Here is a 56,193-nt window from a genome sequence, read left to right as displayed (position 1 = left end):
CGCCTTGCCTCCTCGCGTTCTTGTCTTGGCGTGATATGAAAGGTTGTGTCGTGCTCACCTCCGTCGCGACCATCGGGAAAATGCGGCCATCCCGACAAGAAGCGCTGCCAGGAAAACGAGCCCTTTCGCATTACCTGTCAGAAGTGCTGCGACAGCAGGGCCGGGGCAGAAGCCGACCAGACCCCAGCCCAGTCCGAACAGCATGCTGCCGATGATGAGGTTGCGATCGATCGTTTTTGTCGTCGGAAACTGGAACGTCGCATCCAGCAAAGGGCGCCTCATGTAACGGCTTATCTGAACGCCGCCTAATGCCGCAGCAAACGCGCCCGCGAGAACAAAAACGAGTGCGGGTTTCCACTCGCCTCGGAGATCCAGAAATGCGAGCACAGAAGCTGGATCGATCATTCTCCCTTCAATAAGGCCCAGGCTGAAAATCGTGCCACAGGCGAAGCTGGCCAGATGGATGAGCTTCATGGTCGTGTGCTGCCTGTCAGAAGATGGGAGAGCGTAGCCGTGAGCATTCCCGTAGCGAGAAAGCAGGCTACAGCGATCAGGGAACGTGCAGAAAACCGTGCCATACCCATGACGCCGTGCCCGCTCGTGCAGCCATTGCCCAGACGAGTGCCGAAGCCCACTAGAAGGCCTGAGACTGCCACCGTCAGGAAAGAGGCATGGATGGTCATTGGCGGCCAGACGCCCCATATGAGGCGCCATAGAACCGGTCCGGAAACGAGACCGAGCAGAAATGTGTTGCCGGGTGACGGGCGCTTTTCCGTCATGAGGGTGGCGACCATGCCGCTGATCCCGGCAATCCGGCCCGTGATCAGAAGATAGGTTGCGCAAGAGAGGCCGATCAGCAAACCGCCGACGAGACCCTGAAGATTGGGGTCAGGCAGCATCATGGCGGTCACCGCAATAGGTCTCGTACAGAAAACGGATGAGTGCGGCGACTTTCCGATCTGACAAATGATAGAAAACGGAAACACCCTGCTTGCGGCAGGCAATGACCTGTTCGGTTTTCAGTATTTTGAGATGGCGGGAAAGGGCGGGCTGCTGAATGCCAAGCTCCTGCTCAATCTGCCCTACGGAGAGTTCCCGCTCCACAAGGGTGCACGCAATCAGCAGGCGCCCCGGATGAGCCAGCGTTTTCAGGATCTCGGCCACCTCGGCCGACCTGCTTTCCATTTCCGTAGCCATGAAATCCTCTTATTATCTAAATATCGATAATAAGATATTATCTGCACATGACAAGACTGCTCACCGAAGGAGGGGGATAAGAGACTGCGCCTGGGGATGCATGACAAACGGCATTCTCCTTGCTGAAGTACCTGGTAGCATTGCCACTGAGGTTCTGAAGAAACGCTGTTGCGGCGAGCGGTCTCTGGATCGATTGTAAGAGAGGCTCAGGGGCGTATCTTGCAATGCGGGCGGCCAGAGTTCCGGATTACAGGCTCGCCGAAACCGCTTCTCCCCGAATGAAGAAAAGGCGTATTCGCACTAGGTACGCCATAGCGTTCTTGTTTTTCAGGAAGTTAACGGCAAAGAGAGTGTCCTCTATAAATATAACATAACATGTTGAGAACAAATATCTTTATTTAATTTGTAGAATTTTATCCCACATAAAATACCTACCGAATGGTTCTGGAGGGGCGCTATAAGACAAGACTGTTAATGCCCGAAAGCCGACATTGTTAGGCGAACCACAATAGACGGCATTTGAGACAGACCTGCCGTTCCGAGGCTGTGTCTCGAATGGCCGCTATATCGCCAACATCCAACATAGAGAAAGTGTCGTCCACTTCAACGGAAATGAGTCTGTTGATCTGAACCTTCGGTATCGCCTGTGCCACCATCAGGATCGGGCTCGCCAATATTGTCTACAACTTACGCCGCTTCCTCCTGCTGGAGCGGGTCAGCACCACAGCGTTGCTATCAAGCGGGTAACAGTCCCAAATCAGAACCAAAGTACCTCAATCAACGGTTCTTCGATCCCTCCAATCGGTTGTTAAGTCATTACGAACTTTCTATCATACAAACGTTTTCTTTTTTATCATCTTAACAATCAACAGACAGCCATCCAGCCGACCCAGTCAATCTGCCTGTCTTCTCAGTAATATGGAGATCAACAAAAAGTATTCGTCTTCACACCTGATATATTCTTGCTAAATAGACTGCCCGCATGGTATGATTAAGAACATTGTAAAAAAGAAGTGCTTTGAGGGTGCAATATTTTTTGTAAATTAATAATTGAAAAGGTGTTATTGAGTAAAATGAAGTCTTTGAAAGAATTTGTGGGCTCAGGTGTGTTCGCAAATATAGTTAGTTCTTTTGGCTTGATAGCAGCTTGTATCGCTGCATGGCTTGCGCTTGACTCCGCAAATTCAGGACAAGAGCAAGCTGCTATAGCTAGTAAAACTTACACGGCAACTATACGTCCTTGGTTGAAAGTCACCATGGACAAAACAATTCTCCCTCATTTGAGAGTGTCACGTGAGGGAGAATTGTCTACTGGCTTGATGGTCAATATGCATAATTTCGGCACAGCACCAGCAACAGGTGTTGTCGTAGGGTCTCTATTTTCTTTTGAAACGACAGCAGACATTTCTTCAAACGAGATACTCTTCCAGAAAGCCGCCTGCGATAAATTAGAGAAATCAATAAGTTTTAATAATAACGAAGAATATTCTTCTGCTGGAGCGATAGTATTTCCTAGCGACGAATTGAAGTATGGTGCTGGTGACAATGGGGTCGTTCCAAAAGGAGGCTTGCGTACACTGAATTTTTCACAAGCTATTTGTGTTCATTACAAAATGGGAAAAAATGTCTTTCAAACTTCTACAAGTTTTTATTTTTCTAGAGATAGTGATCAGATATCACAGATATTATCTTCAAGGCCTATACTCTTGCAAGGAAGTCAGAAAGATTATGATGAGGAGGCCAAGGAAGATGGAAGTTTTAACCTGGTTCCTGGCACTATAATTCCTGATAATAGCTATAATTATGCTCAACAGATGGTCTTTACGAGTGCAAAATGAGCGCATTTATTATTGATATGATAACGTTGAAATTAAGAAACTTTCATTTATAAAATTTATTAGTAAGCTATTTATTGTGGCGCCGTAAAGTTAATCTAATCACTTGTCTCGGTCGCGTTGATAAAAGGGGGATCCAGAGGGGCTGCATTCTGATTCAAGGCTGCTTTTTATGGGCCAGCCATGGATCGCGGAGACCGATCGGGCGCAGAGTGGGGCGTGATTGGGTCGCTGTTGCCGCCTGAGCGAGGCCGGTGGGCGCGGCCTACGGGCGACAACCGCCGTTTCCTGACCGGTGGTGAGGCGTCGGACTACACCAGCGCCGAGCCGCTCATGGCGATCCCAGCCGCTACGCCGAGGGCATTACTGGCAGACAAAGGATACGATGGTGATCGTTTCCGCCAGAGCCTGCTGATGCGAGGCGTCCTACCAATCATCCCGCCACGCTCGAACCGTAAAGCGCTAGAGCATCCCGACTATCGCCGCTATCGGGACCAAAACCGCATCGAACGTATGTTTGGCATGCTCAAGCAGCAACGCCGGATCGCCACCCGCTACGACAAGAGCGTTCTGTCTTTCGAGAGCTTCCTCAATCTCGCCGCCGCCCGGCTATTGCTGCGGTCTTTTGTCAACGCAGCCTGGGATCTTGAGCGGCTAACGACACACCGATGTCCTTTCATCAATACAAAATGAAGCCCAAGCATTCATCATAACCCGCCGTTTCTCCAACAAGTTTCCCCGGCGATAAGCGGCCTCAACTTTGTTTCCGATAGCATGAGCTAGGGCCATTTCAGCGATATCACCATCAAAGGTCGTTTCTTCCGCAACTCAGTCGCGGAAAGGCGATCGGAAACCATGTGGGGTGGCTTCGATTCTGGCGTCGCGACAGATTTTAGTCAGCGTCATGTCCGATAGGGGTTTCGCCTCTCGCTGTCCTGGAAAGACCAGCGGGCTCCGTGCCTCCCGATAAGTCGCAGCTTTACGCAACAGCGCGGGTGCTGGCGGCGAGAGAGGAATGACATGCTCCCGGCCTGCCTTCGTACGCTCAGCTGGGATCGTCCAGAGGGCTTTATCGAAGTCGATCTCGTCCCACGTTGCGCCCCGAACCTCACCAGAGCGCGTTGCCGTTAGGATTAACACCGAAAGAGCCAAGCGACCGATCGAATTACCGTCTCGGAGGTAAGCGAGAAATTGCGGCACGTTTGCATAGGGTAACGCAGCATGATAAATGGGCTTGCCTTTGATCCGGGGCAGAGACTTGTCCATGGCGGCCAAAGGAAGCGGGAGAGTTCTGTAGCCTTTGCCGACAGCCCAATCAACGACGCTGCCAATACGCTGACGGACCCGGCGCGCCGTTTCCGGCTTCTCCGACCGAATGGGGGCGACAACATCGTGCGCGTGGGACCCTCGAGCTCTACGATCGAAAGGTCCCCAATGATGGGGAACGCATAGCGCTCCAGCGTGGACAACCACTGAGCGCGGTGTTTCTGATTTTTCCAGTTCGTCTTGTTCTCGGCAAAAACCAAAGAGACGGCCTCACGAAACGTGGGGATGCCCGCTTCTTTATGGCGCCCTGAGACGGGGTCAATTCCGACTTCGACCTGCATGCGTGTTTTAACAGCACGCTCTCGCGCGACGGCCAGGGGTACTTTCTTGACGCTGCCTAAGCCGATATCTCGTCGCTTGCCGTTATTCTGAACCCTGCAAACTCAGAATTTGCTCCCCGAGGGGGTCACAGCCAGATAGAGCCCATCACCATCCCCGTAGAGTCCAGGCTCTTTGGTGGCTTTCACAGAGGTCGCAGATAACCGACCCATCTATGCCCACACTCCATACCACGCGTGAAGTGGGATACAGTGCAATCCGAAGATTCGTGATGCAACACCAAATGAGAGGATATCCGCAGAAATCCTTCACTTTCGGCACAATTCAATACTAGATTGTACGAGTGGTTGGCGGAGAGAGTGGGATTCGAACCCACGGTACGCTATTAACGTACACACGCTTTCCAAGCGTGCGCCTTAAGCCGCTCGGCCATCTCTCCAGCGCGGGCGGACCATATCAGTTTCTGTCTGGCGCGCAAGTGCCTCTGGCGTTTTTGATGAAGTTTCGGATCATGTCGGGAGATTTGCATCCCGGCGCCGTTTCCACGCCTGACGAAACATCCACAGCAGGGGCGTGGCTGGCGGCGATTGCCTGGGCGATATTGTCCGGGTTCAGGCCGCCCGCAAGCATCCAGGGGAAGGGGGCATGCCAGTTCCGGAGCAGTGCCCAGTCGAGGCTGATCCCGTTGCCGCCGGGGCGCGATGCATTGCCGGGCGCGCGCGGCTCTATCACGTAACCGTCGAGATCCGTGTCTTTCGGAAGATCGTCCTGACTTTCGACGGCGCAGGACAACCATACCGGCAGGCCGAAACGGGCTTTGATGGCGCGCGCGCGCTCCGGCGTGTCGTAGAGCTGCAGGATATCGAGTTTGACCGTCGCAAGCGTTTCGGCAATCTGCGCGTCACTGGCCTTGACGAAAAGACCGACAATTTTGGGGAGCGCGCCTTCATGCGAAGCAATTAGTTCTGCAGCTTCTGTCGGAGTCACAAACCGTGGTGACCGCTCGAAGAACACGAAACCAATCCAGTCGGCTGCGGCATCGCTGGCTGCCTTTAGCCCCGCACCATCAGTCAGCCCACAGATCTTGACCCCAGTCTTCATGCTGAGGCGAGTTCTGCCTGAATGGCCGCTGCCGCTGCCGCAGGATCTGTCGCCTGGGTGATCGGACGCCCGACCACAATCCAGTCTGCGCCGGCCTGCGCGGCCTGGCGTGGGGTCATGATGCGCTTCTGATCATTCGCGTCAGACCCTGCGGGGCGTATGCCCGGCACGACCAGAACAGGCGCTTCACCGAGCGCGTCGCGAAGAGGGGCAATTTCCTCGGCTGAACAGACCAGCCCGTCTGCGCCTGCGGTCATGGCCAGACGCCCAAGACGCACAACCTGTTCGCGCGGCGTCGTGGGAACACCGATTTCGCGCAGCCCCGCTTCGTCGATGCTCGTGAGTACCGTCACGGCGAGAAGGACCGGGCGATGCAGGGGCGGATAGGCAGCGTCAATCGCCTGACGCGCCGCACGGATCATCGCAGAGCCGCCGCTGGCGTGGATGGTCAGCAGGGAGGCACCTATCGGCGCCAGGCTGGTCAGGCCCTTGGCAACCGTATTGGGAATGTCATGAAGTTTGAGATCAAGAAACAGCGTGCGCTCGCCCGCTACATTGCGCACGGCAGAGAGACCCTGTGCGTAAGTGAATTCCATACCCAGCTTGATGGCATCGACCGTGCCGTCGAGTTTTTCTGCCCAGTCACGTGCCTGGTCGAGATCCTGTGTGTCGAGGGCGGCGATCAGGCGGGTGCGCTTCATGGTCTCTCTTACTTGAACGGATGTGGTGATGGAAAAGTGAAATCAGGGAGCAACGGGCGTCGTGGCTGGGGCTTCATAGGGGGCACGGCTGGGGTCGGTTGCCACGGTCAGGCGGTCGATGCGCTGATGCAGGTCAAGCACCTGGCTTTCGAGCGCACGCACCTGCTGCTCTGCCTTTCTGGCGCGTGAGCGCTGCTTGATCTCGCCGATGAGCATCACGAAGCCGCCCAGAAGGAAGCTGGCAGCGCCGACGCCAAGAACCAGCATGCCGACCGAAAACTGCCAGCCATAGGAAACCACCCAAAGCGATTGCGGGTCGGGGTTGCTCAAAGCAAAGGTAATGAGAACGACAAGAAAAACGACGATAACGAGTAAGCGCACCATCGGAAAGACCTCACTTCAACGGGTTATCGGCGCAAGAATTTCGAGCCGTAGACTGATCGTATCGCCTTACCCCGGGTTCCGATAAGCGGCAAGGTTTGTTGCTTTTTCTTGACGCTGGGTTCCGAGACGTGATCCGTTCATGGTCATTTCCGGCCCGTGATCAGGGAGGTCGTGCCCCTTATGTCGCAGCTTCTGATGTTCCGACCGCCTCTGCCCAATGCTGACCGGCTCTGGGCCGTCATTGCCTGGCAGGGGCGTCGCAGCCGTATTGCCAATGTGCATGCAAGCCACGAGGCTGCCGAGGCCGATTGTGCCTGGCGCAGTCGGCAGGTTCATGAATACAGACAGTTTCTTGTATCCGAACAGAAGGCGCCCCTGCGCTATGAGTTGAGGCAGATCGCGCGGGCAGAAATACCCAAAAGCTGGTCGCCGCTGCCTGCGCTGGGTTTTCTGCGTGGGGCCGGTTTCTGACGGTTGATGACCGCTCTGTATTAAATGATGAGCGTGATCGGCGTTTTGCCTGCTTTGGCTGGTCTTGTCCGGCAAGTCATGACACAAGCATTGGCGCTGTATGCTTTCGATCAGGAAGCATCGCTATGAAAAGATATCGAGGGAACGAGATTTCATGTCGGAACAGGAAGACACGGGCAAGACCGGCCGCTCGGATCGGGTTGCATTGGAAACATTGCTCGTCTCCGGCACGCAATACCTGAAATCCTCCAGCATTGCTTCTGTCGGGGCTCCAGAGGTGTTCTATAATCTGCCGCCTCGCCCTCATATAGGGCTGCGCATCGACGTCAACGCCCGGCAACTGAGCGAGGATCAGCCGAATTTCGAGGTCAGCCTTGTTATGCAGGGCATCGGCTATCGCACGCCGCCCATGCCGGAAATGCCCGAGCCTGAAATCCTCTACAAAATCGATCTGACCTATTCGGGTCTCTTCGCTCTGCAGAATGCCCGTCAAGACATGATCGAGACGTTGCTGCTCGTCGAGGCACCACGCCAGCTTTTCCCGTCTGCGCGTCATCTTCTTCTGAACCTGATCCGCGAATCCGGTTTTCCGGTTGCCAATATCCAGCCCGTCGATTTCAACGCCCTTATGCAAAGCCGACGGGCAAAGTCCTGACGCATCGAGGCCGGTAAGATGACCGTGATATCAGAGACCTTGAGTGCGCTCGGACCGGGTGAAGAGCGCGAGACCCATACACCGCTCTGGGCCGTTTTCGACCCTGTCTGGTATCGGGCACGCTACGGCCAGGCCGTGCGCGACATGACGGGCGCCCTGCCTGACGATCGTGGTCTTTTTGAATTCTGGCAGCGTGATGGTGCGCGCTATGCGCAGTCGCCCAACCGGTATTTCGACGAAATCTGGTACCGACGAGTCAATCATGATGTCGAGACTGGCATCAGGATGGGTGTGTTCGAGTCCGGCTTCCAGCATTACTGCGAGACGGGTCACAGGGGGCGCTCCTGCCACTGGCTTTTTTCGGAAAGCGACTATTTCCATCTCAATCCCGACCTGACACCTGCCCTGGTGCGGGAAATGGGATACAGCAACGGCTACGATCATTATCTGGAAAAAGGGCAGCTTGAGCGACGCGTCAGCATGCCCTTCTTCGTGCCGGACATGTTGCGTGCAGAGCTGTTCCAGCAGCGCCTGCCATTCGACCCCCAGAAGGGAGAATTCACGCGCCTGATCCTTTCGCAGGATCTCAACACGTCGCGTTGCTCCTGGTATTTCGATCCGGTCTGGTATCTGGCTCAATATGAAGATGTGGCGGCGAAGATCGAGAGCGGTGAATATGTGTCGCCGCTTCATCATTATCTGTCCAATGAAACGCCAACGCATTTCAGCCCCAATGCCGTTTTCAATGAACGCGAATATCTTGAGCGCTATCCCGATGTGAACGACCAGGTGCGCGCCCGCTCACTCCGTAACGGGTATGACCATTTTGTCCGTTACGGTCTGTTTGAGGGGCGGAGCCCGGCCGATGGCATTTCTCTGCCATGCACAGTGCTCAACGGGTATGTGCCAACCTGGCGCAGTATCTGCGACAACGCCTTTATCGACCTCGTGAAAAACGGGATGGTGCCTGTCGAGGTACCACCAGAGAGCGAGCCCGCGCTTCGACAGCTCGCCCATCTTCAGGCATTGCGCGCCGACACGCTCATCCCGCTTCTGTCACGCTCGCCGCTCGACTTCCGTTATATCGGCACACCGGAACTGAGTGTCCTCATCTCGCCTGCAACCAGCTTCCTCGCGGTGCTGCAGACTCTGGCGTCGCTGCATGAGGGTAATCGCGGAACCATGCAGGTTGTCCTGCTCGATCGGGGTGCGAGGGACGAAACCGCCGAGATCGAACGTTATGCCTATGGGGTCGAGCGCGTAACCTTTGCGTCTCATACCCTGCAGGACGGATGGCAGCGTGCTGTGCCTCAGCTGGCTGCTGCGCGTGTGCTGCTGATCGAGGCCGGATGCCATCTTTTTTATGGCTCGCTGGATGCAGCATTGGCGCGCCTTGAACAGGATGATGCAATTGCTGTTGCGCCGCAGGGCCTCGGTCTTGATCTGCGGGTTGCCGAGGCAGGTCTTTCTGTCGCGCGTGATGGCGGTTGTTCGGCCTATGGTGCCGGCAAGGATGCGTTTGCGCCTGAAGTCGATTTCGTTCGGCCCTGCGATACGGTCGGAGGCGGGGCGCTGCTCTGCTATACTGACGCGCTGCGCAACCTGCCGTCTCATCGCCCGGAATTGCAGACTCTGCGCCAGCGAGAATCCATCTGGGCGGCGCTCGGGTTGAGCCTGCGTCAGGCGGCGCCGACGGGGCGTCTCTATTACGACCCGTCTTTTGTCGTGCGTCTGCCTGATCGTGAAGGAGACCTGTCTTCGGTCACGGCAAGAGAGGCTCTGGTTCTGCGCAGGTATTTTGCCGAGATTCTGCGCGGCAATCTGCCTCAGGCGCCGCAGAACGCCGAGATTCTGCATCGCTCGTCGCGTTGGGGCGATCGCATTCTGCTGCTGACCCGCGATGGTGCGCCCGAGAAGATGTCGCAAAGATTGCGGCTGAGGGCATTGAGCGAAAGCTTCGTGGACCTTGGTCTTCAGGTCACACTCTTCGTTCTGACGAAAGAAGGGGAGGCCCGGTCGTACCTGAGACAGGATATGCCGGAATCCGTCGAATTTCGCACAGGCTCGGTCGACGCTCTTGGAGGTCTGATCGAGCAGCGTGTCCGCGGGTTCGACCGGATCTGGATCTGTGGCGGCCACACCTTGAATACGGTCTTTCCGCTTTTGAGCGACAAGGCGGGATTGCTGCCGGAAGAGCGGGTGACGCTTGATCTGCGCGAGGTAGAGGCTTTCGAGCGCGAGAACGATCTGCGCATTCCCGGCAGGAAGCTTGTCGTCGATGACCCTGCCCTGCAGGAGCAGCTTCTTGCCGAAGAGCTCACCCATGCCTGGTTCTGCCAGGATATCGTGGTCCAGAATGACGGGCAGGCGGCTTTGCTGCGTGAGGCCGGGCTCGTCGGTCTGACGATTCTCGGCGATGAGGTTGCCGTACAGCCTGAAGGCAGCCCGATTGGGCGTGACTTTGGCGACAGGCACGATCTTTTATTCGCGGCCCAGCCTGCTACGGTGCCGGGATATACGCAGAGCTTTCTCAAATGGTTCGTGCGTGAGGTTCTTCTGCGCCTTGAAGGGCGGTTATCAGAGCCCGTCAGGCTCATTGTCGCCAATGAGTCGCTGCAATCGTTCGATCTGTCGATGATGACACATTATCGGCAGATAGCGCCGCTCGTGGCAGGACAGCTGCCTTTTGCCGAACTGGCTTCGACCTGTCGTGTCCTGATCGCTCCTGATGAAGGCAGCGGTCAGATTGCGCTGCAACGCATCGAGGCGGCTTCCTGCGGATTGCCCTGTGTCGCAGAAGGAGGAAATCTGCAGGAGCCTCTGAACGTTGAACGCGATGCCGGACGGTTTGCAGATGCGATCGTCAGTCTCTATCAGAATGAGGAGACGTGGCGTCAGGCGTCAGAGGCAGCAATGAGCCAGTCAGCCCGGATGAGGGCTGTCTATCGCCAGACCCTGGCCCGTCTCGTTGGACAGAGTGTGGTAAAGGAGAGTGCGGGTGACTGAAAGCACGGAAACGGTACTGGCGCGGGTCGATCAGGATCTCGACAAGAGCCTCGAGCGGCTGTTTGCCCTGCTGCGCATTCCCAGCATTTCGGCTCAGCCCAGACATGCCGGTGATTGCCGCAAGGCAGCCGAATGGGTGCGTGACGAGCTGACGGCGCTCGGTTTTGCTGCAAGTCTGCGCGAAACGCCTGGCCATCCAATGGTCGTCGGGCATGATGAAAGCCCGGCAGACGGGCTTCATGTCCTGTTTTATGGCCATTACGATGTGCAGCCGACCGATCCGCTTTCGCTCTGGAAGAGCGATCCGTTCGAGCCGTCGATTACGACCGAGGCCGATGGTCGCCGGATTGTCGTGGCGCGCGGCGCCTCTGATGACAAGGGCCAGCTGCTGACCTTCATTGAGGCCTGCCGGGCCTGGAAAGCCGTGCACGGCACGTTGCCCGTCAGGGTTTCGATCCTGATCGAGGGGGAAGAAGAGAGCGGCGGCGCCAACCTCATGCCTTTCCTCAAGGCCAATGCAACGGAACTCAAGGCCGATGTGGCCCTGATCTGTGATACGGGCATGCCCGATCGCAAGACGCCCGCCATTACCACGAGCCTGCGCGGCCTTGTTGGGGAAGAGGTCGAGATCGTCTGTGCAACGCATGATCTGCATTCGGGCATGTTCGGCAATGCGGCACGCAACCCCATCGAACTGCTTTGCAAGGCGCTGGGTAGCGTACGCGACGAGTCTGGCCATGTGACCCTGCCTGGGTTCTACGACAATGTCGTTGTGCCATCCGACACGGTGCGGGCGCAGTGGCGCGCGATCTTTCCGGATGACTCCGCAACGCTGGCTCCTGTCGGGTTGTCGCAGCCTGCAGGCGAGGCCGGGTTTACAGCCATCGAGCAGATCTGGGCGCGCCCGAGCTACGAGATCAACGGTATATCAGGCGGCTATGAGGGCGACGGGTTCAAGACTGTTCTCCCCGCCAAAGCCATGGCCAAGGTGTCGTTCCGGCTTGTGCCGGGGCAGGATCCCGAGGCCATTCGCGCCGCTTTTCGTGCCCATATCCGCGCTGTTCTGCCCGCTGATGCCAAGGTGAGCTTCACCGAGCATGGCGCATCGACCGGCTTTGCTGTGCCTGAAGATGGCCCCCTTCTGCGCACAGCGCTCGACGCGCTGGGTGAGGAATGGGGTGTGCCAGCGGTTTCCATTGGCTGCGGTGGCTCGATTCCTGTCGTGGCCGAGGTGAAGGAGGCGCTCGATATGGACTCGCTTCTGGTGGGTTTTGCGCAGGATGACGACCGTATTCACTCGCCCAACGAGCAATATGGTGTGGAATCCTTCCATAAGGGCATTCGTTCTTGGGTGAGAATTCTGGACGCGTTTTCCCGCCGGTAAGTCCCGGTTTCGACGTGTATGAGGGGCGTCATGCTGCCTGCACTCACCATGGGCGATCCCGCCGGGATCGGCCCTGAACTGACGGCCCTGGCCTGGAAAGCCTTGCGAGAGCAGGGTGAGGCTTTTCTCTGGGTCGGCGATCCTGCCCTGCTTGCGCCGCATGTGCCGGTACAGATCGTGCAGAATGCCCATGAGGCTTCGGCTGTGTTTGCAGAAGCGCTTCCCGTTCTGCCGATCACCCTTCCGGTTCCTGTCTTGCCGGGCCAGCCGGACGGGGCACTGGCGGGCGCGATTATTGCCTCGATCGAGACAGCCACGAAGCTCGCCCTTTCAGGGGCGGTATCGGCTGTCGTTACCAACCCCATCAGCAAGATCGTGCTCAAGGAAGCGGGCTTTGGCTTTCCCGGGCATACGGAGTTTCTGGCATCGCTATGCGGTGTGCCGGGCGAGGAAATCATGATGCTTGCCTCACCGCGTCTGCGTGTGGTGCCGGTTACGGTGCATGTGAGTCTGCGTGAGGCGCTGAACGGCCTTTCGGGCGAGCGGATCGTGCAGGTAGGACGTGCGCTGGCTGTCGCGCTGAAACGCGATTTCGGCATTGAGGCGCCGCGTATCGCCGTGGCCGGTCTCAACCCTCATGCGGGTGAGGGCGGCGTTATGGGGTTTGAAGAGCGCGACATGATTCAGCCTGCAATCGATGCTCTGCGTGATGAGGGGATCGACGCGACCGGCCCTTATCCACCAGATACGCTTTTCACCGATCTGGCGCGGCCTCTCTATGATGCCGCCCTGTGCATGTATCATGATCAGGCTCTCATTCCATTGAAGACACTGGATATGGCGACCGGGGTGAATGTGACGCTCGGCCTGCCGATCATTCGCACATCGCCCGATCACGGCACGGCTTTTTCGATCGCGGGCAAGGGTGTTGCCGATCCCGCCAGCCTGCTTGCTGCGCTGCGTATGGCGCGCGAATTGGGCGCCCGGCGCGCTATGAATAAGGGAAAGACATCATGATCCGACTGGGTGTGAATATCGATCATGTCGCGACCGTGCGTAACGCGCGTGGTGGCACCCATCCCGACCCGGTGGCAGCCGCCCTTCTGGCGGCACGTCATGGCGCCGATGGCATTACGGCGCATCTGCGTGAAGACAGGCGGCATATTCGCGATGAGGATATGGCGCGGCTGCGCGAAGAGCTTTCAGTGCCCCTGAACTTCGAAATGGCGGCGACGGAGGAGATGGTGACGAAAGCCTGCGCGCTTCGCCCACATGCCTGCTGTCTGGTGCCTGAGCGACGCGAGGAAGTGACGACGGAAGGCGGGCTGGACGTGGTCGGTCAGCAGGCTGATCTGCAGGTAAAAATTGCCCGTCTGAGAGAGGTGGGCATCCGCGTCTCCCTGTTCATCGACCCTGATCCTGCTCAGATCGAAGCTGCTGCGCGTATCGGGGGGCAGGTTGTCGAGCTGCATACAGGGGCCTACGCGCATAACCCGGACGAGACGGAACTCGCGCGTCTCTATGATGGCGCTCAGGCTGCGCAGGCACATGGGCTTGAGCTCCATGCCGGCCACGGGCTGACCTACGCCAATGTGGGGCGTGTCGCCGGACTGCCCGGGCTGCGCGAGCTCAACATCGGACATTTCCTGATCGGGGAGGCGCTGTTTGTGGGCCTGCCCGTGGCAATCTCGCGCATGAAGCAGGAGATTGCCACGGGCGCGCTTTTCAAGGCCTGGGGACGATAACCGGCTTGGTGTCGTCGGTATAATTCGGCACCGTCTCGGCGGATTGCTTGTTATAGGTGGCAGCGGTGCTCTGATTGGGGGCACGTGGTGAGTGGAAAGCGGAAACAGGGCCAAACGGCCCGCCGCTGACCTTGCGCATGCTGGCCTCGGGCTGGCGGGCGCAGCCACGGGTAATGATCGAGCAGATGCCGTCAGACCCGATTATCTCATCGTCATCGCCTGCATAATGCACTTCTGAGACGCGCTCATGATCGAGGCGAATAATGGCTGTGCAGGTCGTGCCAGCACCGCCCAGCGTAACCTGGGTCATGTTCAGGATCTGTTGAACCGGGATGATGGTTGAGTCACTCGCGGTCGGCAGATTCATCTTCGACGTGTATTGATAGATCTGCGTCGTATCGTTGAGCACCTTGGTGGAACTCGGAATGCCGGCACAGGCCTGCAGATCGTTCGATGTCATGCCGATCATCGCGATCTGGGCCCGATGGGCCTCACGGGAGTCGAAATAGCCGCAGCCGGAAAGGCTCAGAAGCGCCACGGCGCCTGAAGCGATACGCAGGGTGGAAGGCAAAGAAATTCCTCAACGCGAAGGGTGTCACAGATTCGTGATTTCGAATTTATGACAAAAACAGCCCGAAACTGAAGAAGTTCTCTCTGCCTTTTCTAAAAGATCGTTTCAATCTCAGGAATGTAACCGTAACGCCTTGAGACAATCCTCGCGTTGCAAGGCATAGACGATGTCATGCGTCGCCAGCAGGGCGGGCTGAAGCTGGTGCTTCCAGCGGGCTTCACCTGCGCCGCAGATAGCCCGGCCCGAATAGGGGCTGTGGGAAACGGGGGAGAGGGCTGCAAGCCCCGCAAGCGTGTCTTTCTGCAGACGCTCTCTAAGCGCCTGTTGCATGGAAGCTTTTTCATATCTGGGCGTGTAATCGAGCAGCGCACGCAGCGTCGCCGAACTCAGTGCCGGGTCATTGGTCGCAACATCGCTGACGACACGCGACCAGTTATGATTCAGCGTCAGTCGCCAGGCGACAGCACGCGGACCATCGCTCGAGATCTGACGCGACAGGGCGGCACTGAAATGTGACGGGGCCGCCCCTGCGAAGGCGATTTCCATCGGTGCCACTACGAGAGCAGCAAGGGCCAGCAGAAAGCGAAGCATGATTCTCCCACAGGCAATTTTTCTGAAGCGCGAAGGCTGCGAAGGAAACATGGCAGCAGAATGGCCGATTTTTTGCGAAAAGTGCAGGCATCCTAAAGGAGGTTTCGCAGGGCGGCAGGATGCTCTACAGATCGCTCCAGCTTTCAAAATCCAGGAGTGATCATGGCCACTATCCCTGCTTCAGAGCTGACCCGTCTGCAAACGACGCTGCGTCGCCTGCTCGGCTCACCCAAGCTGACCGTCAACCCGCCGGCACGAGCCGGTCACACGGTTGAACTGGCTGTCAATGACGAAGTCATTGGTACGGTTCATCGCGATGATGACGAGGGCGAGGTCTCCTATGCCATCCATATTACGGTGCTTGAAGAAGATCTTCCCCCGGCCTGATGACCGTGGCTGAGGAGGCGTTTTCTGTACCAGCCGTTACAGGCCGGTGCAGCAGATGCCCGTTTCGGCCTGTCTGAACTGCGAGCTTTGCCCGCCACCCCACGCCTTGATGGGGTTGGCTGAGTAAAGCGTGAGGCGCCGTCATGGCAATCGTGACTTCCGGCGCTGTAAAAAGCGCCGGATTGCGGTCGGCGTGAACAGGGAGAACGCCTCAATGAGCAAGGCCCCAGACGCGAAAACCGGCACAAAGGCTGTTTCTGCCAGAAAACCGTCAGGCAGAGCGGCCTCGGCGAAGGCCCAGACCCGATCGGCAAAAGCAGAAGATCGCAGAACCGTTGCTGTAATCATCCCGTTCTATAACGGCGCCCGCTACATAGAACGCGCCATACGCAGCGTTCTCGCCCAGACAGTGAAGGCCGACGAGTTCCTCATCGTCGATGACGGGTCTTCTGAAGAAGAATCCTCCCGCTTGCAGGCCATTGCTGCGCGCTATGATGTGAGCGTGCATCACAAGGAAAACGGCGGACAAGGGAGTGCCCGCAATCTTGGTGTGTCTCTGACGCAAGCAGCCTTTATCTGTTTTCTCGATCAGGATGACTTCTTCCTCAAGAACCATATCGAGCTGCTTCTGGGGCATATTCCCAAGAACGACCCGCATTTCGGCTGGGCTTATGGCGACTTGATGGAGGCGGACGAAGACGGCCATATCATCGCCACCTCGATCGTCACCCGACACAGCAAACACCCGAAATATTCGATCGAGGATCTGATCGAGCGCGATATGCATATCCTGCCTTCAGCGTCGATCATTGGCCGCGAGGCGTTTGAGGCGGTCGGAGGGTTCGATCAGCAATTCATGGGTTATGAGGATGACGATCTTTTCCTCAGGCTGTTTCGTGCCGGCTTCACGAGTTACTTTTTTCCGCAGGCCGTTACGGTCTGGTGCATCAACAAGAACAGCACGTCCTACAGCATTCGCATGAGTCGCAGCCGGATGTTGTACATCCACAAATTGTGCAGGCTTTTTGCCTCAGATCCCGAGCGGCGTGCGATCTATGTGCGCGACCTCCTCTTTCCCCGGTTCAGCAATCTGATTGCGGGAGAGGCCTTCAAGTCGATCTATTTTGCCCGTTACGAGCATGAGATCAGAATGGCGCAGCATCGCGATGAGCTGATCGGTATGTTTGATGAGTTCGTGGGCATCATGTTCAGCCATACGCGTCTGCGCATCGAGGATCGTGTCCGTCTGCGCCTGCTTCAGCTTTGCCTGCACTCGAAGTCACGCAATGTGCTGGTACTGCCCTACACCATTGCCAGAGTGATGCACCGGTTTGGGCTGGGGGCTACGCGCCGCAAGTTCTGAGAGGGCAGCGCGTTTGACCGCACGGAAATCAGATGGCCTTCGGAATATCGAAGCCGGTGATTTTCCATCGCCATTGTTCGAACTTCATGTGCACGATTGTCGGTCTCTGGCCGGGCGCGGTCACCAGACCGGCTTCAAAGCGCAAGGGCGAGACAAAATGGGCCGATAGGCGGGCGTAAAGCTGTCTCAGACTCGAATCGGGAGCCGTTCGAGGGGTGTCAACCATCTGCGACGCCATGGTCATGAGCAATTCCGGCGTCAGGCGCGTATCGATGGCGTGAGAGACGGCATTGCTGGCAAAGGACGAGCCGAAGTCCGGAAGGTCATCTGCTGCTGGCGGCGGTCCGATCAGAGCGTCAATGGCTTCGGCCTTGAGATTAGTGCTCAGCGCGCTCCAGTCGATATGCTGAGAAAGAGTGATTGTGTCGTGGCTGCGCAGCGCCGAGGAGAGAGACCAGAGCGCGAGATAGGGAGAAAGAGCGTAGATGCAGGCCAGCGCGACAAAAAGAGCCCCCATGATATGGGGCATGCGCTTGAATGAGGGCCATGTCAGGCGCTCCGAGAACGCTGCAGCTTCGTAGGGGACTCCGGCGGGGTCTCTCATGGCGTTTCTCTTAATACTGGCAAAAGGGACATGAACGCACGACCACCGTGCGTCTTTATCGATCAAGCCGGCAACAAGCGTCGTTCCGGATGGCAGAAGCCTCTGTTTTCTTCGGTGAACGCTACTATGTTATGGGAGTGGACACGCTTTTGTCATCTAAATCCTGAGAGCCAACGAAGTTTTCTTTGAGAGCCGGATTTCCTTTGCATCATGTCGCCCGATTTGCCTGATCTGACCTTCACCGATGATGCCCTGAGCCGTTATTCGCGGCATATCCTGCTGCCGGAAATCGGAGCGTTGGGGCAGGCGCGTCTTCGCGAATCGTCTGTTCTGGTCATTGGGGCTGGTGGGCTCGGCAGCCCGGTCGGGCTTTATCTTGCAGCTGCGGGTGTCGGGCGGATCGGTATCGTTGATGACGATCATGTCGAGCTGAGCAATCTGCAGCGTCAGATCCTGTTTGAGACCGGCGATGTCGGTCAGGGCAAGGCCGATAGCGCTGTGTTGCGTCTCAAGGCGCTCAACCCGGAAATAGAGATTGTACCCCACCCTGTGCGGGTGACTGAAGAGAACCTGCCGGATCTCATCGGTGCCTATGATCTTGTCTGTGATGGCAGTGATAATTTCCCGACACGCTACGCTGTTGCCGATTGCTGCTGGGCATTGGGAAAGACACTCGTCTCCGGGGCGGTGCAGCGCTTCGACGGAACACTTTCGACCTTTGTGCCCGGCCGGGGTCGCCCCTGCTATCGCTGTCTGATGCCGGATGCCGAACAGAGCGAGGCTTTGAGCTGCGGTCAGGCAGGAATCTTTGGTGCCGTCACCGGGGTTATCGGCTCGCTGATGGCGATAGAGGCGCTGAAGGAGCTGCTTTCTCTCGGGCAGGGGCTGAGTGGCCGTGTTCTAGTCTGGAGTGCACTCAATGCGTCGTTTCGGAGATTCGATCTGCCGCCGGACCCTGAATGTGCCTGTTGCGGAGGGGAACGCTGACGATGCGCGTGATGGGAATCATTCTGGCCGATCGCTCTTTCGAACGGGCTCATCACGCGTTTGTGCTCGCTGCGGGAGCGCTGGCTCTCGGGCGCGATGTTGTCCTGTTTGCCGGGGGCTTGAGCGTCGAGGCGCTGCGCCAGGACTGGTCTGCACTGGAGGGTGTGGCGCTCGATACACAGTTCCAGGAGAGGGGGGTCGCAGGGTTCGAAACCCTGCGTTCCGCCGTTTTCGAGCTTGGCGGCGAGGTTCTGGCCTGCGAGGCCGGGATGAAGGCCGCCGGTCTCACTGTTGAGGATCTCTGTGGCGGGACGCGTGTCTGTGGTGTGACGAGCTTTCTGGAGCGCACAGCTGACGCTCAGATTTTGAGCCTGTAGCGCGGTCGCCCTCTTGCCCGAAGCGCCACAACTTGGCACCCATGCACCCATGAAGACATTCCGCATCGTCTACGGCATCGGGCTGACGATTCTGCTGCCGTTCGGCGCGCTGGCAGAAGCGGCGCCACAGACGACAAAACACCCTGCACATCACCATAAACATGCAGCCTCTTCCTCAGCCTCGGCCAAGGCCGCGGCGGCTGAGACAGGCGCCCATCACAAGAAGGCGGTAGGCAGGAAGCATAAATCTGCCCATGCCAGCGAAGGGACACGCGTCGCGAAGTCTCACACCACTGGCAAGCATCATGCGCGTGCCGCTGTCGCGGCGGCGGGTGTTGCGGCAGGTGCGGCTGCGGTTGCAGCGCAGCCTGTGCCGCCTTCTGCCGATGATGCCGCCGCAGCGGCTGCCGCACCCGACGCGCCCCCGCAGGACAAGGGGACCAATACAGGCCTGCCGTTGCCTCGCTTTGCTGCGATGCGTGCAGACAAGGTCTTCATGCGCAAGGGGCCGGGACAGCGCTATCCGATCGAGTGGGTCTATCACCGACGCGGGCTGCCTGTTGAAGTGGAGCGCGAATTCGACGTCTGGCGTCTGATTGAAGACTCGGATGGCATGAAAGGCTGGGTGCATCAGGCAACGCTGGTCGGCCAGCGTACCTTCGTCATTCCCGGTCAGCCCCCTGAAGGTCATGCTGCGGCTGTGGGCGAGGCCTCGGCCAAATCGGGCGATGTGATCGGCAAGGCCGATGCGCGTGTGCTGGGCTATGTGCCTGGCGAAAGCGAGGCGCGCCAGCGCCAGGGCGATACGCTGCTTTACAGCCAGTCTGATGAAAACAGCGCCATCGTCGCCGTCCTGCAGTCGGGAACCGTGGGGACGCTCAAGCTGTGCCCTCAGGGTTCGACATGGTGCAAGGTGGTGGTCAAGGGGTATACGGGATGGCTTCCCAGACGTGTGTTCTGGGGGCTGTTGCCAGGAGAGACGCTTCAGCCTAGCTGAGGCTATGATATGCAACGTGCAGCAATTGGATCGGAGATCAGTATGACATCCTCACCTCAGGCAGCTTCGGCTCAGGGCACGGGAGTGAAGAAAGAGGCCGAGCAGCGCCGCACGAAGATCGTTGCGACCCTCGGCCCGGCCTCCTCCACGCATGAGATGATCCGCACACTGGCTCTGGCCGGCGCTGACGTGTTCCGTCTGAACTTCTCGCATGGGTCGCATGAAGACCATGCCAAGCGTCATGCCACCATTCGCGACGTCGAGGCCGAGCTTGGCCGCCCGCTCGCTATTCTGGCTGACATGCAGGGTCCAAAGCTGCGCGTTGGCACGTTCGCCGATGGCAAGGTGGAGCTGATCGAAGGCGCCCGTTTCCGCCTTGATCTGGATCGCACGCCCGGTGACGCCCGCCGCGCCTGTCTGCCGCACCCCGAAATCATGCGTGCTGCCGAGCCCGGCAGCCGTCTGTTGCTCGATGATGGCAAGATGCGTCTGCGCGTCGTCTCCTGCGACGAGACGCATATGGAAACCGAAGTCGAAGTCGGTGGCTGGCTGTCCGAGCGCAAGGGCGTGAACGTGCCTGACGTCGTGCTGCCCATCCCGGCCCTGACCGAGAAGGACCACAAGGATTTTGCCTTCGCTCTCGATCTCGGTGTCGAGTACGTGGCGCTTTCCTTCGTGCAGCGTCCTGAAGACGTGCAGGAAGCCAAGGACATCGCCAAGGGCCGCGCCTGGATCATGACCAAGCTCGAGAAGCCGCAGGCCATGGAGCGTCTGAGCGACATCATCGCGCTGTCTGACGCCGTGATGGTGGCTCGTGGCGATCTGGGCGTCGAGCTCCCGGCTGAGGAAGTGCCGATCGAGCAGAAGCGTGCGATCCGCGAAGCCCGCTTCCAGGGCAAGCCAGTGATCGTTGCCACGCAGATGCTGGAAAGCATGATCACCTCGCCGACACCGACGCGTGCAGAAGTGTCTGACGTCTCCAATGCCGTGTTCGATGGTACGGACGCTGTGATGCTCTCTGCCGAAAGCGCAGCAGGCAAATACCCGCGCGAAGCCGTGGAAGTCATGGCCCGTGTGACGCGTCGCGTCGAGAACGATCTTGAATGGCGCATGCAGGAAGAGGCTCTTCGCCCCGACAGCGATGGCACGACCGGTGGCGCCATTGCAGAAGCTGCATGGCATGTTGCGCAGTCGGTCTCGGCAGCGGTCATTGTGGTCTACACGCAGAGCGGCCGTGGTGCGCTGCAGATTGCCCGTGAGCGTGCCGATTGCCCGGTTCTGGCCCTGACGCCGGATGATGAGACGGCGCGTCGCCTGAACATGGTCTGGGGCGTCCGCGCCATGTCGGTCGGTCAGGAAACGCCGGTCTATGGCGTCGAGGGCGTGGTCGATCAGGCTGTCGGTCTGGCCGTATCGGAAGGCTATGCCGAAAAGGGCGACAAGCTGGTTCTGCTCGTCGGTCTGCCTTTCGGCCAGCAGGGTTCGACCAACACCCTGCGCGTCGTCACCATCTGAACGCGTTACTGGCGGGGTACAGCCCCGCCAGTAAGCCTTCGGTAGAGGGTCTTCGGAGGGCAACGCCCCATGGCTGAGGCGGAGTAACTTCCCGCCTCCCGCAAGGGAGCGAACCCCTCCCTCTTCAGCCTTGCTGAAAAATCAGGCCTGCCGGTTTTCGATCAGGCTGCGACGGATACGCCGGCCACGCGAGATCGTCTCGACAATGGTTTTCTCGTCGCCCTTGCGTATGGCCTCTGCCATGGCGGCGGCATCCTGACTGAAACGATCGAGCACGCTCAGCAGGGCATCGCTGTTGTTCAGGAAAATGTCGCGCCACATGGTCGGGTCAGAAGCCGCAATGCGGGTGAAATCCCGAAAGCCCGAGGCGGCGAAATCGAGCACTTCGGCACGCATGTCTTCAGCCAGCGTATCGGCAGTGCCGCAGATGGTGAAGGCAATTAGATGCGGCAGATGGCTGACCATGGCGCAGATCGTGTCGTGATGATCTGGATCCATGATGCGAATGCGCGCCCCCATGGCGCGCCAGAAATTTGCGATGCGGTCTATGGACGCTTGTGGGGCATCCCCTGACGGGGTGAGCAGGCACCAGCGATCTTCGAAAAGCGTCGCAAAGCCGGCATCTGGGCCTGAATGCTCCGTGCCCGCCATGGGGTGGGCCGGTACATAGGCGATATCATCGCGCAGATGAGGGGTGAGAGCCTCGACAACGCTGCGGCGCGTCGAGCCCACATCGGTCAGAATGGCGCCCGGCTTCATATGAGGCAGGATGGCGGCAGCCACAGGGGCAATAGCCCCGACCGGAACGCAGAGCATGACGCAGTCGGCATCTTCGACCGCTTTCTGCATATCCTCGGTAACGATATCGCCCAGATCGAGATCGCGTATCCGTTCGAGAACAGCGGGGTCGCGATCAGCTACGACGAGCCTGTCGACCAGACCGGGATGGGCGCGCAGACGTCGCAGGACGGAAGAGCCGATCAGCCCCGGCCCTATGACGCAGAACGTACCAAAAAGAGGCATCGTCATGATGCTTCGCTCCCAGTGGCGTTGTCGCTGTAATCGAGGGTTTCGCTGGCCTTGGCTTCATGCTTGCTGGCACGCAGGCGGCGCATTTCGGAAATCTGCCAAAGCGCCATGACAGGAATACCGATCGCAATATCCCGCCCGCGACGCAGAAGGGAGAGACCAAGAGAGATTTCGGCCTCGATACCGAAGAAATAGCCGAGAGCAACATAAGCCGCCTCCTGCACGCCGAGCGCGGCAGGCACGAGGAACGAGGCTGACATGATGCCGCACACGACACCCTCGATGGCGACTGCACCGATATAGCCGATATGGGCGCCGAGCAGTTCCAGCGACAGCCAGGTAACGCCAGCGCCACCGAGCCAGCAGAGCAGATGCATCATGGCGCCGCTTGCGATGCGAGCCGGGCGGGCCCAGAGCAGGTCGAGCTGCCCCTGAAAACTGTCCATGTTGTCGATCAGCGTCGTGCGCCAGCCTTCGGCAATATGACGCCCAAGGAAGCGTGCGGCATGATGAATGGCCACGCCGCCGCGCTGCTGGGTCCAGATGAAGCCTGCGATGCCAAGGGCCAGCAGGGCCATCCCTCCCAGAACGGGCCAGGTGAATTTATTGGCGCCGGTATGGGAGAAAAGGCATGCCAGAGCGATGATGACAAAGACGATCTGGCCCAGCACCTCGGTCGTGATGTCGACAATATTGGTCGCAACGGCAGCAGGCCATTGCAATGGGCCGAGCCTGCGGCTGAGGGTGGGCATGCTGCAGGTGGCGCGAATGCCGATCACCATGCCGCCGAGCTGGGAAAAGGGCAGGCAGTTTCCTGCGGCGTCACGCACAGCGCGTGAGGCGATGGTTCTGAAAAGTCCGACTTCTGGACAGGCGAGATACCAGGAGGTTCCGAGCCCGACATCGACCAGCGCCTGACCGGCAACCATGGCCAAAAATCCGCCGACTCCGATACGCTGCATGGCGGTGAAAACATGACCGATGCCGAGCCAGGCCATGATCCCTGTCAGCAGAGCGAGGCCGAGCAGGGAGAGGATGAAGGTCAGGGTTTTCAAGGCCAGTCTTGTCCGAACGACGCAGGGTTGCGAGGGCCCTCATATGGCCAGGGAAAAGGGCAGATGAGGTTTCTGCGGCATTTTCTAGAATATGTCGCGCTGTCGAGTGTTCGCGGCTGTCTACACCAGACAGTCTGCTTTCGCTACTCCAAGGCGTAACATGACGAAAAAGCCATCACCCGCAGGTTGCTTGTCCTTCCGTGAACGGTATGGTGCGATATCAATTTGCAATAAACGTGAGCATCAAGGCCTATCATGAGCGAATACACGCTGATTACCGGGGCAACCGGTTTTGTTGGCTCGGCAGTCGCGCGTATTCTCAAGCAACGGGGTCACAGGATCAGGCTGCTGGTGCGCGCAGGGGCTGATCTGTCAAATCTCGAAGGACTGGACGCCGATCTGGTGATCGGTGATCTCACCGCGCCTGAGAGTTTCGGTCCGGCTCTCGCCGGGTGTCGCTATCTTTTTCATGTGGCCGCCGATTATCGCCTCTGGGTGCCGGACCCCGCTGTCATGATGAGGGCCAATGTCGAGGGCACGCGTCGGTTGATGATGGCTGCGCTCGATGCTGGTGTGGAGCGTATTGTCTATTGCTCGTCTGTTGCCGCCCTCGGCCTGACCAAGGATGCGACACCTGCCAATGAACTTACCTCTGTCACCGAACACGACGTGATCGGGGTCTATAAACTTTCGAAATACCGGGCCGAGCAGGAAGTGCTCAAGCTGGTGCGCGAGCGTGGCCTGCCTGCAGTGATCGTCAATCCGTCCACACCGGTAGGCCCGCGTGATATCAAGCCGACCCCGACAGGTCAGATGATTGTCGATGTCGCCTCTGGCAATATGCCTGCTTATGTCGATAGCGGGCTCAACATCGTGCATGTCGATGATGTGGCCGAGGGGCATGCCCTGGCGCTGGAAAAAGGCGTGATCGGCGAGAAATACATTCTCGGTGGTGAAAACTACATGCTTGGCGATTTCTTCTCCCTGATCAGCGAGGTTGCCTGCGTCAAGCCGCCGCGTATCCGTCTCAGACAGTCTTGGCTGCAGCCTGTTGCCATCGTTTCGGAATGGCTGGCGCGCGGTTTTGGGATCGAGCCGCGTGTGACGCGCGAGACGCTCGCCATGTCGAAGAAAAAGATGTTTTTCACCTCTCTCAAGGCCCAGGAGCAACTTGGTTATGCGCCGCGTCCGGCGCGCGAGGCTGTGGCAGACGCGATAACCTGGTTTCGCGAACATGGGCGGATCTCTACGAAATGATCAGAAATCTGATGGCCGTCTCTGCGCTGGCGGCCTGGGGTAAATTGCTTTTTGCCCATGGCCGTTTCTGGCGTACCGGCACCCGATTGACCCCGGTCAATACGGTGTCGGCCAGTGTGTGGCCGGATGTCGCTGTCGTCGTGCCCGCCAGAGATGAAGCCGAGTCGATTCAGCCATGTCTCGCGACGCTGCTGCAGCAGGATTACAAGGGCAGGCTGAGTGTCATTGTGGTCGACGATGGCAGTACGGATGGTACGGGCGATCTGGCCCGTCAGGTGCCCGACCCGCATGGTCGCCTTACTGTTGTGACCGGGCGCGAGCGACCGGAAGGCTGGAGCGGCAAGCTCTGGGCGGTGCATCAGGGTGAGATGGTCGCGCGCGAAAAGGTGGATGCAGACGGATTCATTCTGCTGACCGATGCCGATATTCTGCACTCGGCCCTGCATCTCGAAACGCTGGTCGAAAAGGCGCAGCGCGACGGGCTTGATATGGTCTCGGAAATGGTGGTGCTGAACTGCGAAAGCGCCGCCGAACGCCTTCTGGTGCCTGCTTTCGTCTATTTCTTCGCGATGCTCTATCCGTTCGAGAAGGTCAATGATCCGGCTTCCGAAGTGGCTGGTGCAGCGGGCGGTACGATCCTGGTGCGTCGTGCGATGCTCGAACGTATCGGCGGTGTCGAGACAGTACGCGGGGCGTTGATCGATGACTGCTCTCTGGCGTCTGACATCAAGCGGGCCGGGGGCAAGCTCTATCTTGGCCATAGCACGCTTGCCTGGTCGATCCGCCCCTATCGCGGGGCGGGCGATATCTGGCGCATGATCGCCCGCACAGCCTATGTGCAGCTGCGTTATTCGCCGGTCATCCTGCTCTGCACGATAATCGGCATGGGGCTGGTCTGGCTGGCACCTGTCTATTTTGCGCTGTTCGGTCGCGGGCGGGTGCGCGTCATGGGGGGCGCCTCGCTGTTTCTGGCTGCCGTCTCCTTTCTGCCAACACTTTCACGGTTTAAGCTTTCGCCCTTGCGTGCGCTTGCCCTGCCGGTTGTAGCGGCGTTCTATATGGCGGCAACCATCGGGTCTGCGGTCGATCATCATCGCGGGCGCGGCGTTCAATGGAAAAGCCGCTTTTATACCGAGGAGACCCACGCCTGATGAACGCCATCAGCAAGACCATCGACCCGGTCTGGGGCGAGTCTGACGTCACCTCGCCCAAGGGCGCAGGCGACGAGAATTTCCCGGTCGGGTCTCTTCTGTTCGCGAAAGCGAACCGGGCGCATGTCACGGCCTATTACAATTTTGCCCGTGTCATCGACGATATGGTCGATAACGCCACGCTTTCTGCCGACGCCAAGATTGCAAGGCTGAAAGGCATGGAGGAGGTCATTCGCGGCGAGCGCGAGGCGCTCTATCGTGCCGATGCGCAGACAGCCGCGATCCTGCGCCGCCATCTGCTCCAGACCGGCGTGCCGCTCGAGACCGCGACCGATCTGATCACGGCGTTCGTCCAGGATGCGGTGAAGAACCGTTATGGCAACTGGGACGAGTTGCTGGGCTATTGCCGCTTTTCGGCCAATCCGGTCGGCCGTTTCCTGCTGTTGCTGCATGGCGAAAAGGTCGAGACGCTCCCGCTCTCGGATGCACTTTGCAGCGCGTTGCAGGTGCTCAACCACCTGCAGGATGTGACGGGCGATCTGAAAACCCTCAACCGCTCCTATCTGCCGCAGGATATGCTCGATGCCGAGGGCGCCAAGGTAGAAGATGTGCTTCTGGCGCGCAGCAAGCCCGGGCTACGCCGTGTGTTCGACCATCTGCTCGACGAGGTCGATCATCTGAATCGTGAGGCTTCGGCCCTGCCGGGTCTGGTACGCGATCGGCGCATGCGCGCCTATTGTGCGGTCGTGGTGGCGCTCTCGCAGCGTCTTGCCACAAGGCTGCGTCGTGAAGATCCTGTGGCGGGCCGGGTCAAGCTCGGTCGTGGCGACGGGGTGCTTGCTTTTGCCAAAGGCGCACGGACACTCATCGGTTAAAAAAAGGACCGATCCAGCCTCGCGAAAGGCGGTCGGTCCGTTTCTTTTTCCTCAAGGCCATGCTGGGCGTTGAGGGGAAAAACCGCGAAGGGAGCTGCCTCCCTTCGCGAATGCGGGGCCAGGGCCCCGCATGATGATCAGGCCAGAATCTGGTCGAGGGCGGCGCAGAAGCCTTCCATTTCCTTCATCGAGCCAACGCTCACGCGCGACATGGTCGGCCAGATATCCCAGTTGCGGCCGATTTCGACCTTTTTGGCGGCAAAGGCCGTCTTCATCTGGGCCGCAGGCTTTTTCCAGTCCACGAGGAACATATTGGCCTGACTGCCGGGCACGATGCGGATATTGCGCTTGGCAAGGTGATCGAAGGTCATGCTGCGTGCGGCGATCATCTCGTCGCGTCGTGCCTTGATGGCATCGGCCTGGGTCAGGCTGACCGCACCCGCAGCGAGCGCCACGATGTTGAGCATGGAGATCATGTTCGGGCCGTCATAGCGCATCATGCGCTTGTGCAGGTCCGGCCGGGCGAAGGAGAGGCCGAGACGCAGGCCAGCCATGGCGAACATCTTTGAGAACGTGCGCAGAACGATGACGTCCTTACCCTGCTTGACCAGCGAGATGGCGCTGGGGGCGCCCGAGAAGTGGATATAGGCTTCGTCAACGATGATGACCGAACCGGCAGGCTTGTTGTCGGCCAGCCAGGCAATGTCTTCCAGCGGGGTGACGGTGCCGGTCGGGTTGTTCGGGCTGCAGATGTAATAGGCGCCTGCATTCGGGTCGGCCTTGAGCATGGCGCGCACGTCGGTGGCGTAGCCGTTATGGGCCGAGAGCGGCACGCGCGTCAGCTTGATCTTCATCCAGTCAGCCGTGCGCCAGGCGGCTTCATAGGTCGGGTTGGCCGTTACCAGACCGCGTTCGGGCGAACAGAAGGTCACAACCGAACGGCAGAGCGGGTCGCTGGAGCCGGGCCAGGGCAGGATGTGCTCTTCGGAAATGCCCTCAACTGACGAGGCGGTACGCAGCAGGGTTGAGCGCAGGTGGTCGGGCTCGTAGCGGTTGCCATAGGGCACCTGAGCCTGGCCTGCCGTGACGGCAGACGGGAAAGGGCCGGTCCAGCATTCGTTGCTGCCGATACGGATCATGTCGGGATGGCCCACAAACGGGTCATCGCCGGGTGCCTTGATGGCGGCAAAAGCCGAGGAGCTGAACTGGGTCAGGGCGGCGCTCATGCCGAGCAGGCTCGTCAGGCGGCCAAAATGGCGGCGTGAATATCCACGTTCCAGAAGATCTTCTTTGGCTTCCTGGGTGAGTGGCGCGGTCATGAGCTTATCTCCGATGGGTCAGATGACAGCAAGGAGACGGTCATTCGTTTCGAATGTCAAATCATTTTCCACACGAAATTTCGGGATTTTTATCAGTATTCTTTCTTTTCACCCTTGAGGGGGATCGAAGTTGGAAGATTATTGCCGCCAGCATAGGTCAGAAGCAAGACTGTTGCCGTATCGCCTGAAACGCCACGATGGGCGTCATCCATGCTCTCGGCAAAGGCCTCGCCCTGATGGAAGGTGTGACTCGCCCCGCTGGCCTTGTCTTCAATCGTCAGCTGGCCTTCCAGCACATAGCCGACATTGGGAATGGGATGCGTGTGCCAGGGCAGGGCCGTATGGGGCGGGATGGTCAGTTTGATCATCATGAGCGTGGGCTGGCCCGAGGGATAATGCGTATAGGCCTTGCCGTTCCATGAATGGTCGGCCTTGAGCAGGTGATCGGCATGGGCGGTGGCCGTCTGCTGCGCATGAGCCTGGCCCGTGAGGCCGGCACCCAGCCCCAGGGCGAGCGTGCCAAGAGCGAGAGAGTGTGAGAATCGCATGGTGTGTTTTCCTTGTTGCAGAGGGGCCCCCTCAGGGGAGCGAACAGGGTCAAAACGCCCGTGGCGCGGGCCGGATTTTGCTGTTTGATTTTTTGCAGGTAAAAGGCGCAGCTCTTGGATGATACAGGGATGAAGCGGTGAGCGGGTTTCGACAGGAAGCGGTGCTGGGCTGTGCCTCGGCCGATCTTGAGCATGTTCATGCCATTGTAACCCGCGCTGGCACGTCGTTCGCCAAGGGAATGAAGATTCTCCCGCCGGAAAAACGTTACGGCATGTTTGCCGTCTATGCGTTCTGCCGCGAGGTGGATGACATTGCCGACGGGGATGTTCAGGTTCCGGATCGTCTCGAGGCGCTCAAGGACTGGCACAAGCGGATCGACCGCCTTTACGAGGGTGAGACCCAGGACGGGCTCGATCGGGTGCTGGTCGCCACCATTGTCCGTTTTGGTCTGCGCAAGGAAGATTTTGCCGCCGTGATCGACGGCATGGCGATGGATGCGGCAGGCCCGATTGTGGCCCCCGACGAAGCAACGCTCGACCTCTATTGCGATCGCGTGGCCTCGGCGGTGGGGCGGCTTTCGGTGCGCGTCTTCGGTGATTCCTCTCCTGAGGCCGATCGGGTGGCGCATCATCTCGGGCGTGCGCTGCAGCTCACCAATATTTTGCGTGATGTGCAGGAAGATGCTGACAGGGGGCGTCTCTACCTGCCACGCGAATTGCTGGTGCGGTACGATGTGCCGCTCGACCCGCAGGAGGCGCTTTATGCGCTGGGGCTCGACCCGATGGCCCGTATCCTGGCAAAGCGCGCAGCCGATCATTTTCGTGAAGCACGTCGTGCCATGAAACGCTGCGACTCCGTGGCGATGCGTCCGGCGCGTATCATGGCAGCGTCGTATCATCCGATCCTGAAGGCGCTGCTGCGTCGGGGCTGGCGTCACCCGGACGTGCCGGTGAAGATCAGCAAGGCCGCCCGCATCCTGCGTTCCCTTCTCGCCTATTATCGCTGATCCATGACCCATGTTCATATCATAGGCGGTGGTCTGGCCGGTCTTTCCGCTGCGGTTGATGTCATAGGGCGGGCGCGTGTCTCGGTTTATGAAGCAGGCCCTGCCTGTGGCGGGCGGGCGCGTTCCTATTACGACAAGGCGCTCGACGCGCGTATCGATAACGGCAACCATCTGCTGCTCTCGGCCAACAAGGCGAGCTTTCGCTACCTCGGTCTGATCGGTGCCGAAAAGACCCTGACGGGTCCGGGGGCGCCGCTATTCCCCTGGTTCGATCTTTCAACCAACACGGGCTGGACGCTTCAGCTGTCGAGAGGGCGCGTACCGTTCTGGGCGTTTTCCAGACGCCGCCGTGTGCCGGGTATGAAACTCAGGGAGCTGGCGATGCTGGGGCGCCTGTTGAAGGCGGGGCCGGATCAGACGGTCAGCGCGTTTCTGGGCGAGGGCATGCTGACCCGCAGATTGCTGGAGCCTTTTGCGATTTCGGCGCTCAATACGCCACTCGAGACGGCAAGTGCTGCGCTTCTGGCAGCCATCATGCGAGAGACCCTGGCTCTTGGCGGCACGGCCTGCTGCCCCTGGTATCCGGCTGAAGGTCTGTCGGAGAGCTTTGTCGATCCGGCCATTGCCCATCTCAGGCGGCTTCAGGGCGAAGTGCATTGCGGCACGCGCATTGCCGGGCTCGATGTGCAGGATGGACGTGTTGTCGGACTGAAAAGCGGCAGCGAGACCATTGCGATCGGGCCGGAAGACAAGGTGGTGTTTGCAGCCCCTTCGCCCGTGGCGCGCACGTTGCTCGAACCGCATTTGCCCGGTTTCACGGCGCCGGATGCCTATGAGAGCATCATCAATGTCCATTACCGCCTGCCGGGGCCTGTCACGGCGCGTGGCATGCTGGCTAAGGTCGGGTTCGTCGGGCTTGTCGGGGGTGTTGCGGAGTGGATCTATCTTAAGGGAGAGATTCTTTCCGTGACTGTGAGTGCGGCAAATCGTTATGCTGCGCGGGATAATGACGAGCTGATTGCGACAATCTGGTCGGAAATCCGTCAGGCTGTCGGGCCGGTTCTTGTCGAGACCTTGCCTGAAGCCGTGCCGCCTGTGCGTCTGGTGTGTGAAAAGCGGGCGACTTTTGCCGCCACGCCAGCGCAGGATCGGCTGCGGCCTCAGGCAAAAACGGGTTTGGCCAATCTGGCGCTCGCCGGAGACTGGACCCAGACGGGTCTTCCCTCGACCATTGAGGGAGCAATACGCTCGGGCTCGGAGGCCATCAGGGCTCTGGGTCTGTCACATTGATATCGAGACTGTATTTTAGAAAGGACAAGGGCGGGCAATGTTGATCTATTCCGACGTTCTGGAGCGCCATGAGACCGGAATTCCGGCCGAGGCGGATATTGGCCAGGTGCGTCAGGCTATCGATTCCGCCCATGCCGCGCTTGCCAACAGGCAGAATGACGATGGCCACTGGGTGTTCGAGCTGGAAGCCGACGCCACCATTCCGGCCGAATATGTCCTGCTTGAGCACTACCTCGACCGGATCGATGAGGAAAAGCAGGCGCGTATTGGCGTCTATCTGCGCCGTATCCAGGGCGCGCATGGCGGCTGGCCGCTTTACCATGATGGCGGTTTCGACCTTTCCGCTTCGGTGAAGGCGTATTTCGCGCTCAAGGCGATCGGGGACGATATCGACGCGCCGCATATGAAGCGCGCACGTGAAGCCATTCTTGATCGTGGCGGTGCCGCACGAACGAATGTCTTTACGCGCATCCAGATGGCCCTGTTCGGCGAGGTGCCTTGGCGTGCCACGCCGGTCATGCCGGTCGAACTGATGCTCGTGCCCAAGGCAGCCGTGTTCTCCATGTGGAACATGTCCTACTGGTCGCGCTGTGTGGTGGCACCGATGCTGGTGCTGCGTACCCTCGAGCCGCGTGCCATCAATCCGCGCAATATCCATATCCAGGAATTGTTCGTCACCCCGCCGGAAGAGGTGAAGGACTGGATTCGCGGGCCTTATCGCTCTGTGTGGGGGCGGGTGTTCAAGCAGGTCGATACGATGCTTCGGCCGATCGAGCATCGTTTCCCGCCAGCCTTGCGCAAGAAGGCCATCAAGGCGGCGATCGACTTCATCGAGCCGCGTCTCGGTGAGGGCGGGCTTGGCGCCATTTATCCGGCCATGGCCAATGTCGTGATGATGTATCGCGAACTCGGCGTGCCCGATAACGACCCCCGCGTCGAACTGGCCTGGAAGGGCATTCAGGAACTGCTCGTCGAAAAGGAAGACGAGACCTATTGCCAGCCATGCGTCTCGCCTGTCTGGGATACGGGGCTTTCGGGTATCGCCATGGCAGAGGCCGCCTCCGGCCCCGATGCCACGCGTCCGAAAGAGACGCGCGAGCGCCTTCAACGCAGCATGGAATGGCTGCGCCAGCGCCAGATACTGAACGTCAAGGGCGACTGGGCCATCAACTGCCCCGATGTGCGGCCTGGTGGCTGGGCTTTCCAGTACGAAAACGACTATTACCCCGACGTGGATGACACGGCGGTGGTCGGCATGCTGCTCAATCGTGAAGATCCGGAGGGCAATCGCGAGGCAATCGCCCGCGCCCGCGAGTGGATCGTCGGGATGCAGAGCACCAATGGTGGCTGGGGCGCCTTCGATATCGACAATGATCTCGATGCGCTGAATCATATTCCTTTCGCCGATCATGGGGCGCTGCTCGATCCGCCGACGGCGGACGTCTCGGCGCGCTGCGTCTCTTTCCTGTGCGAACTGGGCTTCCCTGAAGACCGTCCCGTCATCGAACGGGGTCTGGACTATCTTCGTCGCGAACAGGAGGCAGAGGGCTGCTGGTTCGGGCGCTGGGGCACGAACTACATCTATGGCACCTGGTCGGCGCTTTGCGCCTTCAATATCGCAGGTGTACCGCATGACGATCCGGCTGTGCTGCGCGCAGTGGCCTGGCTGGAAAGCACGCAGCGTGAAGATGGCGGCTGGGGCGAGGATTGTGCCTCTTATGAAGGGGCAACGCCTGGCGAATACGATATGAGCCTGCCGACCCAGACGGCCTGGGCGGTTCTGGGTCTGATGGCTGTCGGGCATCGCGAGAGCAAAGCGGTGAAGCGTGGCATTTCCTATCTCGTCTCGCAGCAGGACGAGAAGGGCGAATGGCAGGAGAAGCCCTATAACGCAGTCGGTTTCCCGAAGGTCTTCTATCTGCGCTATCACGGTTACAAGCAGTTCTTCCCGCTCATGGCGTTGTCGCGCTTCCGCAATCTGGGACTGAGCAATTCCGGCCGGGTCGAGCACGGTTTCTGATATGCTTGGTGTTCTCGTTGGGCTGAAAGCCGAAGCGCGCCTGATACGGGCGCGTTGCCCCGATGCGATGGTGGCTATCAGTGGCGCCAGCGCTGCCGGGGCGCGGGCAGCGCTGGCGCGTCTGCTGGAAGCCGGGGCAAGCCGTCTTCTATCTTTCGGCTGCGCCGCCGGGCTGGCGCCCGATCTGATGCCCGGTGCCCTTGTGATTCCGCAATGGGTGCTGGTGAACGGTTCGCGCATCAAGACCGATGCGGCGCTCTCGCGTGAATTCGGTGTGGGGGAGCCCGGCGTGCTGCATGGCGGCATTCTGCATAGCGACGGGCTTGTCGCGACGGCTGCCGACAAGGCCGCCCTTCATGCCCAGACCGGCTGTCTGGCCGTCGATATGGAAAGCGGGTTTGTGGCCAGTACCGGCCTGCCCTTTGCAGTCCTGCGTGTTGTCTGTGACGATTCAAAACGCGATCTACCCCCCGCAGCGCGCGATGTCCTGGCAGAGGGGCGGATCTCGCCCTTCAAGCTGATGCGCAGCCTCGTGCGTCAGCCGGGTCAGATAGGCGATCTGATGGCGCTTGGCCGTGATGCCAAGACAGCACGCGACGAGATGGCCCGGTTTCTGGGTCGTTCAGCCTGAACCATATTTATCGGTGAGTACGTGCTGAGGAAGCGGTCGGATTTGCCCGATGGCGTCTGCATCGGCTGTTTCAACGCATGGCATTCATTACCATTTGCCCAGGACAAGGGGTGCCATGTTACGCAAAGTGAAATTTTCGGAAAACTTCGTAATGAAGGTGTGATACCGGGGAAGTTTTGCATCACGCTCCCGGTATCACAGTTGTTATGGACGATAATACTGTGTTTAAAAATAGGCAGAGACTGCCTGTTAAAAAATATAATATGTTTTTCTTTCTTTGATTTACTCGCAATTCTGACCGGTCAGGGTGCCTGATCATGGCAACGCAGGGGCGAAGCCCGACCGTGGGTATGTGTCTGAAGCGCTGAGCGTCTTCGCGTCTTTCTGACGGCTGCACCAATACGGGGCTATAGCCGTCAGAAACCTTGTGGGTGTCAGGCCTGTTTCAGCGTGAAGGGGCCAGATATTTCTCTACCAGCCCGACGAAAAGCGACGCACCGGGGATGATGTTGGCGTCATTGAAGTCGAAGCCGCCATTATGCAGTGGCGTGCCATTGCACCCTTCCGTACCATTGCCGACAAACCAGTAGCAGCCATTGGGATGAGCCTGCAGCATGAAGGCGAAATCCTCGCTGCCCATGAAGGCAGGGCTGTCATGGCAATGATCGGCGCCGACGATTTCGGCGGCGGTATTGCGGGCGAAATCAATCGCCTTGTTGCCATTGACCAGAACCGGGCTGCCATTCTCATGCTCGATCGTGGCCTGGCATTCGAAGGTGAGCGCCGTATTCGTGGCGATGTCGCTGATCCGGCTCAGTACGAGTTTGCGCACCTCATCGGTCATGGTGCGGACGGTCAGAAGCAGTTCGCCCTCAGCCGGAATGACATTGGCCGCGCGCCCGACATTGAGGGCGCCGATTGTCACGACAGCCGGGGCGAAAGGGTCGACATTACGCGAGACGATGCTCTGCAGTGCCATGACGAGCTGGGCACAGGCCAGAACCGGGTCCTTGGCTTTCTGGGGCATGGCACCATGGCCGCCCTTGCCTTTGATTGTGATCTTGACCGTGTCAGAAGACGCCATGGCGGCGTCCTTGTGGAAATAGAAATTGCCGCTCGGGAAGCCGGGCATGTTGTGCTGCGCAAAAATGAGATCGCAGGGATATTTGTCGAACAGGCCGTCATCGATCATGCGGCTGCCGCCACAGAGCAGCTCTTCTGCAGGCTGGAAAATGAGGTGGAGTGTCCCGTCGAAAGGGCGTTTTTCGGCAAGATATTTGGCCGCGCAGAGCAGCATCGTGGTGTGTCCGTCATGGCCACACATATGCGAAACGCCTTCCTGGGCGCTTTTCCAGGGGAGGCCGGTCGTCTCCACAATTGGCAGCGCGTCCATTTCGGCGCGCAGGCCGATGATTTTCTTGCTGCTGCCGTTGCTCAGCGTGGCGACAAGCCCCGTGCCGCCGATGCCGCGCTCGATGGTGTAGCCCCATTCTGTCAGCTTCGACGCAACGATATCGCTGGTGCGTTTTTCAGTGAAGCCGAGTTCGGGATGCGTATGCAGGTCGTGGCGAAGCGCGATGAACTCGTCCTTGAGCGGGGCGAGTTCGTTCAGAAGGGATGACACGGGTGCAAGCCTCATTGCTGTTGATGAAGGGCTCCAGGCCAGGAACCCTTACTTGCCTGTGTCAACGACCCTGCGTCGCTGTCGTTACCGCGCCTGCTCTTCACAACATGACGAGCAGGCTTTCGTAGAGGAGGGTCAGCCCTGCCCGAGCCCGGTCTGGCTGATCAGGAAAAGATAGAACAGGAACACGGCGTCCAGTCCCAGCACCATCGGCGTGAGCCGGACGAACTGGCGCGTGACCAGCAGCATCAGCGAATAGAAGAGCAGACCGAGCGCGAGGCTGATCATGAAATTGCCGGTCAGCACGGCGATCAGCAGCATGAATGCCGGGGTGAGAAGCGCCTCCTGCGAGCCATTGGCGGCCTGACCCAGAGCCGAGAGCATGGAAAGTCCGACGAGAATGAGCACGGGCGCCGTGGCTTCCGGAGGAATCATCACGATAAGCGGCCACAGCACGGAAGAGGCGGCAAAGAGCAGGGCGACAATGAGTGCCGTGAGCCCCGTCCTACCCCCGGCTTCCACGCCGACAAGGCTTTCGACATAGGCCGAGACGGTGCTGGTGCCCAGCGCCGAGCCGATGATGCTGGCCGAGCCATCGGCAGCGAAGGCAGCGCGACCGAGAAGGGTGGTGCCGTCAGGCTTTGTAAGACGTGCCCGGTTGGCGACACTGTACATCGTGCCGGTGGCGTCAAAGAAATCGCTGATCAGGAAATAGAGCGTGATCGGCAGCAGCAATTCGAGATGTGAGAAGAAATCGCCGAAATTGAACGGAAACAGCAGATGGGTCGGGTAATGCGGCCATTCCACGACATGATGCGGCAGGCTGGCCACGGCATGGCCGTCCTTGTGGACGAAGAGGCTGACCAGTGTGACGGCCAGAATGGCAATCAGCATCCCTGCCGGAACGCGCAGGACAATGAAAACTCCGGCAAGAAACAGACCGAACAGGGTGAGCAGGGCGGAAGGATCGCTCAGGCTGCCGAAATGGAAACCATCAGGCGCAGCCACGGCCAGATTGCCTGTCACCATGCCGAGGCGGGCGATGAAAATGCCGATGGCAACCTGAATGCCCAGCACAATGGGCTCGGGAAAGGCCTGGATGATCTTGTGCCGCAATTTCGTGACGGAAAGGGCGGTAAACGCGATGCCGCCGATCAGAACGATGGTGAAGGCCGTACGCACATCGACATGCATCTGATTGACGACGATCTGGGCAAAGATCGCATTGCTGCTCATGGCCGGAGCCAGGGCAATAGGCATGTTGGCAAACAGCGCCATGAGCAGCGTGCCACAGACAGCCGCTGCAATGGTCGTCATGATCATGTCATGCGACGCAAGCCCCGCCTTGCTCATGATGGCCGGGTTGACCGCCATGATGTAAGCCATCGCGCCGAAAGTCGTGAGACCTGCCAGAATTTCACGCTGAACGGTCGAGCCTCTCTGTCCGATCTTGAAACGGCGATCCAGCCAGGAGGAAAGAGGAGAAGAGGTCACGTTTGGCGGGCTCCGGGCAGGAAAGAGACGTGGCGTCGTTCTAGGTGGGGAGGGCCCGTGGCGACAAGGGCCTTGAGCCCCTGATCGCCGACTGACTCACTGTATGGCGCGATACGTGTCGCGCAGGCCACCCTGAAGCGGGGTGAGTGAGCCGTCATTGTTTTCGGGCAGCAGACCGAGCAGCATCATGAGCAGCGGGTAGACATCGACGTTATCGATGGCTGGCAGGGTCTTGTGCGGCGAAAAGGCGGGGCCGGACGCGATGAATGTGGCCATCATGTCAGGGGTGGCCATGTCGTAGCCGTGCCCTCCGGCGGAAACATGCTCGTGCGGCTCGCGTGTGAGGGTCCAGCCGGTTTCGGCGAGGCAGAGCCAGGCAGGAACGCGTGGGTTACTGCCGTAATGCAGCCTCTCGGGAATATGTGCTTTTGGCCAGCAGGTGACGTGGTCATGAGGGATGGAGAGCGCATGGGCGAGTTCGCGCTCATGACCTGGCACGGGGTTGATTCCGGCATAGGGACCTGACGTCACGATCTCCATGGCATGGGCCGGGGCCAGGCTGGTCAGGGGAATGACTCGTTGAGGGCTGAGGGCTGCCATGCCGTGATCGGAAACGATTAGGATATTGGCAGCCACATGGCGCTGCGCGAGGCCGCTGATCAGACCGGCCAGCGCCGTATCGACCTGCTTTGCCGCTACGCGGGTTTCAGGCGCGAAGGGGCCATATTTATGGCCTGCATGGTCCACCCCGTCGAAATAGAGGAGCGAGAGCGCAGGGCGCTTGTCGACTGGACGGTCGAACCAGGACAGCACGGTATCAACCCGCTGGGTCGGGGTGCGTGAGGCATCGAAATGATACCAGATATCAGGGCGTGTGTTCAGGATGGGCACGTCCGAGCCGGGCCAGAACATCACGGCAGTCATGAGCCCATGGACCTGGGCTGTGACCCAGGCCGGTGTGCCATTATCCCACCAGCGCGGGTCGTCGAGCCCCGTCTTCTTGCCGACACTGAAGATTTCGCCCGGAATATCAGGATCGATCATGGTGTTGCCGATGACACCATGATGGTCGGGGCGCAATCCGGTGACCAGCGTGTAGTGATTGGGAAAGGTGATGGACGGAAAGGATGGGCGCATCGGGGCGAAAACCCCCTGATCGGCCAGCGCGTCGAGTGTAGGGGTGTCGCCCTGATGCAATGTGTCGGGCCTGAAGCCATCTATCGACACCATGATGACGGAGGGCAGGCCTAAAGCTGTTTCAGCTTTCGGGGCCACAGGGCCGGTTTCACAACCGGCCAGACACAGGGACAGGATCAGGATAAAAGGGAAGCGCGCCATCCTTTCAGACTGGCAGGATGGCGCTTGCGGATCAATCGTCTTGATGGGGCCTGATTGCCGGTCAGTTCTGCTTTTTCAGACGCTCCTGCCAGACCGAATGGACCTGCTTGCGGCTGAGGGGTTTCTGCGACACGGCCTTGCCGTGCGGCGTGGGCTGGACACTGGCTGCGCCACTACCCGTTGTGGCACCCGGCTTGACACCAGCAGCAGGCGCCGTGTTGGCCTGAGCCAGGGCATCTTCGCAGGCGCTGCCCTGACCGACACCGAACTGGATGGTCGGCAGCAGCACAGCTGGCGGGAAGGCAACAGCGAGCCCGGCTGTTGCGGCGGCACGGCCAATGATTTCCGCACCCGGCATGATGGTAGGGCTCTTGAGGGGGCCGGTGATGTTCACACGGCCGGGCAGCGAGAGCACGTTGAACGACGTCGAGCGTGTGGTGACGTGATAGTCGAGCGTCTCGTTTTTAAGATTGACCGTACCACCGCCGAGAGTGCGGGTATTGTTGGTCATGAGCAGAAGCGAATTGGTGCTCAGAATGCCCTGACGCAGCGGCATGTCAGCAATGAAGCATTTCAGGTCGGAGCGGGTGGGAATGCCCAGCGCCGAGAGGATGGCACTGCCGATCTTGAGGCCCATGAGGTCGGGCAGCAGCGCCGAGACATCGCCGCCATGATCGACGACCAGCGTCACGCCACCATTGCCGTTGCCCAGCAGGGTCGCGATGGAGTTGCCCGTCGCCGCCAGAGTGATATGGCCACCCAGTGTGCCCTGCCCCTTGAAGGTGGCGGTGGCTTTCATCAGGCGCTGGATCGACAGGCGTGAGACATCGACCTTGAAATGCGTGTCGAATTGACCGTTCTTCGCAGGGTCGAGTGCGCCGGACAGGCCAAGCGTGCCGTCGCCGACCGCAAAATTCAGCTTGTTGATGGTAATGGCGCCATCCTGGACCGCAATATCCGCGAGGATGTTGTCGAGCGGCATGTCCTTGTTCTCGATGCGGTCGCCCTTATAGACGAGATGCGCATTGACGGCGTTCAGCTTGGGGACGTTGATCGGCTTGTCAGGCAGGATACGATTGCTTGTCGCAGCCTGCTTGCTCTCTTCGTGACCTGGCTTTGCACCGATGAAGCCACCGAGATCCTTCAGATCGACATGATGCGAATACAGATTGGCGTCGACCGTGATCGGTTTGGTCTGCGGATCGACGGCGATTGTCCCGCCGATATCCGACGATCCCATCTTGCCCGAGAAATTGCTGAAGCGGATATGGGCGCTGGTGTAATCGAGATTACCCGACACGCTGTAGGACGGCGTCTGCGGAATGGGGATGCCGGTCAGACCGTAAAGCAGGGACATGTCCGGCCCGGCAAAATGCAGGACAAGCTTCGTGCCCTTGAAATGCAGCGGGTCATCGACCGAGCCGCGCAGCGTGACATAGGTGGGACCGTTTTCAAGGCGAGCATCGATCGGATACGGGCGTGTCGAATTGGTGAGCGTCAACAGGGAGCCGCCGACGATATGCCCGGTGATCGGGGCCTGTGCGTAACGCCCTTTGAGGTCGATAACGATGCTGCCATCCTGATCACCCTTTGGCGGGGTCGTATGAAGCAGCACATGCATGTCGGTCTTGAGCTTGGCCATCGCGATGCGGATGTCACCATTGGTGATGACCACATCGCCGATTTTCGGCAGGGTGCTGGGCTGGGTGTTGCCCTGCGGTGCCGGCGCGGGCTTCGCATTGGGATCGGTGAAGCTGTAATTATTTTTGCCGTTGGCGAGGGCTACGATATCGCCTTTGGGCGTATCGAGCGCAATCAGCGGAATTTCCAGCCCTTTATGGGTGATATAGCGCCAGACATTGACCGAGACAGTCGCTTTTTTCGCACTCGCGAAAAGCTCTTTCTCTGAGTCGAAGCCTTCAGGCTGATGAATCTGGAGATCATCGACCGATACGGTCGTCGTCAGGCCCAGACGAACATGAAGATGGGCGATCGTCACAGGGCGATGCAGCGCGGCGCTGGCCCGTCGATTGACCAGAGGCACAAACCAGTCCCAGTTCCAGAGCAGGATCAGAAGCACCAGCAAAATAGCCATGCCACCTGCCGTGGCGGTCAGCACACGGCGTACGGGGCGTTTGGGCGGCGCTTTCGGTGAGGTTCCGTTTTCTGCCACGAGCGCTGCCTTTCTGCTGGGATCTGTCTTGTCGGGAGGCTAGCCGGACGCGCCCTGTCCTGCCTTTGGCAGAAGCAAGGGTGCTGGTGCCTCCTCGGCTGTCATTCTTCCTTGAATACGAGAATGTAAGGGAGGAGTTCCGTCAGGCCGCGGCGAGCCAGAGGGGCACGAGCCCGGCATAGCGGATTTCAAGCATGCTTCTTGCGTCTGGCGTGAGGTGGGCGATGGCGCAGGCAAGAGCATCGGCGTGCGGCGTGCGCATCAGGTCCAGACCAGTCACAAAGTCCCGCAAGCTGTCGCCTCGGCCACGCAGGGCGAAATAGGGGCGCAACATTTCGGTCAGGGCGCGATCGGGCTGCACGGACTGGAGCACCAGGGGCATTGGCGCTACAGCATTGAGGCCGAGAACGCCATCGAGATCCGGGCCAAACCCGGAACTGCCCTGAAGGGCAAGAAGGCGGCAGGGCGTTCGTTCAGAATTAGCAGAGACATTGCCGTCTACCTGCACGGGCAGCCAGCGTGTCAGCAGCGCGCCCGTCGCGATGGGTGGCGCGTCGCCCTGGGGCAGCATGAGGAACCCCTTCGAGGGGGTCTCGGGATCGGCTTTCTCGTCGATAACCAGCCAGACAGGAAGCGTGGTTTCCGGCGAAGCGTCGGAGGAGACGAAGACGAGGTTGTTCTTGTCTGTGTCGTAAGCGAGACGCTCGCCAGCACTGTTTTCGATCTGTGCGTAGTTGAAGCGTGGCGCCGTCGCGATGCTCTCATGCTTTCGGATGGTGAAAACAGTTTCAGGCAGGAAGCTCGGGCTGAAGGCCTCGATATCCTGTCTTACACGCCAGAAAAATGCGTCCAGTCCGGCGCGGGCGATGCGCGCCGCATGATCGCGCGTCGCAGGCAGAAAACGGCTGGGCGCGAGATCTTCCTCATCGTTGCGGTTGAAGTGCGACCAGAGATCGGGCGGTGCCACATCGGCAGGAAGTCGGGAAATGCGACGCGTGTAATGCGTCATGTTGCGCGCGACATAGTGCAGAATGCGGGCACCATCCCAGGCCGGTGCTGCGGCCGGGTCATAAGGCGCGCCGGAGGCGGTGACATGACGGCTCTCATCGAGGGCATAGTGGCAGCCATCGAGTGCGTGGTTCTGAACCGCCTCCGGCCGCACGAAGCGCTTGCCCAGCGCATGATCGGCAAAATCCAGAGGCGCGCGACGCGTATAGGCGGCAACAGGTGCCTGGGCTGTGCGGGCTATATGATTGTTGGAGCCGAAGATCGACCAGTGCAGCATGATGGCGTCGGCATCGGCGAAGCGATCGAGATAGGCGCCGATCGCGTCTTCCCTTTCAGGATAGACATATTCATCGCTCTCGAGGCAGATCACCCAGTCAAAGCGCGAACGGCAGGAGGCAATGGCCTGACTGAACGCAGCAGAGCGGCGTTCAGCGTAATCGATACCGCTCCCCGCCGGCGCACGCTGGGCCTCGATCGGATAGAGGCCAGCCGCGCTCTGGATGATCTCCCATGTGCCGTCAGTCGACTGATCGTCGATGACGATCAGCGCATCGAAACCCAGAGCAAGGTGATAGGCCATCCACCAGCCGATATCGTCAGCATCATTCTGGACGAAAAGGACGGCTGCGGTAGAGGCCATATCGGGAGGGTCCTTCTTGTTTTTGCTTTTAGCCCTGTCGGGTGGAGACGAGGCGTCAGGTCAGTCCATCTTCAGCGCGGCGAGGAAGGCACTCTGCGGAATTTCGACCTTGCCGAACTGGCGCATACGCTTTTTGCCTTCCTTCTGTTTTTCCAGAAGCTTGCGCTTGCGCGAGATGTCACCGCCATAGCATTTGGCCGTCACGTCTTTCGAGAGGGCACCCAGCGTCTCACGCGCAATGATGCGTGAGCCGATGGAGGCCTGGATCGCGATCTTGAAGAGCTGGCGGGGGATCAGATCCTTGAGCTTGCCGCAAATGGCGCGCCCACGTGTTTCGGCAACCGTGCGATGCGCGACAAAGGCCAGTGCATCGACCGGTTCCTGGTTGACGAGGATAGAGATGCGCACGAGGTCGCTCTCTTCATAGCCATCGATCTGATAGTCGAAGCTTGCATAGCCGCGTGTCAGCGACTTGAGGCGGTCGTAGAAATCGAACACCACTTCGTTGAGTGGCAGGCGATAGACGGCCATGGCGCGGTTGCCGACATAGGTCAGATCCATCTGGATGCCACGTCTCTCGCTGCAGAGCGTCAGCACGCTGCCGAGATATTCGTCCTGAACCAGAATGGTCGCCTTGATCCATGGCTCTTCGATCTTCTCGATCTTGCCGGGGTCGGGCATGTCGGCAGGGTTGTGCAGATCTTCCTGCGTGCCGTTGGTCAGATGCATCTTGTAGACGACGGACGGCGCGGTTGCGATCAGGTCGAGATTGAACTCGCGCGACAGGCGCTCCTGGATGATCTCCAGATGCAGCAGGCCGAGGAAGCCGCAGCGGAAGCCGAAGCCAAGAGCCGCCGAGGTCTCAGCCTCGAAATGGAACGAGGCGTCGTTGAGACGTAGCTTGGCGAGCGAATCGCGCAGCTTCTCGAAATCATCGGCATCGATGGGGAAGAGGCCGCACCACACCACGGGAATGGACGGCTTGAACCCGGCCAGCGGCTTCTCGGCAGGCAGGCGATCCAGGGTCACGGTGTCACCCACGGCCACATCGGCCACGGTCTTGATGGCGGCGTTGATATATCCCATCTCGCCCGGCCCGAGCGAATCGACCGCCGTCATCTTGGGAAGGAACACGCCAACCTGATCGACATGATAGGTGGACCCGGCCTGCATCATGCGGATCTTGTCGCCGCGCTTGAGCGTGCCTTCCATGATACGGACCAGAATGATGACGCCGAGATATGGGTCGTACCAGCTATCGACCAGCAGGGCCTGAAGCGGCTTGGTGGCATCGCCCTTTGGCGGGGGCAGACGCGTGACGAGCGCTTCGAGAACGCCTTCGATGTTCAGGCCGGTCTTTGCAGAGACTTCGACGGCATCATCGGCGGGAATGCCGACGACTTCCTCGATCTGGGCACGCACGCGCTCGACATCGGCGGCAGGGAGATCGACCTTGTTCAGAACCGGGACGATCTCGTGATTGGCGTCGATGGCCTGATAGACATTGGCGAGCGTCTGGGCTTCGACACCCTGAGACGCATCCACCACCAGAATGGAGCCTTCGCAGGCGGCGAGGCTGCGGCTCACCTCATAGGCAAAGTCGACATGGCCTGGCGTGTCCATGAGGTTCAGGATGTAGGTCTTGCCGTCTTTGGCAGGATAGGTCAGGCGCACGGTTTGCGCCTTGATGGTGATGCCGCGCTCCTGCTCCAGCTCCATATTGTCCAGAACCTGCTCTTTCATCTCACGAGCCGTGAGCGCACCGCAGGCCTGGATCAACCGGTCAGCCAGCGTGGACTTTCCATGGTCGATATGCGCGATGATCGAGAAATTGCGGATCTGGGAGAGGGGCGTGCCGGTCATGGCGCGATACATAAGCGATTGCGCCGTTCTTGTCATTGGGGAGAAACCGGCGCGATGCGATTTCTCCCCAATGTTTCAAAGGCGCTTCGGGGCGCCTCATCAGCGATCCGTCAGGCGGAATTCGATACGCCGGTTGCGGGCGAAAGCCGCCGCCGTATTGCCCTGGTCGAGGGGCTGGTAATCGGAGAATCCTGTTGCGGCGAGATGATGCGGATCGACGCCTTCCTTGACCAGTACCTTCACCACTGTGATGGCACGCGCGCTCGACAGCTCCCAGTTGCTCGGGAATGCGGTATGGATCGGCTGCTTGTCGGCATGGCCGTCGATACGCAGGATCCAGGGAATGTCTTTCGGGATCTGGCTCGAAACCTGCTTGAAGGTATGGGCCAGGGCCGCAATTTCCTTCTCACCTTCCGGTGTCAGCTCGGCGCTTCCCTGAGGGAAGAGAATGGAGCTCTGGAAAACGAATCGGTCACCGACGATTTCGACGCCCTTCTGGTTTTTCAGGATATCCTGAAGCCGGCCGAAGAACTCTGAACGATACCGCTTGAGCTGGTTCACCTTGTCGGCGAGCGCCACGTTGAGCTTGTTGCCCAGATCGGTGATCTGCTGGTCGCGAGTGGTCACATCCTTCTTCGCGATATCCAGTGCCTGACCAATGGCGAGAAGCTGCTGGTTGAGCTGCTCAAGCTGTGACTTGAGTTGGGCGATGGTCGCCTGATCGGATTGCGTGGCCTGACCGGCGGCGGCCAGGGCCTGCTCCTTTTCGGCGATCGTGCCATTCAGTGTGGCGAGCTGCTGGGTCAGGACGTCAGCCTGACGTTTGGCGCTGTCGCGATCGGTTGTGAGGCTGGCCACCATGGCGTTGAGCTGGGTGTTCTTGTCCTCGGTCATCGACAGCGTGTGCTGAAGCGCCGCCAGCTGCTGGCGCAGCTCGTCCAGCGAATGGGTACGCTTGCTGAGCGCCACGGACAGGAATTGCTGGCCGAGAACGAAGACCAGCAACACGAAGGTCACCACCATCAGCAGGGTGGAGAGCGCATCCACATAACCGGGCCAGGCATTGAGTTCCCCACCATGGGAACTGCGTCGAGAGCGTCGTGCCATGAAAGCCGCCTCGCCTTACTGTGCTGCCGGAGGAACGGCCGTGCCGCCATTGGGGCTCGTTGCCGCAATGGTGCGCGCCAGAACGCGCAGGTCATTGCGGATTTCGCCAGCCATCTGGGCGCGGCCGCTATGCAGCTCGTCGATCAGGCGCACGATATGCCCCTCAATACGACCGAACTGCTCGCGGCTATCTTTCGCGTCGTTGAAGGCCGCTGTGCCTGGTGTGGCAGCCTCACCGACATGTTTGAGGAACGGGCCGAGCAGTGCCTGGCCCTCTGCCACGCGGTTCATCATCTTCTGGTTGGACTGAAGCAGATCCGTCATGGCCTTGAGGCGCTCCTGCAACCCGTCCATGACCTGAAGCTGCTGCATGCGGCTTTCTTCGCTGCGCGAGACGACATTCTGCAGTGTTTCGAGATTTTCAGCTGTCTGCTCAAGCAATGCCTGTACGTAGGCCGGGACAGAGGCATCGCCCCCTTCGATCAGCGCGCCGCCCTGCTTGGTGATGCCGACCAGCCATTCCTCGACCTCGTTGAAGAAGCGGTTCTGGGCCTGACCGGCATTGAGGTCGAGAAAACCGAGGATCAGTGCTCCGGCAAGGCCGAACATCGACCCTGAGAAGGCGGTGGACATGCCCTTGAGCGGCTCGGCCAGGCCCGTCTTGAGCTGGCCGAACATGGCATCGAGATTGCCGTCACCAACACTCATGCCGCCGATCACACCCGCAATGGAGCTGACCGTCAGCAACAGGCCGTAGAATGTGCCAAGCAGACCGAGATAGATCAGCAGGCTGGTCATGTAGCGTGAAATGTCACGCGATTCGTCCAGGCGCCCTGAAAGGCTGTCGAGTGTGGCCTGAGCCGATTGATGCGACAGGCTCAGGCGCCCCGTCGTGGTGCGTGCGGCCAGATTGCGCGCCAGGGCACCGAGCAGGCGCGGCGGGGCTGGCTGGGCCAGACCTGCACGATTGACGCGCAGCTGATCGACCCATTTCACCTCTGGCATGAGCCGAAGGACCGTGCGTAGATTCCACAGAATGCCGATGATCAGCACACCCAGAATCAGACCGTCCAGCGCCGGATTGGCGAAGAAGGCGGCATAGAGCGTCTTGCTCAGCAGGGCAGCAACAGCAGCAACAAGGATCAGGAAGATCCCCATGCGCAACAGATAAAGCGTCGGGCGGGTCATGGAGTGGAGGTCCTCGGGGCGGTTCCGAACTGGGCTTCTGAAATCGGAGCAGCGACGCTGCCTTCGGCGACGATGTCGAGACGGTCAGGCGGGTTGGAGCCTGCGGGGGCGAGCCCGGTGGCACGCGGGTAGATGCGCGTTGTGGCCACACCTTCACGAACCAGGAGCGAGCGCACGGCCAGAGCACGAGCCAGGGCGATGCGCCGTGGTGTCGACAGGTCTTCCGTTGAGCCGCTGGCGGAGGCCCAGAGCGTCACGCGAAGCGTCGGCTGTCCAGCCAGCTTTCTGGCTTCTGCCTTTATCGCGTCGATCATGGGCTGGGTCATGCCGCTGCTATTGGCGGCAAAGAGCACACGCAGACCGTTCGGGCGTGCCTCGGTCTGACCTTTTGCCTCCGGGTCGGGCTTGATGTCCTCAGGCGGAACCGGCGGGTGAGTCGGCACTTTCACGCCGGGTGGCGGAATGACCACGGGACGGGGCGGCTCGGCGGGTACGTCGGGCGGCGCGCCGACACGTTGTGCGGCGGGGAGGCGTGGTGCCGAAGCGGGAGAGGCAGCGGGGCCGGATGCAGCCGGGGCCTTTTTGTCTGCTGGCTTCTTTGGCGCGGCTTCATGCGATTTGGCATGAGGCTTCTTTTCGGCGTGGGCCTTGCCCGCGGGCGCTTTTTGGGCGGATTGCGATTTGGCAGGCGCCGCAGCGGGCAGCGCGTCGTCGTTGGAGGTGACCTGTGCCGCTGCGGGCAGGGAGGTCAGCAGGACGGCCGGGAGACCGGCCGAGCACAGGAGGGAAAGAAGGATCGGCCGTTTCATGACCGGGCGATCCTAATCGCGCTGCCCCCGCTCGGGCAATGGGGAATGAAGCACCAACGCTCCGGGTTCCCTTCGCTTGCGAAAAATTCTAGGCAATTGATTTTTGGCAGGCACCCGATGACAGGGCGCCTGCCTCAACAGGCCCTTTGGCTTCAGGCCTTGCGGGTCAGGGCGTCGAGAACGATCTTGCGGATCGGTCCATGCAGATTGCCGTTACCGGCCACAAGCGTGACGTCATTGTCCAGATCGGTGATTTCCAGCCCTTCCGGGTCGGTTACATAGCCACCGGCCTCGCGCACGATCAGAAGACCGGCTGCGCAATCCCACGGCTTGAGACCGATTTCCCAGAAGGCTTCGTAGCGACCAGCGGCAACCCAGGCGAGGTCGAGGGCTGCGGCACCAAAGCGACGGAAGCCAGCCACATGGGGCATGAGGGCTGCAAGGGTACGACCGAAAGGCAGGCGACGATCGGCGGGAGTCTTGGCAAAGGGGATGCCAGTGGCAATCAGGGATTCTGAAAGCTCGCGACGGGCCGACACGCGGATGCGACGTTCATTGAGGAAGGCGCCGATGCCCTTCTCGGCCCAGAACATCTCGTTGGCGGCAGGGTTATAGACCATGGCAGCCGCGATTTCAGTCGATCCGTCAGGGTGACGACGCTGCAGGGCAATGGAAATAGCCCATTGCGGAATGCCGTGAAGGAAGTTCGAGGTGCCGTCGAGCGGGTCGACGATCCAGCGCCAGGTCCAGTTATCGCCACCGGAATTGCCGCTTTCTTCCATCAGGAAGGCATAACCCGGGCGTGCGCGGGCAAGTTCATCACGGATTGTCTGTTCGGCACGCAGATCGGCCTGGGAGACGAAATCGCCCGGTCCCTTGATGCTGACCTGAAGCTGCTCGACTTCAGCGAAGTCGCGCAGGAGGCGCTTGGCTGCCTTTTGCGCAGCATTCTGCATGACGGTCATATGCGGCGAGAGACGCATGGCGTTAATCCTGATGAGAGATTTTGAAAGAGCAGGGGTAGTCGGTCGAAACGGAACCGGGTTGCCCCGGTGCCGTGAGGGAAAGCCGAGGTAAACCTCATGCTCTCCCGGTGCAATGATTACTTGGCGCGTTCGACATAGGAGGCGTCATCGGTGCGGACAACAACGCGCTCACCGGCCTCGATGAAGGGCGGCACCATGGTCTTCACGCCATTGGACAGCATGGCGGGCTTGTAGGACGAGCTGGCCGTCTGGCCCTTGACCACCGGATCGGCCTCGGTGATTTCGAGTGTGACATGCGGCGGCAGGGAGACGCCAACCGGGTCGCCTTCGACCAGCTTCACGTTCAGTTCCATGTTGTCCTGCAGGAAGGGCAGCTGGTCGCCGAAGATATCCTTGTGCAGCATGACCTGCTCGAAGGTCTCCGGGTCCATCAGGACGATATTGTCGCCATCCGTATAGGAATAGCTGTAGTCCTTGTCTTCCGTCATCAGGCGCTCGACGGTGTCAGCCGTACGCCAGCGTTCGTTGGTCTTGTTGCCCGTGTTGAGGTCGCGCATTTCAACCTGAATGAACGCACCGCCCTTGCCCGGCGTGATGATCTGCTGCTTGAGAACCGTCCAGCGACGACCGTCATGCTCAATAACCTGTCCGGCGCGAATCAGGTTTGCCTGCTGCTTCATGGAAGAAAGATCCCGGGAATCGTGATGTGAATACGACGGGTCTGTGCCGCCGTGAAAGGCGGGTTTCTAACGAAGCGGGCGCGCAAGAGCAAGCGAGATGGAGTCGTGACACCCGTTGAGGCACCGTGCCGGGCCAGCAAGGCTGCCGCCCCTGAAGGGAGTAGCGGTTCATTTGCCCTGCCCTTGTGTGACGACAGAAGGGGCGCGATCCGGTTGTTTGTTTTTTGCTGAGGAGATACGACGCGGCATGATCCTACGCGTTCTTCCGGCTGTCTGTTTGCTTCTGTTCTGCCGTCCTGGTTTTGCGGCAGAGTGCTCCGGGCTCTTTCTTGATGGGATGGCGCCCGCTCTGTCGGCTCCGGCGCCGATGCAGCGTGATACGTTCCTGTGCAATACCGATTTTGCCGTCATGGCGTCGGGTGTGACGCATGAGCCCGTCTGGGCTGCCGAGCATCTGACACGCGACGCGATACGCTCGGCGCAACATGAGTTGCGCCAGGGGGTCTTTCATGAGGAGACAAGACAGAACGAAGCGGATCGGGCCCGGCTGGATGATTACCGCCGTTCGGGTTTCGATCGCGGGCATATGGCGCCAAGCGGTGATGCGCCAAGCCGTGCCTCGCAACAGGAAAGCTTCTCTCTTGCCAATATGGTGCCGCAGTCTCCCGACCTGAATCGCGGGCTATGGGCGGGGATCGAGAAACAGGTGCGCGCCCTCGTTCTGTCAGAAGGCGAGGCCTATGTGGTGACGGGGCCAGCCTATCACCTCGCCTCGCCAGCCGTGATTGGCGATAATGCGCTTCCTGTGCCGAGTTCTGTCTGGAAGGCAGTCTATCTGCCGGGGCGCAAGGCGCTTTCGGTCTATGTCTGCAAGAATACGGTCACACCGAGTTGCACCCAGGTGCCCGTTGCCTCGCTGACACGGGTGACAGGTGTCGATCCTTTTCCCACGCTGCCGCAGGCGATGCGTGAGACCATCACCAGACTGCCTGATCCGCAGGCTGAGCCCTATCACGTCTCTCCCAAGCTGCGTCGTTTGACCATGCAGGTCATGAAACGTTTCCTGCGTGGGATGATGAGCGGCGATTCACCCCTCTGACAGAGAGGGTTCCGGTTGAGGCTCATCAAGACGATGGGCGGTGCCATAGGGGTCTCGTACCTCGCCCGGATGCGTATCGGGGCGGTAGTAATCGGGACCCAGCGGCACCTTCCCCGCGCCACCGGGGATATCGAGCACGTAGGTCGGCCATGCCAGACCCGTCACTCTGCCGCGCAGTTTTGCCAGAAGGGCGCGCCCTTCATCGATGGGCACGTGGAAATGCGCCGTGCCCGGGGCAGGGTCGAGTTGATGCAGATAATAGGGCTTGATCCGTGACGTGACGAAAGCACGGAGCAGGGCTTCGAGCGCTTCTTCTGTGTCGTTGACGCCGCGCAGCAGGACCGACTGGCTGAGAACGGGAATGGCCCGGCTCTGGATCTGTCGCACAGCCTGGCGCGCCTTGGGCGTCAGTTCGCTGGCGTGATTGGCGTGCAGCACCACCCACATGGCGCAGTCTGTCTCGAGTGCATCGAGCAGGGCTGGTGTGATGCGCGCCGGATCGGCGACCGGGACCCGGCTATGAATACGTATCGTCTGGACATGCGGCATGGCCGAAAGCGCGCCGATGATATGCTCGAGCCGCCTTGGGCTCAGCATGAGCGGGTCGCCGCCGGTCAGAATGATTTCGGTGATAGAGGGGTGATCGGCAATCCATGCGAGCGCTGTAGCCAGGGCGTCGTCCGAGAGCAGGCCGCCATCCGGGCCGACATGCTCGCGCCGGAAGCAGAAACGGCAATAAAGCGGGCAGACCAGAAGCGGTTTGAGCAGCGCGCGGTCCTGATAGCGATGCACAATGCCCGGGACGGGTGAAAGCGCATCATCTCCGATGGGGTCCTGCATTTCCCATGGCGCGGTTTTGAGTTCGGCAGGGCTCGGGACCACCTGACGGCCGATCGGGTCGTCAGGATGGGAGATGAGAGAAAGAAACTCGGCGGGAATGGCTGTGGAAAATGCCTTTGCCACGTCTTCGAGCGCCTCGCGCTGCTCAGGGGGGACGAGCCCATGCGCAACGAGTTGCGCGACGCTGCGCAGGGTGGGGGGATTGACCTTTTCTGCCATGAGGCGGCTGTACTGCAATCCCCTCAGTTTTCGCAACCGGAGAGCGCATTTCATGGTCCGACGCACGGCTATTTCCGACAGGGTGCCTTTGCTGCAACGTCGTGCGCTGCTGCAAAGGGGCGTCAGAGCGTTTTTCGACTCACGGGGTTATCTGGAGGTCGAGACGCCTTATGCTGTTCCGACACCCGGCGAGGAGGTGCATCTGCGCTGCTTCCGCACCGAGCTCGAGCGGCCTGATGGCTTACGCGAGACGCGGTTTCTGCATACGAGCCCGGAATTTGCCATGAAGCGCATCGTGGCGGCGTCTGGTCTGCCGGTCTATCAGCTTGCCCGCGTCTGGCGAAATGGCGAGCAGAGCGCCTTGCACGCCCCTGAATTCACCATGCTCGAATGGTATCGACCGGGCGCCGGACTGGCGTCTCTTATGGATGAGACAGAAGCACTTGCGCGCGCGCTTCTGCCGCCGAGCCTGACTTATGGCGAGACAACGCTTGATTTTGCAGCACCTTTCGAGCGTCTGACCATGGCAGAGGCTTTCGCCCGCTATGTCGGCGTGGATCTTCTGGCGATAGGCGACGATGCCGAACGTCTGGCGCGAGAAGCCGGGACCGTCTTGCGCCCCGGAGAGGAATGGGAGGATCTGTTCTTTCGTCTTCTGCTGGAGCGGGTCGAACCCGAAATTGGCCGGGCGCGTCCGACATTCCTCACGCATTGGCCGGCCGCGCAGGCAGCCCTGTCGCGGCGTGATCCGGAAGACCCAAGGGTGGCGCTGCGCTTCGAGCTTTATGCGGCCGGGATCGAACTCGCCAATGCATTCGAGGAGCTGACAGACCCGCAGGAACAGCGCGTGCGCTTCGAGGCAGATCGGGCGAGACGTCTGGCGCTCGCGCCCGACCAGAACTGGCCGCTCGATGAGGCCTTTCTGGCCGATCTGCAGTCGCTGCCGCCCTGCAGCGGGATAGCCCTGGGCTTTGACCGGCTCGTCATGCTGGCAGTCGGCGCACCACGACTCTGTGACATTATGTGGTTTTCTTAAACCTTCGGATAGCCATGAACCTTTTCTGGGGGCAAAGTCGTTTCTATTGCCTAGAGTGGCGCCAGCTTCGAACTGATCCGGCAGGCGGCTTCAGCTTCGGAAAGGGTAACAGGATGATGAAGAAGACGATTTTCCTCTCATGTGCCGCTTTGCTGACCCTGTCAGCGTGCGACGTACCGACGGTTCAGCAGCGCAAGGTGCTGGATTCGATGATCGGCAAGACGGACGTGGATGTGCTGCGCACCTTCGGTGTGCCGACCCGCACCTATCAGGCCAGCGGTCATGACTTCCTGGCCTATATCGACAATGAGACCAACTACTCCCCCGGCACAGGTGGCTGGGGCTGGGGCTGGGGTGGCGGACCGTGGGGTGGCTATGGCGGTTACGGCGGCTGGGGTGGCTATGGTGGCTGGGGCGGCGGCTTCGGCGGTTTTCCTCCCAGCTATTACAACACGACCTGCCAGACGACGTTTGAGCTGAACAACAGCCGCGTCGTTGGCTGGACCATGCGCGGAGACGGGTGCTGAGCCTTATGACACTGGTTGCAAGAAGAAAAAGAAGAACGACAGTTCTCGGTTGTTTCTGTGCGGCTCTCGCGCTTGCGGGATGTGAGAGCCGCGCGCGTCAGGATCCGTTTCCCCGTCCGAGTTCGCTGGCGGCGGTGCAGATGCCTGCCGTCAGCAGCGCGCATATGTATCATGCCTCGACCAAGACGGAGACTTCCAGCCCGGTAGCCTATGCCGAGCCGCCGACCTTTTCGTATGCGGATCGTCCGCTGATCGAAAATATCTCGGGATCGCTTGAACTGGCCGATTATCGTCAGGCTATGCGCCAGACAGGCATGTTCCCGCGGCTGGGGCGTAACGGGCCTTATACCGTCTTCGCCCTGCCTAATGAGCCGTTTGAGCGTTATGCCGCCCGGGTGCCGGGCGGATTGATGGCATCGCAGAACGCAGCGCTTCTCAAGCAGCTTCTGGGCTTCACCATCGTGCGTGGCAACTGGTCGCCCAAGGCGCTGAACAAGGCGATGACTAGGCTCAAATCCGACAGGATCGGGTTGAAGACGTTGTCAGGCGATATGCTCACCGTGCAGCGCGATGGGTCTAATGGCCAGTTCGTGCTGATGAATGCGACGGGCCGTGTTGTGAAACTCTGGCTGAACGGGGCACCGCAATCCAACGGCACCCTTTATATTACCCAGGAAATTCTTCCGCCGCACGGCTGACGATGGCGGCCAGTCGTGCACCGGCTTCGTCGGCATCGACGAAGCTAAGGGGCACGGCAAGGAAATCTGCATTGGCCTTGATCATGGCCAATGCCTGCTCTTCCGTCTCGATATCCTCGGCAATGATGGGCAGTTCCATCATCTGCGACCACCAGGCGACCAGATCGGGCGCGTTGGGCGCGATCGAGATATAATCGGCGCCAAGTTCGCCGGCATTCATGGCATCGTCGCGACTCGTGCCGCAGAACACCCCCAGTTGCAGATCGCGCCCGAGTTCTTCTCTGGCGGTCAGGCATTGGGCAGGGCTGCTGGTGAGGTGAACGCCGTCGCAGCCGAGTTCCTGCGCAAGCGCGGGCAGATCGGTGAGAATCAGGGCCGTGCCGTGAGCATGAACCGTTTCACGTATGGCATGGACGCAGCTTCGGGCGCGTGTTTCGTCGGTGGTGCTGAGGCGCAGCGCGGCGGGTGTCCAGCGTTCGAGAACCTTCGCCAGATCAGCCAATTCACGTGAGGGATCGAAATCCGGCATCGTGACCAGGTAGAGTTCGCAGGGCAGCATGGGCAAGGTCCGTCGGAAGGGGCGCTCAGTTTTCGCGCGCCAGATACTGTGAAAGCTGCCCAATGCGGTAAGCGTTATAGGGCGGTCTGCCAAGAGTGAGGGTGCAGGGGCGGCTTGTCAAAACATGACCGTTGCAGATTTCGGCCAGGGCAATCAGCGTTTCCAATGTAGGGCCTGACTGTGTGTAGACAACCCATTGTGCCCCCCCTCTCAATGCCGAGGCGGCAAGGGCTGGTGCGTCATCAGCATCGAAAACAGCGGGCACACCCAGCGGGGCAGTCAGGGCCTGCCACCAGGGAAATCCCATGATTCGCCCGATCCCTTGTGCCGGAATAACCGCGTAAGGAGTGCCGGAGCCAGGGCGAGGCAGGTGAGCGAGAAGCGAGTCATCGTATAAAGCGATGATCTTCTGGGGGAGAGTCTCCTCCGGCTTCATGCTTGACCTCACGGCGCGTTACGGGCTTCCATAGACCAGCGGAAACCGCATGTGGATGATGAGGGTGTTTTGACGGATCAGATCGAGAGTGCAAGCAGTTCTGCAAGACCCGAAGATCGGATCGAAGAGGCGTTGGATCGCATTGCTTACGCCCTGCATCATTCGCGCGAGCCCGCCCCCAGCAATGTAGACTGGCAGCCTGTTGCCGCCAATATCGAGGCGCTGCGCCTGCGTGTGCGCGACCTCATTGATCGTCTCGATATCGAGGAAGAGGCATAAACGATGGCCCAGATCACGGTACGTCTCAACGGATACTCTTATACGATAGGCTGTCAGGATGGCGAGGAGCGCTATCTTCAGGATCTGGCCAGGCAGGTCGAGCGCCGCATCGAGCGGGTGCGCGGTCTTGGCACGCAGGGCGGTGAGGCCTGGACCCTGGTCATGGCGTCGCTGTTGATGGCGGATGAACTGCATGATCTGGCCAAGGAAATCCTGCCCAGCACGACCAGCGAGCGTGTTCAGCGTGCGGATCGTCTGATCGCCGAGAACGAGGCGCGCGAGCAGAAGCTTAATTTGTTGGCCGAGCGGGCAGAAGGCATTGCAGCCGAGCTGGAGAGTGCCTAGGTAGTGTCCTGTGGGACTGCCCGGTACGTCAGGCAACTCAACCCCTGGGCCGATAAGCACTTCCTTAGGGAACTGGCGCTGTCGTGATCGTGGTCATGATATCTGGTGCCCACCTGCGTGAGCAGGTCCGGGAGGGCTGAAAGACCGACGGCCAGGGTGGTTCCACACATGAATAGCGATCAAGAAAAACAGGCTCTGCGTCAGGCGATGCGCACGCGCAGGGCGAGCAACCCGGCATCGCCGAAAGCTCAGGCAGAACTGATCGGGTCTCTTGCCTCGATTGTTCTGAGCAACCCCCATATGAAGAAAATCGGCTGTGTCTGGCCCCTGCCGGGGGAGGCGGATCTGCGACCACTCTATGCCCTTCTGGCCGAGGCGGGACGTACCGTGCTGTTGCCGGAAACGACGCCCAAGGGGCAGCCCCTCATTTTCAGGCACTGGCGACCCGATGGCACGATGCTCGAGGGGCGGTTCGGTACCATGCATCCGGATGGTGAGGTTGATCGACCCGATACGTTGTTGGTGCCGCTTCTGGCGTTTGATCGCTCAGGCAATCGTCTGGGATATGGCGGTGGTTATTATGATCGCACGCTTGCAGGGTTGCGCTGTCGATCGATCGGCTTTGCGTTTGCCTGGCAGGAAGTGGCGCAGGTGCCTTTCGGCGCCTATGACCAGCCTCTCGACTGGATTGTGACTGAAAAAGAAATCCTGGCAGGACAGGCCGGGAAAGGCGGAGCAGAGTGAGACTACTTTTTCTTGGAGATATCGTCGGTCGCTCGGGCCGTGAAGCGGTCATGGCGCGTTTGCCCGAATGGCGCGAAACGCTGAAGCTCGATGTGGTGGTCGTGAACGGTGAGAATGCCTCTCACGGCTTTGGTCTTTCGACCGCCATTGCAACCGACCTGTTCAAGGCCGGGGTGGATGTCATCACTCTGGGAAATCATGCTTGGGACAAGAAAGAGCTGCTCCGCGATATCAACTCCGAGCCGCGCATCATACGCCCTCTGAACTTCCCGCCGGGCACGCCAGGGCAGGGCGCGTATGTCATCGTTTTGCCCAATGGGCGCAAGGTGCTAGTGATCAACGTCATGGGGCGTCTGTTCATGGACCCGCTCGATGATCCGTTTCGGGCAGTGAGCGAATTTCTGTCACGTCACAAGCTGGGCATGACGGCCCATGCGATCATTGTCGATCTCCACGCTGAGACAGGCAGTGAGAAAATGGCGTTCGGGCACTTTCTCGATGGAAAGGTATCTCTGGTCGTGGGGACGCACACCCATGTGCCGACGGCCGATTATCGCATTCTCTCCAAAGGAACGGCCTATCAGACCGATGCAGGCATGTGCGGCGACTATGACAGTGTGATCGGTATGGGGAAGGAAGCCTCCCTCTATCGCTTTGTGCGCAAACTGCCCGGTGAGCGTCTGCAGCCTGCAGAAGGCGATGCGACGGTTTGTGGCGTTTTTGTCGAGACGGATGATGTGACGGGGCTTGCCAAACGCATTGAGGCAGTGCGCGCTGGCGGGCATCTGAGCCCCTCGTTCCCTGTTTTGTGAGTTTTTTTGGAATTAATTTGGGTTTGTTGGG

Annotated in this window: 57 protein-coding genes, 1 tRNA gene, 1 other RNA gene and 1 pseudogene; 30 read left to right on the top strand and 30 right to left on the bottom strand. The window is 59.7% G+C overall.

The genetic code is table 11. From position 1 onward, the window contains the following. Positions 1-54 precede the first annotated feature (54 nt). The 3 genes from AA105894_RS07125 to AA105894_RS07115 are packed head-to-tail and all read right to left on the bottom strand — an operon-like array spanning position 55 to position 1,197. A complete protein-coding gene (locus AA105894_RS07125) occupies positions 55-474 on the bottom strand; it encodes a DUF6691 family protein (RefSeq protein ID WP_267311107.1) in 420 nt (139 codons plus the stop codon). Continuing rightward, positions 471-902, bottom strand: a complete 432-nt coding sequence (locus AA105894_RS07120; RefSeq protein WP_267311106.1) for a YeeE/YedE family protein — start codon at positions 900-902, stop codon at positions 471-473. Before AA105894_RS07120 ends, AA105894_RS07125 begins: the two co-directional genes overlap by 4 nt. Next, positions 889-1,197 carry an ArsR/SmtB family transcription factor gene (locus AA105894_RS07115; RefSeq protein WP_267311105.1) on the bottom strand — a complete coding sequence of 103 codons (309 nt, stop codon included), beginning with the start codon at positions 1,195-1,197 and terminating at the stop codon, positions 889-891. The genes AA105894_RS07120 and AA105894_RS07115 overlap by 14 nt, the downstream gene beginning before the upstream one ends. A 1,073-nt stretch (positions 1,198-2,270) precedes the next feature. Here AA105894_RS07115 and AA105894_RS07110 point away from each other — a divergent pair. Continuing rightward, entirely contained in the window at positions 2,271-3,035 is a 765-nt protein-coding gene (locus AA105894_RS07110; protein ID WP_267311104.1) for a hypothetical protein, read from the top strand. Between the two features lie 216 nt (positions 3,036-3,251). Next, positions 3,252-3,725, top strand: coding sequence for a transposase (locus AA105894_RS07105; RefSeq protein ID WP_267311103.1), 474 nt, complete (start codon positions 3,252-3,254; stop codon positions 3,723-3,725). Positions 3,726-3,860: 135 nt separating this feature from the next. Here the strand turns inward: AA105894_RS07105 and AA105894_RS07100 are convergent, their stop codons facing one another. From AA105894_RS07100 to AA105894_RS07080, 6 genes and pseudogenes are all read right to left on the bottom strand, one after another. Continuing rightward, complete coding sequence (locus AA105894_RS07100) at positions 3,861-4,505, bottom strand: tyrosine-type recombinase/integrase (RefSeq protein WP_373316748.1); 645 nt, start codon at positions 4,503-4,505, stop codon at positions 3,861-3,863. Further along, positions 4,499-4,675: pseudogene (locus tag AA105894_RS15945) on the bottom strand (integrase); the annotation flags it as partial. The pseudogene AA105894_RS15945 and the gene AA105894_RS07100, both read right to left, overlap by 7 nt. Positions 4,676-4,985: 310 nt before the next feature. Beyond that, positions 4,986-5,076, bottom strand: a tRNA-Ser gene (locus AA105894_RS07095). A gap of 17 nt (positions 5,077-5,093) precedes the next feature. Further along, positions 5,094-5,738: a phosphoribosylanthranilate isomerase gene (locus AA105894_RS07090; protein ID WP_267311101.1), complete on the bottom strand. Its 645-nt coding sequence runs from the start codon at positions 5,736-5,738 to the stop codon at positions 5,094-5,096. After that, entirely contained in the window at positions 5,735-6,439 is a 705-nt protein-coding gene (gene pyrF, locus AA105894_RS07085) for an orotidine-5'-phosphate decarboxylase (protein WP_267311100.1), read from the bottom strand. The genes AA105894_RS07090 and pyrF overlap by 4 nt, the downstream gene beginning before the upstream one ends. Positions 6,440-6,481: 42 nt before the next feature. Beyond that, entirely contained in the window at positions 6,482-6,823 is a 342-nt protein-coding gene (locus AA105894_RS07080) for a LapA family protein (protein WP_267311099.1), read from the bottom strand. 180 nt (positions 6,824-7,003) lie between these two features. Here AA105894_RS07080 and AA105894_RS07075 point away from each other — a divergent pair, with 180 nt between their 5' ends. From AA105894_RS07075 to AA105894_RS07050, 6 genes are all read left to right on the top strand, one after another. Next, positions 7,004-7,294: a hypothetical protein gene (locus tag AA105894_RS07075; protein WP_267311098.1), complete on the top strand. Its 291-nt coding sequence runs from the start codon at positions 7,004-7,006 to the stop codon at positions 7,292-7,294. A 154-nt stretch (positions 7,295-7,448) separates the two neighbouring features. Continuing rightward, positions 7,449-7,949 carry a protein-export chaperone SecB gene (locus tag AA105894_RS07070; protein WP_267311097.1) on the top strand — a complete coding sequence of 167 codons (501 nt, stop codon included), beginning with the start codon at positions 7,449-7,451 and terminating at the stop codon, positions 7,947-7,949. 18 nt (positions 7,950-7,967) lie between these two features. After that, positions 7,968-10,955 (top strand): glycosyltransferase family protein, encoded by a 2,988-nt coding sequence (locus AA105894_RS07065; protein WP_267311096.1) that lies wholly within the window; start codon positions 7,968-7,970, stop codon positions 10,953-10,955. Continuing rightward, positions 10,948-12,339 carry a M20/M25/M40 family metallo-hydrolase gene (locus AA105894_RS07060; RefSeq protein WP_373316747.1) on the top strand — a complete coding sequence of 464 codons (1,392 nt, stop codon included), beginning with the start codon at positions 10,948-10,950 and terminating at the stop codon, positions 12,337-12,339. The genes AA105894_RS07065 and AA105894_RS07060 overlap by 8 nt, the downstream gene beginning before the upstream one ends. 33 nt (positions 12,340-12,372) lie before the next feature. Continuing rightward, positions 12,373-13,356 carry a 4-hydroxythreonine-4-phosphate dehydrogenase PdxA gene (gene pdxA / locus AA105894_RS07055; protein ID WP_267311163.1) on the top strand — a complete coding sequence of 328 codons (984 nt, stop codon included), beginning with the start codon at positions 12,373-12,375 and terminating at the stop codon, positions 13,354-13,356. After that, positions 13,353-14,084 (top strand): pyridoxine 5'-phosphate synthase, encoded by a 732-nt coding sequence (locus AA105894_RS07050; RefSeq protein WP_267311094.1) that lies wholly within the window; start codon positions 13,353-13,355, stop codon positions 14,082-14,084. The genes pdxA and AA105894_RS07050 overlap by 4 nt, the downstream gene beginning before the upstream one ends. On the opposite strand, the gene AA105894_RS07045 is transcribed toward AA105894_RS07050, so the two are convergent. Then, entirely contained in the window at positions 14,065-14,655 is a 591-nt protein-coding gene (locus tag AA105894_RS07045; RefSeq protein WP_267311093.1) for a hypothetical protein, read from the bottom strand. The genes AA105894_RS07050 and AA105894_RS07045 overlap by 20 nt on opposite strands. Before the next feature lie 111 nt (positions 14,656-14,766). Beyond that, positions 14,767-15,246 carry a hypothetical protein gene (locus AA105894_RS07040; RefSeq protein ID WP_267311092.1) on the bottom strand — a complete coding sequence of 160 codons (480 nt, stop codon included), beginning with the start codon at positions 15,244-15,246 and terminating at the stop codon, positions 14,767-14,769. 162 nt (positions 15,247-15,408) lie between these two features. Between AA105894_RS07040 and AA105894_RS07035 the strand changes: the two genes are divergently transcribed. Both AA105894_RS07035 and AA105894_RS07030 read left to right on the top strand, forming a co-directional pair. Next, on the top strand, positions 15,409-15,633 hold the full coding sequence (locus tag AA105894_RS07035; protein WP_188427520.1) for a DUF3126 family protein: 225 nt from the start codon (positions 15,409-15,411) through the stop codon (positions 15,631-15,633). A gap of 214 nt (positions 15,634-15,847) precedes the next feature. Further along, entirely contained in the window at positions 15,848-16,996 is a 1,149-nt protein-coding gene (locus AA105894_RS07030) for a glycosyltransferase family 2 protein (RefSeq protein WP_267311091.1), read from the top strand. A gap of 28 nt (positions 16,997-17,024) precedes the next feature. Here the strand turns inward: AA105894_RS07030 and AA105894_RS07025 are convergent, their stop codons facing one another. Then, the gene (locus AA105894_RS07025) at positions 17,025-17,600 is read right to left on the bottom strand and encodes a DUF2939 domain-containing protein (protein ID WP_267311090.1); all 576 of its coding nucleotides are present in this window, start codon (positions 17,598-17,600) and stop codon (positions 17,025-17,027) included. Between the two features lie 210 nt (positions 17,601-17,810). Between AA105894_RS07025 and AA105894_RS07020 the strand changes: the two genes are divergently transcribed. From AA105894_RS07020 to pyk, 4 genes are read left to right on the top strand one after another with little or no spacing between them, the layout of a single operon-like run. Next, entirely contained in the window at positions 17,811-18,587 is a 777-nt protein-coding gene (locus AA105894_RS07020) for a HesA/MoeB/ThiF family protein (RefSeq protein WP_267311089.1), read from the top strand. Between the two features lie 2 nt (positions 18,588-18,589). Further along, on the top strand, positions 18,590-18,964 hold the full coding sequence (locus AA105894_RS07015) for a hypothetical protein (protein WP_267311088.1): 375 nt from the start codon (positions 18,590-18,592) through the stop codon (positions 18,962-18,964). A 49-nt stretch (positions 18,965-19,013) separates the two neighbouring features. After that, the gene (locus AA105894_RS07010; protein ID WP_267311087.1) at positions 19,014-19,961 is read left to right on the top strand and encodes an SH3 domain-containing protein; all 948 of its coding nucleotides are present in this window, start codon (positions 19,014-19,016) and stop codon (positions 19,959-19,961) included. Between the two features lie 42 nt (positions 19,962-20,003). Beyond that, entirely contained in the window at positions 20,004-21,476 is a 1,473-nt protein-coding gene (gene pyk / locus AA105894_RS07005) for a pyruvate kinase (protein WP_188427526.1), read from the top strand. Positions 21,477-21,617: 141 nt separating this feature from the next. Here pyk and AA105894_RS07000 read toward each other — a convergent pair whose 3' ends face one another. Both AA105894_RS07000 and AA105894_RS06995 read right to left on the bottom strand, forming a co-directional pair. Then, on the bottom strand, positions 21,618-22,499 hold the full coding sequence (locus AA105894_RS07000) for a prephenate dehydrogenase/arogenate dehydrogenase family protein (protein ID WP_267311162.1): 882 nt from the start codon (positions 22,497-22,499) through the stop codon (positions 21,618-21,620). A gap of 2 nt (positions 22,500-22,501) precedes the next feature. Then, positions 22,502-23,560 (bottom strand): lysylphosphatidylglycerol synthase domain-containing protein, encoded by a 1,059-nt coding sequence (locus AA105894_RS06995; protein ID WP_267311086.1) that lies wholly within the window; start codon positions 23,558-23,560, stop codon positions 22,502-22,504. Between the two features lie 255 nt (positions 23,561-23,815). On the opposite strand from AA105894_RS06995, the gene hpnA reads away from it, so the two are divergent. Genes hpnA through hpnC form a run of 3 tightly spaced genes read left to right on the top strand, consistent with a single transcriptional unit; the run spans position 23,816 to position 26,843 of the window. Beyond that, complete coding sequence (gene hpnA / locus AA105894_RS06990; protein ID WP_267311085.1) at positions 23,816-24,817, top strand: hopanoid-associated sugar epimerase; 1,002 nt, start codon at positions 23,816-23,818, stop codon at positions 24,815-24,817. Further along, complete coding sequence (locus tag AA105894_RS06985; protein WP_267311084.1) at positions 24,814-25,968, top strand: glycosyltransferase; 1,155 nt, start codon at positions 24,814-24,816, stop codon at positions 25,966-25,968. Before hpnA ends, AA105894_RS06985 begins: the two co-directional genes overlap by 4 nt. After that, positions 25,968-26,843, top strand: coding sequence for a squalene synthase HpnC (gene hpnC, locus AA105894_RS06980; RefSeq protein WP_267311083.1), 876 nt, complete (start codon positions 25,968-25,970; stop codon positions 26,841-26,843). Before AA105894_RS06985 ends, hpnC begins: the two co-directional genes overlap by 1 nt. Positions 26,844-26,980: 137 nt before the next feature. Here hpnC and AA105894_RS06975 read toward each other — a convergent pair whose 3' ends face one another. Continuing rightward, entirely contained in the window at positions 26,981-28,162 is a 1,182-nt protein-coding gene (locus AA105894_RS06975; RefSeq protein ID WP_267311082.1) for a pyridoxal phosphate-dependent aminotransferase, read from the bottom strand. A 92-nt stretch (positions 28,163-28,254) separates the two neighbouring features. After that, positions 28,255-28,710, bottom strand: a complete 456-nt coding sequence (locus AA105894_RS06970) for a cupin domain-containing protein (protein ID WP_267311081.1) — start codon at positions 28,708-28,710, stop codon at positions 28,255-28,257. Positions 28,711-28,847: 137 nt separating this feature from the next. Here AA105894_RS06970 and hpnD point away from each other — a divergent pair, with 137 nt between their 5' ends. Genes hpnD through AA105894_RS06950 form a run of 4 tightly spaced genes read left to right on the top strand, consistent with a single transcriptional unit; the run spans position 28,848 to position 33,658 of the window. Next, positions 28,848-29,717, top strand: a complete 870-nt coding sequence (hpnD, locus tag AA105894_RS06965) for a presqualene diphosphate synthase HpnD (protein WP_267311080.1) — start codon at positions 28,848-28,850, stop codon at positions 29,715-29,717. Between the two features lie 3 nt (positions 29,718-29,720). After that, positions 29,721-31,007 (top strand): hydroxysqualene dehydroxylase HpnE, encoded by a 1,287-nt coding sequence (gene hpnE / locus AA105894_RS06960; RefSeq protein ID WP_267311079.1) that lies wholly within the window; start codon positions 29,721-29,723, stop codon positions 31,005-31,007. Positions 31,008-31,044: 37 nt separating this feature from the next. Next, positions 31,045-33,027: a squalene--hopene cyclase gene (gene shc, locus AA105894_RS06955; RefSeq protein ID WP_188427533.1), complete on the top strand. Its 1,983-nt coding sequence runs from the start codon at positions 31,045-31,047 to the stop codon at positions 33,025-33,027. A gap of 1 nt (position 33,028) precedes the next feature. Further along, positions 33,029-33,658, top strand: a complete 630-nt coding sequence (locus tag AA105894_RS06950) for a phosphorylase family protein (RefSeq protein ID WP_267311078.1) — start codon at positions 33,029-33,031, stop codon at positions 33,656-33,658. Positions 33,659-34,103: 445 nt separating this feature from the next. Here AA105894_RS06950 and AA105894_RS06945 read toward each other — a convergent pair whose 3' ends face one another. The 11 genes from AA105894_RS06945 to efp all read right to left on the bottom strand — a co-directional run bounded on the left by AA105894_RS06945 (position 34,104) and on the right by efp (position 48,568). After that, positions 34,104-35,282 (bottom strand): M20 aminoacylase family protein, encoded by a 1,179-nt coding sequence (locus AA105894_RS06945; RefSeq protein ID WP_267311077.1) that lies wholly within the window; start codon positions 35,280-35,282, stop codon positions 34,104-34,106. 135 nt (positions 35,283-35,417) lie between these two features. Beyond that, a complete protein-coding gene (locus tag AA105894_RS06940; protein ID WP_267311076.1) occupies positions 35,418-36,776 on the bottom strand; it encodes an NCS2 family permease in 1,359 nt (452 codons plus the stop codon). A gap of 96 nt (positions 36,777-36,872) precedes the next feature. Beyond that, positions 36,873-38,114: a nucleotide pyrophosphatase/phosphodiesterase family protein gene (locus AA105894_RS06935; RefSeq protein ID WP_267311075.1), complete on the bottom strand. Its 1,242-nt coding sequence runs from the start codon at positions 38,112-38,114 to the stop codon at positions 36,873-36,875. A 61-nt stretch (positions 38,115-38,175) separates the two neighbouring features. Then, complete coding sequence (locus AA105894_RS06930) at positions 38,176-40,287, bottom strand: AsmA family protein (protein WP_267311074.1); 2,112 nt, start codon at positions 40,285-40,287, stop codon at positions 38,176-38,178. 142 nt (positions 40,288-40,429) lie between these two features. Further along, positions 40,430-41,935, bottom strand: coding sequence for a glycosyltransferase family 2 protein (locus AA105894_RS06925; protein WP_267311073.1), 1,506 nt, complete (start codon positions 41,933-41,935; stop codon positions 40,430-40,432). 60 nt (positions 41,936-41,995) lie between these two features. Further along, positions 41,996-43,798 (bottom strand): translation elongation factor 4, encoded by a 1,803-nt coding sequence (lepA, locus tag AA105894_RS06920; protein WP_188427560.1) that lies wholly within the window; start codon positions 43,796-43,798, stop codon positions 41,996-41,998. Between the two features lie 99 nt (positions 43,799-43,897). After that, complete coding sequence (locus AA105894_RS06915) at positions 43,898-44,905, bottom strand: peptidoglycan -binding protein (protein WP_267311072.1); 1,008 nt, start codon at positions 44,903-44,905, stop codon at positions 43,898-43,900. Positions 44,906-44,920: 15 nt separating this feature from the next. Next, positions 44,921-46,093 carry a flagellar motor protein MotA gene (locus AA105894_RS06910; RefSeq protein ID WP_267311071.1) on the bottom strand — a complete coding sequence of 391 codons (1,173 nt, stop codon included), beginning with the start codon at positions 46,091-46,093 and terminating at the stop codon, positions 44,921-44,923. After that, positions 46,090-46,902: an OmpA family protein gene (locus AA105894_RS06905; protein ID WP_267311070.1), complete on the bottom strand. Its 813-nt coding sequence runs from the start codon at positions 46,900-46,902 to the stop codon at positions 46,090-46,092. The genes AA105894_RS06910 and AA105894_RS06905 overlap by 4 nt, the downstream gene beginning before the upstream one ends. Before the next feature lie 152 nt (positions 46,903-47,054). Continuing rightward, on the bottom strand, positions 47,055-47,885 hold the full coding sequence (locus tag AA105894_RS06900) for an inositol monophosphatase family protein (protein ID WP_188427542.1): 831 nt from the start codon (positions 47,883-47,885) through the stop codon (positions 47,055-47,057). Between the two features lie 119 nt (positions 47,886-48,004). Then, entirely contained in the window at positions 48,005-48,568 is a 564-nt protein-coding gene (efp, locus tag AA105894_RS06895) for an elongation factor P (protein ID WP_188427543.1), read from the bottom strand. Positions 48,569-48,815: 247 nt separating this feature from the next. Between efp and AA105894_RS06890 the strand changes: the two genes are divergently transcribed. Further along, on the top strand, positions 48,816-49,667 hold the full coding sequence (locus AA105894_RS06890; protein ID WP_267311069.1) for a DNA/RNA non-specific endonuclease: 852 nt from the start codon (positions 48,816-48,818) through the stop codon (positions 49,665-49,667). On the opposite strand, the gene AA105894_RS06885 is transcribed toward AA105894_RS06890, so the two are convergent. Then, a complete protein-coding gene (locus AA105894_RS06885) occupies positions 49,656-50,726 on the bottom strand; it encodes a lysine-2,3-aminomutase-like protein (RefSeq protein WP_267311068.1) in 1,071 nt (356 codons plus the stop codon). The genes AA105894_RS06890 and AA105894_RS06885 overlap by 12 nt on opposite strands. Before the next feature lie 52 nt (positions 50,727-50,778). Between AA105894_RS06885 and epmA the strand changes: the two genes are divergently transcribed. From epmA to AA105894_RS06870, 3 genes are all read left to right on the top strand, one after another. Beyond that, positions 50,779-51,762: an EF-P lysine aminoacylase EpmA gene (gene epmA / locus AA105894_RS06880; protein ID WP_267311067.1), complete on the top strand. Its 984-nt coding sequence runs from the start codon at positions 50,779-50,781 to the stop codon at positions 51,760-51,762. Between the two features lie 113 nt (positions 51,763-51,875). Next, a complete protein-coding gene (locus tag AA105894_RS06875; RefSeq protein WP_188427547.1) occupies positions 51,876-52,289 on the top strand; it encodes a hypothetical protein in 414 nt (137 codons plus the stop codon). Positions 52,290-52,429: 140 nt separating this feature from the next. Next, entirely contained in the window at positions 52,430-52,987 is a 558-nt protein-coding gene (locus AA105894_RS06870) for a fasciclin domain-containing protein (RefSeq protein ID WP_267311066.1), read from the top strand. On the opposite strand, the gene AA105894_RS06865 is transcribed toward AA105894_RS06870, so the two are convergent. Next, positions 52,956-53,546 carry a thiamine phosphate synthase gene (locus AA105894_RS06865; RefSeq protein WP_267311065.1) on the bottom strand — a complete coding sequence of 197 codons (591 nt, stop codon included), beginning with the start codon at positions 53,544-53,546 and terminating at the stop codon, positions 52,956-52,958. The genes AA105894_RS06870 and AA105894_RS06865 overlap by 32 nt on opposite strands. Positions 53,547-53,571: 25 nt before the next feature. Then, a complete protein-coding gene (locus AA105894_RS06860) occupies positions 53,572-53,853 on the bottom strand; it encodes a hypothetical protein (RefSeq protein ID WP_267311064.1) in 282 nt (93 codons plus the stop codon). A 180-nt stretch (positions 53,854-54,033) separates the two neighbouring features. Here AA105894_RS06860 and AA105894_RS06855 point away from each other — a divergent pair, with 180 nt between their 5' ends. The 5 genes from AA105894_RS06855 to AA105894_RS06835 all read left to right on the top strand — a co-directional run bounded on the left by AA105894_RS06855 (position 54,034) and on the right by AA105894_RS06835 (position 56,162). Continuing rightward, positions 54,034-54,261: a hypothetical protein gene (locus AA105894_RS06855; protein WP_267311063.1), complete on the top strand. Its 228-nt coding sequence runs from the start codon at positions 54,034-54,036 to the stop codon at positions 54,259-54,261. Between the two features lie 3 nt (positions 54,262-54,264). Beyond that, a complete protein-coding gene (locus AA105894_RS06850; RefSeq protein WP_267311062.1) occupies positions 54,265-54,606 on the top strand; it encodes a cell division protein ZapA in 342 nt (113 codons plus the stop codon). A gap of 10 nt (positions 54,607-54,616) precedes the next feature. After that, positions 54,617-54,773, top strand: a non-coding RNA gene (gene ssrS / locus AA105894_RS06845) — 6S RNA. A 1-nt stretch (position 54,774) separates the two neighbouring features. Then, the gene (locus AA105894_RS06840) at positions 54,775-55,350 is read left to right on the top strand and encodes a 5-formyltetrahydrofolate cyclo-ligase (RefSeq protein ID WP_267311061.1); all 576 of its coding nucleotides are present in this window, start codon (positions 54,775-54,777) and stop codon (positions 55,348-55,350) included. Beyond that, entirely contained in the window at positions 55,347-56,162 is an 816-nt protein-coding gene (locus AA105894_RS06835; RefSeq protein ID WP_267311060.1) for a TIGR00282 family metallophosphoesterase, read from the top strand. The genes AA105894_RS06840 and AA105894_RS06835 overlap by 4 nt, the downstream gene beginning before the upstream one ends. The last annotated feature ends 31 nt before the right edge of the window (positions 56,163-56,193 follow it).

The organism is Asaia spathodeae NBRC 105894, assembly GCF_025994195.1.
Classification (GTDB): domain Bacteria; phylum Pseudomonadota; class Alphaproteobacteria; order Acetobacterales; family Acetobacteraceae; genus Asaia; species Asaia siamensis.
This window is presented reverse-complemented; position numbering and strand designations above follow the sequence as displayed.

Bases quoted from the DNA above. Each gene is read 5' to 3' on its own strand.
- AA105894_RS07125 (WP_267311107.1), bottom strand. From the start codon at position 474: ATGAAGCTCATCCATCTGGCCAGCTTCGCCTGTGGCACGATTTTCAGC.
- AA105894_RS07120 (WP_267311106.1), bottom strand. From the start codon at position 902: ATGATGCTGCCTGACCCCAATCTTCAGGGTCTCGTCGGCGGTTTGCTG.
- AA105894_RS07115 (WP_267311105.1), bottom strand. From the start codon at position 1,197: ATGGCTACGGAAATGGAAAGCAGGTCGGCCGAGGTGGCCGAGATCCTG.
- AA105894_RS07110 (WP_267311104.1), top strand. From the start codon at position 2,271: ATGAAGTCTTTGAAAGAATTTGTGGGCTCAGGTGTGTTCGCAAATATA.
- AA105894_RS07090 (WP_267311101.1), bottom strand. From the start codon at position 5,738: ATGAAGACTGGGGTCAAGATCTGTGGGCTGACTGATGGTGCGGGGCTA.
- pyrF (WP_267311100.1), bottom strand. From the start codon at position 6,439: ATGAAGCGCACCCGCCTGATCGCCGCCCTCGACACACAGGATCTCGAC.
- AA105894_RS07080 (WP_267311099.1), bottom strand. From the start codon at position 6,823: ATGGTGCGCTTACTCGTTATCGTCGTTTTTCTTGTCGTTCTCATTACC.
- AA105894_RS07075 (WP_267311098.1), top strand. From the start codon at position 7,004: ATGTCGCAGCTTCTGATGTTCCGACCGCCTCTGCCCAATGCTGACCGG.
- AA105894_RS07070 (WP_267311097.1), top strand. From the start codon at position 7,449: ATGTCGGAACAGGAAGACACGGGCAAGACCGGCCGCTCGGATCGGGTT.
- AA105894_RS07065 (WP_267311096.1), top strand. From the start codon at position 7,968: ATGACCGTGATATCAGAGACCTTGAGTGCGCTCGGACCGGGTGAAGAG.
- AA105894_RS07050 (WP_267311094.1), top strand. From the start codon at position 13,353: ATGATCCGACTGGGTGTGAATATCGATCATGTCGCGACCGTGCGTAAC.
- AA105894_RS07040 (WP_267311092.1), bottom strand. From the start codon at position 15,246: ATGCTTCGCTTTCTGCTGGCCCTTGCTGCTCTCGTAGTGGCACCGATG.
- AA105894_RS07035 (WP_188427520.1), top strand. From the start codon at position 15,409: ATGGCCACTATCCCTGCTTCAGAGCTGACCCGTCTGCAAACGACGCTG.
- AA105894_RS07030 (WP_267311091.1), top strand. From the start codon at position 15,848: ATGAGCAAGGCCCCAGACGCGAAAACCGGCACAAAGGCTGTTTCTGCC.
- AA105894_RS07025 (WP_267311090.1), bottom strand. From the start codon at position 17,600: ATGAGAGACCCCGCCGGAGTCCCCTACGAAGCTGCAGCGTTCTCGGAG.
- AA105894_RS07020 (WP_267311089.1), top strand. From the start codon at position 17,811: ATGTCGCCCGATTTGCCTGATCTGACCTTCACCGATGATGCCCTGAGC.
- AA105894_RS07015 (WP_267311088.1), top strand. From the start codon at position 18,590: ATGCGCGTGATGGGAATCATTCTGGCCGATCGCTCTTTCGAACGGGCT.
- AA105894_RS07010 (WP_267311087.1), top strand. From the start codon at position 19,014: ATGAAGACATTCCGCATCGTCTACGGCATCGGGCTGACGATTCTGCTG.
- pyk (WP_188427526.1), top strand. From the start codon at position 20,004: ATGACATCCTCACCTCAGGCAGCTTCGGCTCAGGGCACGGGAGTGAAG.
- AA105894_RS07000 (WP_267311162.1), bottom strand. From the start codon at position 22,499: ATGCCTCTTTTTGGTACGTTCTGCGTCATAGGGCCGGGGCTGATCGGC.
- hpnA (WP_267311085.1), top strand. From the start codon at position 23,816: ATGAGCGAATACACGCTGATTACCGGGGCAACCGGTTTTGTTGGCTCG.
- AA105894_RS06985 (WP_267311084.1), top strand. From the start codon at position 24,814: ATGATCAGAAATCTGATGGCCGTCTCTGCGCTGGCGGCCTGGGGTAAA.
- hpnC (WP_267311083.1), top strand. From the start codon at position 25,968: ATGAACGCCATCAGCAAGACCATCGACCCGGTCTGGGGCGAGTCTGAC.
- AA105894_RS06975 (WP_267311082.1), bottom strand. From the start codon at position 28,162: ATGACCGCGCCACTCACCCAGGAAGCCAAAGAAGATCTTCTGGAACGT.
- AA105894_RS06970 (WP_267311081.1), bottom strand. From the start codon at position 28,710: ATGCGATTCTCACACTCTCTCGCTCTTGGCACGCTCGCCCTGGGGCTG.
- hpnE (WP_267311079.1), top strand. From the start codon at position 29,721: ATGACCCATGTTCATATCATAGGCGGTGGTCTGGCCGGTCTTTCCGCT.
- shc (WP_188427533.1), top strand. From the start codon at position 31,045: ATGTTGATCTATTCCGACGTTCTGGAGCGCCATGAGACCGGAATTCCG.
- AA105894_RS06950 (WP_267311078.1), top strand. From the start codon at position 33,029: ATGCTTGGTGTTCTCGTTGGGCTGAAAGCCGAAGCGCGCCTGATACGG.
- AA105894_RS06935 (WP_267311075.1), bottom strand. From the start codon at position 38,114: ATGGCGCGCTTCCCTTTTATCCTGATCCTGTCCCTGTGTCTGGCCGGT.
- AA105894_RS06925 (WP_267311073.1), bottom strand. From the start codon at position 41,935: ATGGCCTCTACCGCAGCCGTCCTTTTCGTCCAGAATGATGCTGACGAT.
- lepA (WP_188427560.1), bottom strand. From the start codon at position 43,798: ATGACCGGCACGCCCCTCTCCCAGATCCGCAATTTCTCGATCATCGCG.
- AA105894_RS06915 (WP_267311072.1), bottom strand. From the start codon at position 44,905: ATGGCACGACGCTCTCGACGCAGTTCCCATGGTGGGGAACTCAATGCC.
- AA105894_RS06910 (WP_267311071.1), bottom strand. From the start codon at position 46,093: ATGACCCGCCCGACGCTTTATCTGTTGCGCATGGGGATCTTCCTGATC.
- AA105894_RS06905 (WP_267311070.1), bottom strand. From the start codon at position 46,902: ATGAAACGGCCGATCCTTCTTTCCCTCCTGTGCTCGGCCGGTCTCCCG.
- AA105894_RS06900 (WP_188427542.1), bottom strand. From the start codon at position 47,885: ATGCGTCTCTCGCCGCATATGACCGTCATGCAGAATGCTGCGCAAAAG.
- efp (WP_188427543.1), bottom strand. From the start codon at position 48,568: ATGAAGCAGCAGGCAAACCTGATTCGCGCCGGACAGGTTATTGAGCAT.
- AA105894_RS06890 (WP_267311069.1), top strand. From the start codon at position 48,816: ATGATCCTACGCGTTCTTCCGGCTGTCTGTTTGCTTCTGTTCTGCCGT.
- AA105894_RS06885 (WP_267311068.1), bottom strand. From the start codon at position 50,726: ATGGCAGAAAAGGTCAATCCCCCCACCCTGCGCAGCGTCGCGCAACTC.
- epmA (WP_267311067.1), top strand. From the start codon at position 50,779: ATGGTCCGACGCACGGCTATTTCCGACAGGGTGCCTTTGCTGCAACGT.
- AA105894_RS06875 (WP_188427547.1), top strand. From the start codon at position 51,876: ATGATGAAGAAGACGATTTTCCTCTCATGTGCCGCTTTGCTGACCCTG.
- AA105894_RS06870 (WP_267311066.1), top strand. From the start codon at position 52,430: ATGCCTGCCGTCAGCAGCGCGCATATGTATCATGCCTCGACCAAGACG.
- AA105894_RS06865 (WP_267311065.1), bottom strand. From the start codon at position 53,546: ATGCTGCCCTGCGAACTCTACCTGGTCACGATGCCGGATTTCGATCCC.
- AA105894_RS06860 (WP_267311064.1), bottom strand. From the start codon at position 53,853: ATGGGATTTCCCTGGTGGCAGGCCCTGACTGCCCCGCTGGGTGTGCCC.
- AA105894_RS06850 (WP_267311062.1), top strand. From the start codon at position 54,265: ATGGCCCAGATCACGGTACGTCTCAACGGATACTCTTATACGATAGGC.
- AA105894_RS06840 (WP_267311061.1), top strand. From the start codon at position 54,775: ATGAATAGCGATCAAGAAAAACAGGCTCTGCGTCAGGCGATGCGCACG.